The sequence below is a fragment of the uncultured Nostoc sp. genome (assembly GCF_964247315.1).
Taxonomy (GTDB): Bacteria; Cyanobacteriota; Cyanobacteriia; order Cyanobacteriales; family Nostocaceae; genus Nostoc.
In genome coordinates this window covers 1-57671 of record NZ_CAXTTT010000031.1, presented here as the reverse complement: position 1 = coordinate 57671, position 57671 = coordinate 1, and the positions used below count along the sequence as shown (strand labels likewise).

The 57671-nt window shown below is 40.1% G+C and carries 34 protein-coding genes and 2 pseudogenes (1 of these 36 running past the window's edge); 23 read left to right on the top strand and 13 right to left on the bottom strand.

All coding sequences use genetic code 11. The annotated features are described in order from the left end of the window. The 4 genes from ACFE93_RS11795 to ACFE93_RS11780 all read right to left on the bottom strand — a co-directional run. On the bottom strand, positions 1-290 hold the beginning of the coding sequence (locus tag ACFE93_RS11795) for an endonuclease/exonuclease/phosphatase family protein (RefSeq protein ID WP_375473466.1). 556 nt of this gene lie to the left of the window's left edge; 290 of the gene's 846 nt are visible here — the first part of the coding sequence; its start codon is at positions 288-290; its stop codon lies off the left edge, out of view. Between the two features lie 580 nt (positions 291-870). Next, positions 871-1374, bottom strand: a complete 504-nt coding sequence (locus ACFE93_RS11790) for a GNAT family N-acetyltransferase (protein ID WP_375473465.1) — start codon at positions 1372-1374, stop codon at positions 871-873. Further along, entirely contained in the window at positions 1364-2020 is a 657-nt protein-coding gene (locus tag ACFE93_RS11785; RefSeq protein ID WP_375473464.1) for a glutathione S-transferase family protein, read from the bottom strand. Before ACFE93_RS11785 ends, ACFE93_RS11790 begins: the two co-directional genes overlap by 11 nt. A 4-nt stretch (positions 2021-2024) precedes the next feature. Next, positions 2025-2207 carry a hypothetical protein gene (locus tag ACFE93_RS11780; protein WP_375473463.1) on the bottom strand — a complete coding sequence of 61 codons (183 nt, stop codon included), beginning with the start codon at positions 2205-2207 and terminating at the stop codon, positions 2025-2027. A 279-nt stretch (positions 2208-2486) separates the two neighbouring features. On the opposite strand from ACFE93_RS11780, the gene ACFE93_RS11775 reads away from it, so the two are divergent. Next, positions 2487-3380, top strand: a complete 894-nt coding sequence (locus ACFE93_RS11775) for a LysR family transcriptional regulator (RefSeq protein WP_375473462.1) — start codon at positions 2487-2489, stop codon at positions 3378-3380. A gap of 32 nt (positions 3381-3412) precedes the next feature. On the opposite strand, the gene ACFE93_RS11770 is transcribed toward ACFE93_RS11775, so the two are convergent. The 4 genes from ACFE93_RS11770 to ACFE93_RS11755 form a co-directional block, all read right to left on the bottom strand. Next, entirely contained in the window at positions 3413-4054 is a 642-nt protein-coding gene (locus tag ACFE93_RS11770; protein WP_375473471.1) for a transaldolase family protein, read from the bottom strand. 137 nt (positions 4055-4191) lie between these two features. Then, entirely contained in the window at positions 4192-5133 is a 942-nt protein-coding gene (gene rbsK / locus ACFE93_RS11765; RefSeq protein ID WP_375473461.1) for a ribokinase, read from the bottom strand. 79 nt (positions 5134-5212) lie between these two features. Then, positions 5213-5614, bottom strand: coding sequence for a type II toxin-antitoxin system VapC family toxin (locus ACFE93_RS11760; RefSeq protein WP_375473460.1), 402 nt, complete (start codon positions 5612-5614; stop codon positions 5213-5215). Then, positions 5615-5842 carry an antitoxin gene (locus ACFE93_RS11755; RefSeq protein WP_375473459.1) on the bottom strand — a complete coding sequence of 76 codons (228 nt, stop codon included), beginning with the start codon at positions 5840-5842 and terminating at the stop codon, positions 5615-5617. A gap of 90 nt (positions 5843-5932) precedes the next feature. Here ACFE93_RS11755 and ACFE93_RS11750 point away from each other — a divergent pair, with 90 nt between their 5' ends. Together ACFE93_RS11750 and ACFE93_RS11745 are read left to right on the top strand one after the other, a co-directional pair. Further along, positions 5933-6139 (top strand): hypothetical protein, encoded by a 207-nt coding sequence (locus ACFE93_RS11750; RefSeq protein WP_375473458.1) that lies wholly within the window; start codon positions 5933-5935, stop codon positions 6137-6139. Between the two features lie 335 nt (positions 6140-6474). After that, positions 6475-10710, top strand: coding sequence for a Hachiman antiphage defense system protein HamA (locus ACFE93_RS11745; RefSeq protein ID WP_375473457.1), 4236 nt, complete (start codon positions 6475-6477; stop codon positions 10708-10710). 77 nt (positions 10711-10787) lie between these two features. Here ACFE93_RS11745 and ACFE93_RS11740 read toward each other — a convergent pair whose 3' ends face one another. Further along, positions 10788-11015, bottom strand: coding sequence for a hypothetical protein (locus tag ACFE93_RS11740; protein WP_375473456.1), 228 nt, complete (start codon positions 11013-11015; stop codon positions 10788-10790). Between the two features lie 46 nt (positions 11016-11061). Further along, positions 11062-12252 carry a cysteine desulfurase family protein gene (locus ACFE93_RS11735; RefSeq protein WP_375473455.1) on the bottom strand — a complete coding sequence of 397 codons (1191 nt, stop codon included), beginning with the start codon at positions 12250-12252 and terminating at the stop codon, positions 11062-11064. A gap of 217 nt (positions 12253-12469) precedes the next feature. Here ACFE93_RS11735 and ACFE93_RS11730 point away from each other — a divergent pair. Further along, positions 12470-14081, top strand: a pseudogene (locus tag ACFE93_RS11730) (phospholipase D-like domain-containing protein). 102 nt (positions 14082-14183) lie between these two features. Here the strand turns inward: ACFE93_RS11730 and ACFE93_RS11725 are convergent. Continuing rightward, the gene (locus ACFE93_RS11725; RefSeq protein WP_375473470.1) at positions 14184-15269 is read right to left on the bottom strand and encodes a glycosyltransferase family 4 protein; all 1086 of its coding nucleotides are present in this window, start codon (positions 15267-15269) and stop codon (positions 14184-14186) included. A 916-nt stretch (positions 15270-16185) separates the two neighbouring features. Between ACFE93_RS11725 and ACFE93_RS11720 the strand changes: the two genes are divergently transcribed. The 4 genes from ACFE93_RS11720 (at position 16186) to ACFE93_RS11705 (ending at position 20847) form a co-directional block, all read left to right on the top strand. Further along, positions 16186-16995, top strand: coding sequence for an ABC transporter permease (locus tag ACFE93_RS11720; RefSeq protein ID WP_375473454.1), 810 nt, complete (start codon positions 16186-16188; stop codon positions 16993-16995). Between the two features lie 429 nt (positions 16996-17424). After that, positions 17425-19263, top strand: a complete 1839-nt coding sequence (locus ACFE93_RS11715; protein ID WP_375473453.1) for an SUMF1/EgtB/PvdO family nonheme iron enzyme — start codon at positions 17425-17427, stop codon at positions 19261-19263. A gap of 27 nt (positions 19264-19290) precedes the next feature. After that, positions 19291-19752 (top strand): hypothetical protein, encoded by a 462-nt coding sequence (locus ACFE93_RS11710; RefSeq protein WP_375473452.1) that lies wholly within the window; start codon positions 19291-19293, stop codon positions 19750-19752. Between the two features lie 423 nt (positions 19753-20175). Then, positions 20176-20847 carry a hypothetical protein gene (locus ACFE93_RS11705; RefSeq protein ID WP_375473451.1) on the top strand — a complete coding sequence of 224 codons (672 nt, stop codon included), beginning with the start codon at positions 20176-20178 and terminating at the stop codon, positions 20845-20847. Positions 20848-21089: 242 nt separating this feature from the next. Here the strand turns inward: ACFE93_RS11705 and ACFE93_RS11700 are convergent. Then, positions 21090-21305: pseudogene (locus ACFE93_RS11700) on the bottom strand (IS4 family transposase); the annotation flags it as partial. Positions 21306-22381: 1076 nt separating this feature from the next. Here ACFE93_RS11700 and ACFE93_RS11695 point away from each other — a divergent pair. From ACFE93_RS11695 to ACFE93_RS11675, 5 genes are all read left to right on the top strand, one after another. Then, complete coding sequence (locus ACFE93_RS11695; protein ID WP_375473450.1) at positions 22382-24310, top strand: ShlB/FhaC/HecB family hemolysin secretion/activation protein; 1929 nt, start codon at positions 22382-22384, stop codon at positions 24308-24310. Positions 24311-24361: 51 nt separating this feature from the next. Beyond that, positions 24362-28306 (top strand): filamentous hemagglutinin N-terminal domain-containing protein, encoded by a 3945-nt coding sequence (locus ACFE93_RS11690; protein WP_375473449.1) that lies wholly within the window; start codon positions 24362-24364, stop codon positions 28304-28306. 61 nt (positions 28307-28367) lie between these two features. After that, complete coding sequence (locus tag ACFE93_RS11685) at positions 28368-31331, top strand: CHAT domain-containing protein (protein ID WP_375473448.1); 2964 nt, start codon at positions 28368-28370, stop codon at positions 31329-31331. Between the two features lie 87 nt (positions 31332-31418). Beyond that, positions 31419-31772 (top strand): hypothetical protein, encoded by a 354-nt coding sequence (locus ACFE93_RS11680; protein ID WP_375473447.1) that lies wholly within the window; start codon positions 31419-31421, stop codon positions 31770-31772. A gap of 148 nt (positions 31773-31920) precedes the next feature. Further along, positions 31921-32682: a DUF928 domain-containing protein gene (locus ACFE93_RS11675; RefSeq protein ID WP_375473446.1), complete on the top strand. Its 762-nt coding sequence runs from the start codon at positions 31921-31923 to the stop codon at positions 32680-32682. Here the strand turns inward: ACFE93_RS11675 and ACFE93_RS11670 are convergent. Further along, positions 32660-35392 (bottom strand): CHASE2 domain-containing protein, encoded by a 2733-nt coding sequence (locus ACFE93_RS11670; protein ID WP_375473445.1) that lies wholly within the window; start codon positions 35390-35392, stop codon positions 32660-32662. The two genes, ACFE93_RS11675 and ACFE93_RS11670, sit on opposite strands and share 23 nt — an antisense overlap. 281 nt (positions 35393-35673) lie before the next feature. Between ACFE93_RS11670 and ACFE93_RS11665 the strand changes: the two genes are divergently transcribed. From ACFE93_RS11665 to ACFE93_RS11620, 10 genes are all read left to right on the top strand, one after another. Further along, positions 35674-35994, top strand: coding sequence for a DUF4407 domain-containing protein (locus ACFE93_RS11665; RefSeq protein ID WP_375473444.1), 321 nt, complete (start codon positions 35674-35676; stop codon positions 35992-35994). Beyond that, positions 35982-37601, top strand: a complete 1620-nt coding sequence (locus ACFE93_RS11660) for a glycosyl hydrolase family 18 protein (RefSeq protein WP_375473443.1) — start codon at positions 35982-35984, stop codon at positions 37599-37601. Before ACFE93_RS11665 ends, ACFE93_RS11660 begins: the two co-directional genes overlap by 13 nt. A gap of 352 nt (positions 37602-37953) precedes the next feature. After that, a complete protein-coding gene (locus tag ACFE93_RS11655) occupies positions 37954-39309 on the top strand; it encodes an AAA-like domain-containing protein (protein ID WP_375473442.1) in 1356 nt (451 codons plus the stop codon). Positions 39310-40222: 913 nt separating this feature from the next. Further along, the gene (locus tag ACFE93_RS11650; protein ID WP_375473441.1) at positions 40223-45460 is read left to right on the top strand and encodes a beta-ketoacyl synthase N-terminal-like domain-containing protein; all 5238 of its coding nucleotides are present in this window, start codon (positions 40223-40225) and stop codon (positions 45458-45460) included. 391 nt (positions 45461-45851) lie between these two features. Then, complete coding sequence (locus tag ACFE93_RS11645) at positions 45852-50366, top strand: amino acid adenylation domain-containing protein (protein WP_375473440.1); 4515 nt, start codon at positions 45852-45854, stop codon at positions 50364-50366. A 384-nt stretch (positions 50367-50750) separates the two neighbouring features. Continuing rightward, positions 50751-51854: a flavin-containing monooxygenase gene (locus ACFE93_RS11640; RefSeq protein WP_375473439.1), complete on the top strand. Its 1104-nt coding sequence runs from the start codon at positions 50751-50753 to the stop codon at positions 51852-51854. Between the two features lie 57 nt (positions 51855-51911). Then, on the top strand, positions 51912-53180 hold the full coding sequence (locus ACFE93_RS11635; RefSeq protein ID WP_375473438.1) for an HlyD family secretion protein: 1269 nt from the start codon (positions 51912-51914) through the stop codon (positions 53178-53180). Beyond that, entirely contained in the window at positions 53177-55192 is a 2016-nt protein-coding gene (locus ACFE93_RS11630) for an ATP-binding cassette domain-containing protein (RefSeq protein WP_375473437.1), read from the top strand. Before ACFE93_RS11635 ends, ACFE93_RS11630 begins: the two co-directional genes overlap by 4 nt. A 16-nt stretch (positions 55193-55208) precedes the next feature. Next, positions 55209-56390, top strand: a complete 1182-nt coding sequence (locus ACFE93_RS11625) for an ABC transporter permease (RefSeq protein WP_375473436.1) — start codon at positions 55209-55211, stop codon at positions 56388-56390. Between the two features lie 25 nt (positions 56391-56415). Then, a complete protein-coding gene (locus ACFE93_RS11620) occupies positions 56416-57555 on the top strand; it encodes an ABC transporter permease (protein WP_375473435.1) in 1140 nt (379 codons plus the stop codon). Positions 57556-57671 lie beyond the last annotated feature (116 nt).

The window sequence follows — 57671 nt, the reverse complement described above, 5'->3', positions numbered from 1 at the left end:
TTCATTTTCAACCATTTTGCCCATTCTTTTGCCTCTAATTTTAAAGAAAATTCTTGTAAAAATATGAGGTTTGGTTGATAAGCTGCAATTATTTTTGAAAAATCTTCTAACCAGGCGTTATTATAGTTTTGTTTAGCAATATTCCAACTGAGAACTTTAATTGAGTTACTACTAATTTCTGTTTGCAGTGAATTATTTTTATCAATTGTGAGTTCTTGTAAACGAAAAAATCTATAACCCGGAACAAATTTCGTAATTAGAGTGTTTACGTGTTCTTGAATATTAGGCATTACTAATATTAAAATTGATTTATTCTTTAACGCCATTAAACAGTCGTTAAAGAATAATAGCACGTTTGTAAAGCTATAAGCTATGCTCCATAAGCACTACAGCTTTTAAAGCTATTGAACAGTGTCGGGATGGACCGGGCGATTGTCCTTGATAGACCTTACAGTTTACCAGGGTGGCTTAAGAGAGCGATCGCAATCCTAAATGATTTGTCAGAAAATTCACCCCCAGCTAACGCCGTCCTCCCAAAGTATCCGGGGGACTACAGAAGGGTCATAACTATTTCAAATTATCAATCTCTAAAAAAGAATGTAGAGACGTAGCATTGCTATGTCTCTATACAAGAGTTTTAGATAATGCATATTTAATTTTTGAAAACATCTAGTAGGAATATTCTTTTGATTGGTATCTAGAATTGAAGTTCTTTTTATTTGCTATTTCACTAAAACTTGTATTGGGAGATAATTTCTGTCTCACTCTTTGCTGCATTTATCCACTCTTGCATTGCTAGAAGTGCCAAAACTGACTCAATTTTCTCCATCAATATCATTTGTAGGCGTGAGTATTATAATACCCGTTCTACTATAATATCTGACCATCTAAGCGACATAATTTTAGTTTATTCATAATCTTTGCACCTATTCTTTCATAAAAATTGATTCCACGCTCGTTAGACACAGCTACAGTCCAATCAATTCTGCCACAACCTTTTTCTTTGCCAATCTGGCGCAAGCGTAGCATGAGTGCTTGACCAACTTGGTGGCTTCGATATTCAGCTTTGACATATAAATCATCCAGCCAAATTCCAGGTTTTGCTAAAAAAGTTGAATAGATGAAGTGATAAGTTGCTAACCCAATAGTATCCCCATCAACCTCAGCCAAAATAACAAAAGCAAGGGGCTTTTCTCCAAAGAAATCAATTTCTAGCTTTTGAGGATTTGCTTCTAAAGATTCAAGACAACCATCAAATTCGGCTTTCAAATAAATCAATTCCATAATTGCAGGAATATCTTTTTTATTTGCATCTCGAATTAAAATATTTTTACCCTGACTCTTCTCGCTATTTGCTATTTTGCTAAAACTCATATTGGGGAATAATTTCTGTCTCATTATTTGCTGCATTTATCCACTCTTGCATTGCTGGAAGTGCCAGAACTGACTCCACATAACTTCTAGAAACAGTATCTAACTGCACATCATAGGTAATAAACCGCAGGACAACTGGAGCAAAAAACGCATCGGCAATCGTGAAATTACCAAATAAAAAGTTGCCACCAGCCCCAAACTTTTGACGCGATTCTTGCCAGATACTGGTAATGCGGTCAATGTCTTGTTGTACAACTGATGTTAAACCTTTACCAGGATATTTAGTACGGCAGTTCATCGGCATATTCTGACGCAACTTTTGAAATCTTGAGTGCATTTCTGCACTGATAGAACGGGCTAATGCTCTTGCAGCTTTATCCTCTGGCCACCATTGCAGATTTGGAAATGTTTCCGCTAGATATTCACAAATAGCGAGAGAATCCCATACTGTTTGTGTATCGTGCAATAACACAGGTACTTTTCCTGATGACGAGTATTGCCGAATCTTTGATGAAAAATCTGGGTTGTTGTAGAGAGGAATCAGAATTTCATTGAATTCCAAACCGAGTTGCTTCATCGCTAACCAAGGACGAAGCGACCAAGATGAATAATTTTTGTTGCCGATTACCAAAGTAAGTTGCGTCATATTTTTAATACCGATAAAGTTGTTCAATCCACATACATACATCAGTTTCGGAACCTGATGAGAAAGATTTTCTGGTCACAGGATCATAAGCTTGCCAATAGATATTACCGTAGCGGTCAACCTTTTGCCAAACTTGTAATTCATGAGGATCTGCTAGGAGTTTTTTGACAAAACTTTTCCAAATCATATACAGAGATTTCCAAAAGTTTGAGTGAATTTTTTTCTGTAATGACGGACTACAATTTATTTTTATATCTTCTGTTGATAGACACCTAATGTCATTATTCATAAAATTATTTCTGAAAGCTGCTAAGTAAATAAAACAGTAACAACATCTCAGTTAGAAATCAAATCATAGCTTGCATGGATTCTATAAATGGAATTTATAGATATGAAAAATCATTAATACAACCTTTTTGCCACAATAAAGTCAGGATATGTATGCCCTTGTTCTCATCAATTGCCTATGAAACTCTCCCAACTTCGAGCCATAGTTGCAGTAGCAGATTGTGGTAACTTTAGTGAGGCAGCTTTAGAATTGCAGCTTTCCCAACCTGCAATTAGTCATGCCATTGCCACCCTAGAAGAAGAATTGGGTGTGCCATTATTTGCCAGAGGTCGTCACGGTGCTGTGCTGACACCTGCTGGAGAGCGCATTTTGTATCATGCGCGTCAAGCAATGCAGCATCTCAAGATGATGCAACACGAAGCAAACCTGCATAAAGGTTTACACGGCGGTCATGTGCGAATTGCGGCTTTTCGGAGCGTCGCTACTCATCTATTACCAAAAGCGATCGCCCAATTTCACAATCAATTCCCAGAAATTGCTGTCACAATCATAGAGTGTGCTGCTTTCACGGATGTAGAGCAGTGTTTGCATGACGGACGTGCCGATATTGGTATTACCTGTCTGCCAACTGGTGAAGAATTTGAAACCTGGGAAATTTTTCGGGATGAGTATGTAGCTTTACTACCACCAGATACCAAAATTAGCAGTCCGAAAATTACTTGGGAAGACATAGCAGCCTATCCGCCGGTTTTGCTTCCTTGTACACCTTGCGGACGCATTCTTCACAACCACCTTAAGACTTTAGCAATTCCAATCAATACTGCTACCGACATTCAAGAAGATTCCACAGTCGTTAGTATGGTGAATCAAGGACTGAGAGCAGCTATTATGCCTCATTTAGCAGCTGTACCCATTCCCCCAAAAGTGCAGGTATACAGTTTACCTGCACCACTCGAAAGAGTAATTGCAACGGCAATTTTATCTAATGCTCTACAAGTGCCTGCGGTATTTACCTTTTTGGAGATGTTGAGTAAATTTGATTTTTATAGTTTAGCTAAATTCACTTATTGATTGCATACGAATTACGAATTACGAATTACGAATTAGTAATTAGTTAAACCGATGCCTCCTTTAGCGAATTCTTCAACGGTTTTTTGTGAGAATTCATGAGTTGCGATCGCCTGCAACATTGCCAGTGGTAAAGTTAAATGATCCGCCCCCGCTTGCAACGATGCGGCTGCTTCTTCAGGAGATTTGATACTAGCTGCCAAGATTTCCATATCACTACCTTTGAGTACGCTAGCCATATCCCGCACTAAGGCAATACCATCACCTAACAATCGGGTAGCTCGATTTACATAAGCTATGGCAATTTTAGCTCCTGCTTCTCGTGCTACTGCTGCCTGTGCTGCACTATAAATCGCTGTCACCGAACAGGTAATCTCTGGCGATAGACTTGCCACCACTTCAAACCCTAACGGTGTTGCGGGAATCTTCAAAATTGTTTGCGAACCAATAATCTCGAAAGCTTTTTTACCTTCAGCTAGCATTCCAGCTTTATCGGATGCCATAATTTGATAGTATAACGGGCCATTTGTCAAGGCAACCAACTTTTTGAGCGTGGTTTCTGGTGGAGTATCGCTTTGAGATAACAGTGTGGGATTTGTTGTAATACCTTTTACCCATCCCCAAAGCTTAACAACTTCAGCTTCCGATGCGATCGCTGAGTCTAGATATAGTGCCATACTTAATTCCTCACTTTTTCTTACCTGCATTTCTCCTGCTACACACCCTACATCGTCCAGAAGTTCCGCACTCATCTTTCTGCCGATCCCTCTATCAGATAAGCATTTTACCTGTTTATCTATGCTTTTTTAAATACCTACCCTTGAAAACCACCATTCATTCCCCTTTGCTTAAGAAATGCATCAAATGTAAACCTATCCGGTAGCGAAGTTTGTGCGCCTGGTTTTGTCGCTGTCAAAGCACCTGCTGCTGCACCCCAAATAACTGCTTGATGTAAGGAAAGTCCTTCAAAAAGTGCCGCCGCTAAACCACCATTGAAAGCATCGCCTGCGGCTACTGTATCAACTGCATGAACTGAAAACGCGGGTACAAAAAACTTTTCTTCAGCAGTCGCACAAAAAACACCCTTAGCACCCAGTTTGACGATCGCACATTTCACACCCCGTTGCAATAAAATCGCAGCGGCTTTAGCTGCTTGTTCCTCTCCATTTACAGGAAAACCAACCAACTGCGCTGCTTCAACTTCATTCGGTGTAATAATGTCTACCAATGGATACAATTCATCTGGTAAATTAGATTGTGCGGGTGCGGGGTCAAAAATTACTTTTATGTTTCTACGTCGTGCCACTTGAGCAGCAGCAATCACGGCAGTAATAGGAATTTCTAGTTGTAAAAGTAGTGCTGTAGCTGTTGGTAAAAAGTAGGATAATCGCTCTACATCTTCTTGATTGACGCGCCCATTTGCACCAGGAATGACGACTATTTGATTTTCACCAGTCTGACTCACGGTGATAATAGCGACTCCAGAACTAACAGTTTCATCCACAAAAATGTTATCAGTCTGTACACCAGATGCTTGCAAATTGTTAACAAGTTCCTTACCAAAATCGTCTGCACCTACACGCCCCACTATCTGGGTAGGAATGCCCAATTTTGCTAATGCTACGGCTTGATTGGCTCCTTTCCCTCCCGAAACTTTAAAAAAGTCTTCTCCTAGCAACGTTTCTCCTGCAACTGGCAACCGGGGTATTGTTGCTACCAAATCTATATTTATGCTGCCGAAGACGATAATACTCATAATGCTGATTTTAAAGTTATTTTGATTGATATTACAGGATGCCAGTAACGCAATATCATCACATCTCGCATATTGACAACTACTCAACCCAGTTTTCTAATAGGAGCGTAGGAATACGAGAAAACTCTCGCACATTATTGGTGACTAGGGTAACTCCTAAACTCAGCGCATGAGAAGCAATCAGCATATCCATTGCACCAATAATAAGTCCTCTACTTTCGAGATCACTTCTGATGCTGCCGTAAATCGTTGCAGATGATTGATTGAATTCGACAATTTCTAGAGGTAGCAGAAATTGCATTAGGGCGATGCGGTTTTTCTCTTGCTGTTGGCTTTTAGCAACTCCATATTCGAGTTCGGCAATGGTGATGGAGGAGATACCGACATCAGAAATGCTAAGGGTTTGGAATTTATCCAGTACTTTTTGGGGTTTTTGCTTGATGAGGTAAATACAGATGTTGGTATCAAGCAGGTATCGCATTTAAAAGCTCTCCCTGGTGTCGAGGAGTGGCTGAACTCTGGTAGTCATGAAGTCATCAGAAAAATTGTCTAGACTCTCTATTAGGGATTCCCAAGGGTTGTCTTTGGCAATCAGGACAATGGCGTTACCAATTTTTTTGATGTAAACTTCAGTCCCAGTAAGTTGAAAGTCTTCGGGCAAAATAACGATTTGGTGAGTGCCATCAGTGGTGAGTTTAGCAGTGTTCATGGTGTTATTGTCCTGAAATTAGCTAATATTTCTGGTCTGGTTAGCACGAAATTTGATAAATGCAATTCTGAAACTTGCTTGAGTAGCTCATTGTTAAACCGAATCTATGGAAATCCTAGCAGTCCTGCCAAGGAATATGATGGTGACGAAAGGATCAATATGGTAAAGGCGATCGCCTATGGCCAGTTATTTCTTGCCGAAAGTGATCGCAAACTGCATAAATATCGCCCTTTCTCAGGAACTTGCACGAAATTGCGATCGCATTGGAGACACGCTCAAAATTTTACCTATTTGTAAAAACTGGAGTGATATTTGCGGTGACAGTGACATATCGCCTTAGCAGTTCTGCCAAAGAATGTGACGGTGGTGAAGGGTTCTACGTGCTAAAGGCGATCGCATCTTTAAGACTGTTAGGTTAGGTGGTTTATTATATCGCTTTAGCATTACTTCCATTGTTCCAGTATTGACTTTTATTGAGTAGGTATACAATAACGAGCAACCCCACAAAAGGCTCACCTACCTTTAAAGACCTAGTCCTACTGATAAGTTGATATGCATTAACAAGACATTTCAGCGTGTCTTATGTTAGTAATAAGTAACTATACCCAGCTAGTGCTTTTCATTACTCCAAAATGCCTTTTCTACAAGACTTCACTGCTAATCTAGTTTTGGTTTCTTGTGCCAAGTCTGTTGGCAAAGATTTTGAAAGACAAAAAGTTAATCCAAAAAACATTGAAACGTTTTTGCGTCACTTACGACTGATAATTCCCTATTTCTGTCGCCATCCCCAAGGCATCATTGAAGAGCTAGAGAATTTGAAAGAAGACGGGTTAGAGTCAGTTCTTAAAGACCTTCACCAAATGACACAAGGTAGTGTGCAGGTATGGAATGGCACTATAGGCGAAGCAATAGCCTCTTCTTATATATTAGGTTGTACGGATTACAAGATTCCCGTTTTTAAGCTTCGTTTTGCCACTAATAGAAAAATGGCAATGCATGGTGATGATGTACTGGGGCTAAAGTTCAATGCTGATGGAATACCACAAGCATTACTGGTCACAGAAGTTAAAAATTACGGTAGCAATCCGAAAGAAGCTGTTAAAAAGGCTAGTGAGGGTTTGCTTAAAGTTCAGGAAGGTTCAGTTACACTTCTGGATTTTATCATCAATGTTCTTAGAGGGGCTGGACGATACAACGAGGCAAAACTGGTTAAGAGATTTAATGATACCTATACTTATTCATACCGTACAGAATATCTTGCGGTTGTTGTGACTGAGCAAGAAAAATGGAAAGAACAATATTTTGATGCTGTTGTCGAAGGTATTACAACTCCTTTGACTGTTAACGCATTTCTGATTCCAAACTGGATAGCTTATCAGAAAAATTTAGTTGCTATTCAGCAAAATGGAGAACCTTCAAGATTATCATTTCCTTCTATTGAGATTGATGAGCTAAAAGATGTTGTAAAGTTACTGAGTAACTCTAATTTTAAAAATGAATATAACCAACTAGCCTCAGAAGCATTAACAGTCGATCTTAGGAATGAGCAAAGAAAGTTTATTTCTTATAAATATGACCCTATTAAACTAGAAAAAGCAGCTAATTTTCTAGCATTAACAGGCTATAATCTTTTGATGGATGGTTCTGAAGAAGCAGAAAAGGTACTCAAGGAATCCGCTGTTATTCATGAGAGATTGGCGATTCTTAGAATTGAAGATGACCAAGCTTATAGTGCTGTAGAAAATATTGTTACAAGTGCATTATTATACAGTATTGCAGGATATAATGCCAACGCCAAAGTCTTAGTATCAAAAATTCTACATCGACAAGATATTAAAGATGTCTTACTGTCGAATACTCCAAGAATTTTGCTGACTTATCTACTAACTGGTGAAATAAGCCAATTACAAGATGCTCTGGCACAGTTCTTTTTTAAATTCGCTCAGAAGGAATTAGAATCACCTGATTATCCATTGGAAGAAGAAGAATGGATGGATTTAGTGTCCGCTAAAATTGCTGATATCGGTGACTGGCTAACAGCAAAAGCCTTCGCAAATTTTACTCAATACCTGCGTACAGGAAATGAATCACATCAGACAGAAATTCTTAAGCTGACAATAGCGGCAGGTAAACAATATGCAACGGTCAGTGATTATCACTCCTACGTTTTGCTTAACTCTATAGGCAAGTATTTGCAAAGTTTAATCGACCATTCAACACAAAGGCTTGTCAGTCCTCATGTTCCTGATATGAATGCCGAATGGAAGCTTTACCTGCGCTTCCTTTGTACTCTTGGTAAATTTCCCATGATGTCAATGTGGAAATCGCAGCAGAAAGCTTTGCATGAAGGTTTGTTGACGGATAAATCCCTTGTTATTGCCATGCCAACAAGTGCAGGTAAAACCAAAACTGTTGAGCTGGCAATTTACCGTTCGCTCAAAGATAAACCGGATAAAGTCTGTGCTTACGTTGTTCCAACCAAAGCTTTGGCGTATGAGGTGGAAAGCAACCTGTCCATAAGCTTATCCCGTGTCAATATAGCTGTTTCTATCCTTTATGGTGGATATGATTTCAGTCAATTGGAAGAGGATATTTTACAAGATAATCAGGTGTTTGTTCTAACTCCTGAAAAATTGGATTTGCTTACCCGCAATAGCGAGGAATTCAAAAGTAAGCTTGCACTGATTATCATTGATGAGGCGCATGATTCTGCTGCCGCAAATCCTAGAAGTCTTCGGCAGGAGTTAATTTACTCAAGATTGCTGACTATTGCAGAAAAGAATCACGCCAGAGTGATTGGCATTTCAGCGGTTATTAACAATGCTAGTGATTTCGCCAAGTGGCTTTCTGGAAACGAAAACAATGTTGTCAAAATAGATTGGCGACCTACAAAGCAACGGTTGGGCTTTTTTGAATGGAGCCGAAGCAAAAGAGCAACAGTTTGTTATTTGCCCCAAACGGGTGATTATCCATCCGATAACTTCTTCGTGCCATTGCCTTTCTTGAAACCTACAATTCCTATGAAGAATAGAAATGGCAAATTTTACCGAGTATACGTTGAGGTCGCAGCACGACTGGCTATATATTATACGCAAACTGGCTCTACCTTGGTTTTTACAACAACCAAACCAATCGTTGAAGCCATTGCTGAGTGTTTAATCTCGCTTTTGCAAAAACAGCTTTTAGCGGTTTCACCAGAAATGCAACAAATTGCAGATGAATGTGGTGAACTACTTGGCTCTGAACATTTACTTGTGAAAGCTATTGCACTCGGATTTTGTTATCACCATGCTGAACTCCCTAATGTTGTTAGGCGGCGTATAGAGAATGCAGTGCGCGACAATATCATTCCACTTATTGTCTCTACAACCACTTTGTCACAAGGCGTTAATCTGCCAATCAAGAATGTAATCGTCCATTCCTTATCAATGGACAACACGATTAGCATGGCTCAGTACGCTAATGCGGTTGGACGAGCAGGGCGAGCAGGTTGTGAAACAGAAGGTCACATTATCTTTTGTGACAGCAAGGATTTGGAACGAGTTCGCCAGGAAGCGCCGACAGAAGTATCAGAAAGTTTTATTGTTTCAGGTATAAGGCATTTGGCACAATCAAGGTTATTGTCGCTTGAGACAACTCAGGATTTCCTCTCTCTATGGTCATTAGCTTCAACAAGCCAGTTCAGAAAGGCTGGCAATGACTATGAACACTGGACAAAGCAAAAGCAAACTCTAGCAAGCAAGAACCAGACTGAAATTTTATCCTATCTGGATTCACAGCTTTTGGCATGGATTCTAGAATCCTGTCTTGATGAAGTTGATGAGGAAAAGGTCGAATTTATTTTTAAGAAACTGCTGTGTCATGTACAGTCTCTAGATATTGAGGACGTATTACTTGAATTCAAGAATGCACTAAAGGCAAGAATAATTTTGCTAAAAAATGAAGTAACGGATATCCAACAGCGTAAGTTGTTTAATCTTACTGGGTTAAGCGTAGGTAGTAATCAAGTGATAACAGCCTATGCACAAAAACTTGTTGGAGAAATTGACAATTACACTGCCGTAAGTGATTTGCCCATAACGTTTTGGCAGGAGTCTTATAATGTGTTCAAAAAAATTCCGGAACTGACAGAAAGTTTAAAGCTTGACAGTATTGAACCACTGATAGAGTGGCTTCAGGGTAAAGATTATAAAGAATTAGCAGATTTATATTTCGAGGGTAAAACAGAAACTGTCGTCAAAAAACTGGAAAAAGTGACTCATGCTTTTGCTTGGGGATTTAACTCACTAATCAGGCATCTTGGATTTTATTTGAACAATCAAAAAATCCCTAGCGTTTTTAATAGTCTCACCTCGTTTGTGACTCATGGCGTGTCAACTACAGCAGCAGTTTATGCAATCAGCTTAGGTGTTCATGATCGTCAGATTGCTATTACTTTAAGCAACGCTTATCAGACGCTTTATCCTCAAACAGAATATCCAATTTTTAAAGAATGGCTGTTCAATCTAGACTTTGGACAATGGGTTGCACTGCTTAAACCATCTAGCGAAAGCAGTCGAAAAATCGAAGAATGTTTTGATAATGTCCAACAGAAACAGCGAACATTGCAAACGAATCAAAAAGTTTTTGATTGCACATTCATTGATGTTGGCAAGTCTTTCAAGCTAGATGATTCAATTAAGCTAGACGAACTGCTTGTTGTTGGGTTTAACGATCATTTGTGGCTCGTAACCTACGATTATCAAAAATATTGGCAGCTTTGTGGAGAAAATGTTGATAAACTAAAGCGATTTAATCGACAAATGCAAGATTTGATTTTGCAAAAGATTGATGTACAACAGGCGACAGTCACAATTTCAGTACATTAGGAGCCATTTTAAAACATACATAAGCTTATGTCATGTAACATAATCTCAAATGATGTTGGTATCAATCAAAACTCTCATTAAAGATATTTCTCCACCCGACGCTCTTCTAGCATGAACTCCACTTGTTCATCAGTCGGCGCTGGCTGGTCGGTCTTCAATAAACCTTTCATCTGCTTGATGATGCGCGATCGCTCAGGTGATTGGGTTGGAACATCTTGCAAGGATTCAATAATCGCACGGACGAGTTCAAGGCAATCGCTTACTGGCAGTTGACGGGCTTGCTCTTTAAGCTCTTGCAGGGACATAGAAAACACTCCGACAAATGCTGTATCTCAATTTTAGTATGAGCGATCAACGCTTAACTAAAGATAAATCCGGTGTTAACCTCTGCAAAACTTGCTTCAACACCATTACCGTCCAATCTATATCAGCTTCGGTAGTATCACGCCCCAATGTGATACGAATTCCGCCCAAGGCAGCTTTTTCAGAATAGCCCATCGCTAACAATATCGGGCTAGGGCTAAGTTTACCACTGTGACAAGCAGCACCAGCACTGATACCAATACCAGCAAGGTTTAGCTGTCGTACCAAGGTTTTACCGCTGAGTTTTTTGCCATCGGCGTTTTCTAAACACATACTCACGTGGTGAGGTAAACGATCGCAAATATCCCCTGTAGGAATTAAACCAGGAATCTCAGCTAATTGGGCAAAAGCGCGATCGCGTAATTCAATCAACCGTGGTGTTTCTGTAGCTAATTCTTGCGCTGCTAATTCTGCTGCTACACCAAATCCGGCAATTACGGGTACGGCTTGCGTACCAGAACGCAGTCCCATTTCTTGTCCACCACCACCTAGTAAAGGCATCAATTCCACACCAGGACGCACGTACAATGCCCCTGCACCTTGCGGCCCATATATTTTATGACTGGAAAGGCTAAGTAAGTCTACAGGTAGTTGTTGCACATCTATGGGTAAGCGTCCTGCAACTTGTACTGCATCTGTGTGGAACAAAGCCCCATGCGATGGCTCCGCCCGCCGCAGGCATCGCACAATTTTACCCAGTTCTGCGATCGGTTGCACAGTCCCAACTTCACTTTGACCGTAAATAACGGAAACTAAGGCTGTGTTATGTCGCAACGCCGCTTTTAAATCTGAGGGGTTAACTCTGCCTTTAATATCTACAGACAAACGTGTAACTTCCCAACCCCACATTTCTAGCAACCGTACTGTTTCAGAAATTGCGGAATGTTCAACGCTGGAGATAATAATATGTTGAGGAACAGCATACAACCGAACCACACCCATAATTGCTAGATTATCTGCCTCAGTACCGCCAGAAGTAAAAACGATCGATTCAGGATCGACAGCGTTAATTAAACCAGCAACTTGGACTCTGGCTTGTTCCACAACCGTTGCCGCCCGTTGTCCCCACTCATGTAAGCTGGAAGGATTGCCCCACTGTTGAGTGAGAATTGTTTGCATAACTGCGATCGCTTCTTTTCGAGTCGGAGTAGTGGCGCTGTAATCTAGATAAATTTGCATATAACCGATAATAGTGAAAACACACGTTGGTGATAGACTGCGGATTTGTCAGTATATACAGTTTTAGTGGACAAATCCTAAAAAAAATATCTGTAATTTTACATCTAGTAGTGGATTTTTCCTTTTACTTGGAAACTTATATCTCTACTTAATTCAGAACACAAAATTTTGGGAATGATAAATCTATCCACTCCCAATCCACTTTTAACAGATTACAGTGCAACTTATCTCTAGACAAAGATATTTGTTATCTATCTTTTTACTGATATTCTCCCTCGCTGGTTGTCAACGAGTCCAGTCTTATAATCAGCGTCCAGCACCCTTACCACAAGACCCGTTAATTCAAGTTTACTTTAACCATTCTGAGTCTTCAGAATACCAAGAAGCTTACCGTCAGCAAACTCGCCTTGGGGATGATTTAGAAAAACAGATTGTCGATGCTATTATGCAAGCTAAATCTACAGTAGATGTGGCGGTGCAAGAACTACGTTTACCCAGAGTTGCCCAAGCATTGGTTGATAGACAAAAAGCTGGGGTAAAAGTCAGAATCATTTTAGAAAATACCTATAGCCGACCTTGGAGTAGCTTAACATCTACTGAAATAGGTAAGTTAGATAAAAGAGAACAAGAACGTTACAACGAATTTCGCAAATTTATCGATATTAACCAAGATAATCAACTTAGTCCAGCCGAAATTAATCAAAGAGATGCTTTGATGATTTTGCAGAATGCCAAAATTCCCTGGTTAGACGATCGAGCAGATGGTTCAGCGGGTAGCAGCTTGATGCATCATAAATTTGTGATTGTGGACAATCGTCTTGTAATTATCACTTCAGCTAATTTTACATTAAGTGATACTTCTGGTGATTTTACAAATTCCGGCAGTTTCGGCAATGCCAATAATTTATTGCAGATTGACAGCCCAGAATTAGCATCTTTTTTTACAGAAGAGTTTAACATTATGTGGGGAGACGGGCCGGGAGGTCAACCAGATAGTCGATTTGGTTTAAAAAAACCGCTGCGTTTACCTAAACAAATAACTTTAGGTAATACCAAAATTACTATACAATTTTCGCCTTCTTCTCCAACTCAACCTTGGAGTGATAGTAGTAATGGTTTAATTGGTAAAACTTTGGATTCAGCAAGTAAGTCTATTGACATGGCATTATTTGTCCTTTCTGAACAGCGTATTGCCAATATTTTAGAAAAACGCCATCAACAAAGTGTGCAAATTCGCGCTTTAATTGAACCACAATTCGCTTACCGTCCTTATAGCGAAGCATTAGATATGATGGGGGTTGCTCTGAGTAACAAATGTAAATATGAAATTGACAATCATCTTTGGTCAAATCCAATTACTACTGTAGGTGTACCTGTGTTACCCAAAGGCGATTTATTGCATCACAAATTTGGTGTTATTGATAGCCAAACTGTAATCACAGGTTCTCATAATTGGTCAGATGCTGCCAATAATGGTAACGACGAGACACTTTTGGTGATTGAAAATCCGATAGTTGCTGCCCATTATGTGCGAGAATTTGCTCGTCTTTATGCCAAAGTGAAACCAGGCTTACCACCAGCAATTCAAGAAAAAATTAAATTAGAACAAACACGGTGTACTAAAATAAAAACTTCTTCATCAACTGAGTTACAAGCAATTCAAAAAATAACTAATAAACATCGCAAGTTTAGAAGAATTAGCAACTCTTCCTGGCGTGGCTAAAAAATTAACACAGCGAATAATTATTAGTCGTCAACAGCAAAAATTTATATCTTTACAAGACTTAGAACAAGTTTCAAGAGTGAGTGTTAGAACTGTACAAAAATAGGATAATATCCTAACTTGTTAGGGTAGCACAGCTGTGCTACCCTACTACGATAATCTGTGTTCTACCTAATTAAAAAGATGTAATATTACACAAATGCAATATTTAAAAGCGATCGCTAGCTAAATCAACTAAACCGCGAAAATGCCCATTCTGAGAAAATCGTTCTGCTATTATTTGTTGATAAACTGCCTCATAGCCATCAGTCATGTGTTCAACGCTGAAAAGGTTTTCGACATACTGACGACAAGCATAGCGGTCTAACTCTATGACGCGATCAATGGCACTAATACACTCTTGAATATTATTGCAGAGAAAACCCGTCTTGCCGTGGGAAATTACCTCTTCAGTAGACCCCAATTTCATTGCAATGACTGGCGTACCTGAAGCCATGGACTCTACCATCACCAATCCAAAGGGTTCCCGCCAAGTAATCGGAAATAAAGTTGCTACTGCACCACCCATTAGAGCATTTTTTTGAGTATGGTTGGCTTCACCCAGATACTCAATTTGCTCTCCGTCAATGTGCGGTTTAATTTCCTTCTCAAAGTATTCTACATCAACAACATCTATCTTACCTGCCATTTTTAAATGCCAACCAGTTTCTTTGGCAATTTCTATAGCTAAGTGCGCTCCCTTCTCTGGAGAAATCCGACCTAAAAATGCTAAGTAAGGAGGATCTTCTGGTTGGGAGTGAAACTCATAACTGCTGACATCAATCCCGTTGTAAACCGTCGCTACATAGTTCAATCCTAACCTTGGTTCTCGTTGTGCATCAGAGATATTGACGTAGGGTTGTTTTTTACCAAAATTAAACATCTTTTCGTTATCAGGGGTAAAAATACCGTGCAACGTGTGAATCGTAGGAGTTTTTACCAAATTTGCGTAAGCCAGCGCCCCATATCCGATATGGGAGTGAATAATATCAAACTCTTCTGCACGTTCGTACAGCGAAGCGAGATTCAGCATCTCGTAAATACCGTAATCTTTAATAGTAGGATCGAGTCTGAGAGCGCGGGGATGAACTGAAGTTAGTTTTGCCAGACTAATAGAATCTCCCGATGCAAATAAAGTTACTTCGTGTCCGCGCCGGACTAATTCATCGGTCAGTAACCCTACTACTAACTCTATGCCACCATAAGCTGGAGGCGGAACTCTCTCCCACAGCGGCGCTAATTGAGCAATTTTCATCATAAACCTCCTAAAAAATAAAAATTGAATTAGAAGTTTTTTATTTCTGTTGTTTGAGTGCTTGTAATTGATTCACTTGGCATGAGTTAAGTAGCTTCAGATCCTAAACTACTTAACAATTTCTTTTAAATCTTATGCTATTACTTCTAGAGTTTTTGTCTATCCTAGTACGGAAATTACCCACTCCTAAAGAGGTAAATACACTCTGGTTATTAATTTTTTGGTGATTTGGTGCAATATTAAATATAGATTTTGCTGACAAACATAAATTTCATAGAATCGTCATATTCTCAGCTAAATACTGATATTTTGCGAAAAATCTCTGCTATCGCCTGTCGAATATCTAATTTACAAATGTTAATTAAAGAATAAATCGTGTAGAGAGTTTTTAGGCGGCTTTCCGTACTCTCAAGAATAATCTGGAGCCGTCCAGAGGATAAACTTTCGTAAAGTAGATAGTTGGAAATCAAAAGCAGCAATTTTTCTTATAAGTTCTATCCAAGTTTTTAAAGGTAACAATTAACTATTAGACATTTTCAAAAATTAAATATACGTTATCTAAAACCCTTGTAGAAACATAGCAGTGCTACATCTGTTTTTCACTAGATGTCTAGAACACCGATTCATTAATAAAACACAAGACTGATAAGGTCTGTTTTAGCATCTTTTACAACCAAATATTCCTTGTTGCAACCCAACAAAACCTCGTTTTTTCGTCATGATTCTGATTAGTGAATCGGTGTTCTAGGGTGGAAATTGACCTACCTTATAACAAGGGGCTTAAGTCTCTTATATGATTAATTGAGATACTATTCGATTCTTTGCTAGTCAAAAAGGAGAGAAGATAGTTAAATCATTGACTTTTTAGATTAAATATGATATTTTATATTGCTATCAAGAAAAATCATATATAAACGTGAATATCTCTCCATCTCTCAAAAAACCGCGTGTCTCATGGCAGGCGGTTTTCTCACTATTGATATTTGTGTTCATGTACCTGCCCATACTGGTACTTGGCTTTTATAGCTTCAATCAGTCGCCCTACAGTGCAACTTGGCAAGGATTTACTTTCGATTGGTATCGCAAGTTATTCAGTGACGATCGCATCTTATCGGCTTTGCAAAACAGTATGATAGTTGCTAGTTGTGCCGTGGCAATTTCCGCAGTGCTGGGAACCTTGATGGCGGTTGGGTTGGCGCGTTACGAATTTCCTGGAAAAAAATTGTATCGTGGTATTGCTTACCTACCATTGATTATTCCCGATATTGCGATCGCAGTGGCTACCCTAGTATGTCTAGCAGCCTTTGCGATACCTTTGAGTTTGTGGACGATAGTTGCAGCCCATATCGTGTTTTGTCTAGCTTATGTCGGACTTGTGGTTGCTTCCCGACTAACTAATTTAGATCCCCACTTAGAAGAAGCAGCACTAGATTTAGGCGCGACACCAACCCAAGCTTTTATCAAAGTATTGTTACCTCAATTAATGCCTGGGATTATCGCTGGTTGTCTGTTGGCTTTTGTCCTGAGCTTAGATGACTTTCTCATTGCCAGTTTTACTGCTGGTAGCGGTTCTAACACCCTGCCAATGGAAATTTTTAGCCGCATAAGAACCGGAGTTAAACCTGATATTAATGCTCTGAGTGTGATGTTAATTTCAGTATCTGCGATCGTTGCACTTGTAGCTGAATTAATTCGTGCTTCTGGAGAGAATAAAACTTTTAAATAAGAGTCGCAATTTGCAATAAAAGTTATGGGTAGGTGATTTCGTTCTTCGTGAACTTTTTTAGATAGCGAACAACAGTTATATTAAAATTTAGGGTGCATTACAGCAAGCCTAACGCTCCAATATTATGGCAATGTGCCACACTTTCTGCTAACACAACGTCATAGTATAAATAAGTAATACCAAATGTAAAAAAGAATGCGACAAATACACCATTTGTAGAGACGCGATTCATCGCGTCTTAACCCAAGTATGTGTTGCAATCATTAATTGAATTGGTATAAATAAATATAATTTATTCATCCTTATGCCCTCGTGTAAAAGATAGTTTTAAACACATGAATAAACTTCCGTGTTCGCTTCTCTACACAACTGTTTTCAATTAGATAATATTGGGGCTAACTTTGGAGAAGATGCTATTTCCCCCTCATTATGCAAATCTGCCAAAATCCCAATTGCTCAAATCCATTCAACTCTGATAGCAATAAATTTTGCGTGAGTTGCGGACAAAGCAACTTTGGCAAACTTCTCAGAAACCGTTACCGCGTATTAAGACTCTTAGGTGAAGGTGGATTTAGTAGAACTTATGCTACAGAAGATGTAGATAGACTAAACGCCCCTTGCGTCATCAAGCAATTTTTCCCGCAGTTTCAGGGAACAGGACAACGCACTAAAGCCGCAGAATTTTTCAAAGAAGAGGCTTTTCGCTTGTATGAACTGGGAGAGAATCATACTCAAATTCCCAGATTACTAGCTTATTTTGAACAAGGTACTAGCTTGTATCTCGTACAAGAATTTATTCAAGGAAAAACTCTCTTACAAGAAGTTCAGCAACAGATTTATGGCGAACAACAAATTTGGGAACTTTTAGCTGATTTATTGCCAGTTCTGGAATTCATTCATACCCATAACGTCATTCATCGGGATATCAAACCAGAAAATATCATTCGCCGTGCAAGTGATAAAAAACCCGTCTTAATTGACTTTGGCGGTGCTAAACAGGTGACACAAACCAGTATAGGAAGACAAGCTACGGTAATTTATACCCTTGGCTATGCCCCAACAGAACAAATGGCTGGATTTGCTTGTCACGGCAGTGATTTGTATGCTTTGGGCGTAACTTGTGTGCGTCTTTTAACTCAATGTTTGCCTTTGCAGGATGCTTCTGGACAGATTAATGACCCTATTTATGATGCCATGAGCGCTAAATGGTTGTGGCGCGAATGTTTACAAAAAAAAGGTATTACTATCAGCGACGAATTAGGAAAAATTTTAGATAAATTACTCAAACATCTACCGAGTGAAAGGTATCAAACAGCAGTAGAAGTCATTAACGATTTGAAGTTTGCCACATTGAACATTGAACCTGTTGCTTTAAAAATTGTTTCGATACCTCAACCTATATTACCGTCGCTATCACAAAAAGTAATCGTACCATTACCCCCATTAGAAACCTTTGAATTTGACGTAGTGACAGTAGACACAGGTGGTAGAGAAGTAAACCGCATCAACTGTAATGCAAACTTCTTTGCTGAAGAATTAGGTAAGTCTGTCACATTAGAAATGGTATCAATTCCTGGTGGTACTTACATGATGGGTTCGCCGGAATTTGAAGGAGATGCTGACGAACGTCCTCGACATCAAGTTACCGTTGAACCATTTTTTATAGGGAAATTTCCCGTAACTCAAGCACAGTGGAGAGTAGTAGCAGCTTTACCCAAAGTCAAACAAGCTTTAAATCCCCATCCATCGAAATTCAAAGGTCTAGATAGACCAGTGGAAAATGTATCTTGGTATGAAGCTGTAGAATTCTGTCTCAGGCTATCAGAAAAAACTGGACGCGACTATCGTTTACCGAGCGAAGCTGAATGGGAATATGCTTGTCGGGCTGGAACTACAACCTCATTCCATTTTGGCGAAACCATTACTCCTGAGTTAGTCAGCTGCACTATCGAACCAAAAAGCAAATTCCGTAAAGAAACAACAAACGTCGGTAGTTTTGAAGTCGCCAACGCCTTTGGATTGTACGATATGCACGGGTTAGTTTGGGAATGGTGTGCTGATTCGTGGCATAACAATTACAACGACGCACCCTTAGATGGAACAGCTTGGGAAGTTGGCGGCGATATAAATCGTCGGGTGCTACGCGGTGGTTCTTGGAGTTTCAGTCCAGAACTGTGTCGCAGTGCTAGCCGTAGCTGGAATGAGTCAGACGGTGGACTGAGAATTTGTGGCTTTAGAGTAGTATTTTCTGTAGAGGAGATTATTTAGTAATTTAATTACAAGTCTATATAAATTATGAACAACAGAATTGAGAAAGGTGACATAGTACTTATAAATCAAAATGGAAAATATCATCAGCAAGTGGGTGAAGTTAGTGAGGTAGATTACAATATTTTCTTCGTGAAAATAGTCTTAGTAAAGTTAGGTAATCAAGAAGAAGCCTTTGAAGAAAAAGATTTAAAATTAGAAGCTAAAAAGCCTAGTCTGCAAGAAGTTATTACATCAATCGACAAAATTTTAGAGCAAGTCGATCGGATTCACCATTTGCCGACAAAAGAGAAAGTAGAGTTACCCAATCGTCTGAAATATCTGAAATTAGATATTCCTAAACTAGATAAGCAATTGATTCAAAAAAACTTCGATACTATATATAAAATATTTGCAGCAACAAAAGAAACAGACTCATCAGCAAGCTTTTGGCAGGAAATAAATCCTAATTTGGAGAAAATAAGCTGGTGGATTAGAACAAGTCTGTGAACTAAGAAGTAAATCAGCTGTCTATGGTTCTCAGCTAGAGTCTGCAAATACTTAATTAGACTTCTTGCATCAATCAAAAACCCTCACCCTAAATCCCTGCCCAAAATTTGGGAGAGGGACTTTGAAATTTGCTCCTAAATAATTGGCATTGGACATAATTAAACGTAGCTATATTGTTTTAATTTTATATCCTTAATGCTTTATACCTTATACTTTCCGCTTCATTCTGACTAGTAATTTTTATTTGTAACCACATACTAAACTTTGTATTTGTAGCTGTATGGTTTAAATTTTGTTATTAACTGTGTGTTTACGTAATCTTAAGTTTTGAGGATACTTTTTGAGCGAAAACTTTTGAATTTATATATTAAAAAATCACGTTTTTTTAGATAAAATAAACTACGAAGATCATCAGAGATATATATGCGTTTTTTTCAGTTTGCAGGAATTCTTGGTTGTACGACAGCAGCTTTTATCTCAATAGCACCCATACAGGTAGAAGCTGCAACTTTTAAAGTGATATCTGGAGTCACCAGCATCGATCGCGAGCACGAGGAGATTCTTAATAGTATTGGGCTAACTTTGACAGGCACTAATCAGACAGTTGCACCAATTCCTAGCAATTATTTAGTTGGTTTCAACATCGACTCACTTACTAATTTCACGTTCAGTGACGAAGGCGGTTTTACTCCGCTCTCAGGTACAATCGAGCATACTGGTACTATTACATTCGATCAAATTACTATTGGTGATTTTTCAATCGGTTTTGCTCCAGGACGTACTGTCACAGGTGCCAGCGGACTTGTTTTAAAAGACACGTTTTCTTTAAATACAATTTTGTTTGATTTGAGCACTCCGGGACTTGTAGCATTTGATGGCCAAAATTTAACCATCCCTGATGTTCATTTGTTAATTTCTCCAGAGTTTGCTGATGTATTAGATCACCCTGAATTGTCAGGTTTGTTTGCTGGAACTGCACAAATTGATGCTCAAGTTGCTGCCGTCCCTGAACCTGATAGTGTACTGGCAACTTTAGTAGCAGGTGCGGCTCTTTTAGCAGCTAGGTTTTATACTCAAAAAATTAAATGCACCTGATATTTTGAAGCAATAGCCAACCAAAAGTTCGCTCTACAACCAACGCTTAATCCTTTTCAAATCTCGTTCTTAGCTCCGACTAGGAACGAGACAACCCAATTATCAGGCAATAAAGTTCAGAATGAGCAACAAAACCCAGATGTAGAGACGCGATTTATCGCGTCTTGAAAGACCAATTATTTATACCAATAACCCTTAACCCAAGGGTATTGAATTATCAGGTGTGCTGAGTGAGGAACGTCAGGAGCAATCCAGGACAAATACGAGCCATCTGACAAGACTTGCTGGACTGGAAATTTCACGTTTTTTGGTATTCGTCCTAAGTAATCAGATTTTTGTATTAGTGTCGCTTGTACCATTGCATAAGAATGTAAACCTCTATCCCACATCAGCAACATCCCAACACTTACAGAGCGTAACAACTTTTTAGCTCTGACTCGTTCTCTAATTCGATAGGGACATTATCATTGCCATCTACAATTAAATGTGTTCCGGTGGGGTGGCCGCCGAGATACTTGCAAATTGGGACACGTTATAAATAAATATTACAGAGAATGCTTTAGTGATTTACTAACTTGCCCAAAAATGATAGTAAGTGAATAAAAATTTTGCACGCTAAAACCGGGGCATGAGTAGCATTCGCGCAGAAAACGGATTAAGAGATGTTGCATGAGTAATACAAGCGTAATTTAAAGCTGAAACCCTTATTTTCTCGTTGAGTAGTGACTCGATGATAAGCAGAGCGTCAACGATCTTAGTTCTGATAAAATTCTTATCTAATAAAACTTTTAAGCTTATCCCGGTTTTCGGTTCGCCTGCTACTCAAGCCCCAAATCTAGATGCATTGTTGTCCGCACTAGACCAGCAAAGATATCTTAGAAATTAATTTTTTAAGACAATTTATTCTTTGAAAGTCCCTAATTATTCGTAAGCGTAGGGGATTTTTTGAATTAGCCAGGAATTTTCGACGAAATAGAAGCTTGTTTTTATTTGTACAGAGTATAAAAAACCTATCAAATATCTAGCTGAAATGGTAAGATTTTCTGAAATCCATTTCTGTGCCTTTGTAGGTTTATGAATTTATCCCACTAATAAGATTCTTTTAATCCAGATATAAATAGTAGCAAGGTCAATGAATGCATCAAAATATACTTTTTGTCGTTCCCAACGAATGGCTAGACGACGATATTTGCGTTGATACCAAGCAAAACAACGTTCCTATGGAAATCTTGGAACGGTGATTTTAATAGGTCTACCTCTATTTTTCTTGGTTTTCCATACCCGTTTTGGTATTTGAAGTCGAAGACTCCGCTTACGCTACGTAGGACAGCACGTTTTTATGAGTGAATCGTAACCTTTCTCAGCAGCAAATAGCTGAAGTTTTTTACGTGGTCTGCCACGTTTTAAAGTTTATTGATAAAACTATTTTCTGTAGTAGTTAAAGAGGTGAGTAATTGCTGGGAATTAGAGTTCTTTGCTTGTCTCACTATGATGGTCGCACAATAATTTAAAAATAGTCATCTTTTTCATAAAAATGATTAAAATATGCTCTACATATTTCTTGAATTTAATACTAGCTTTAAAATTTATCAGAATTTTAGGAGTGTTACTTGCTTTTTACCAGGGTAGTGCCTTGGCTGATGTCTTAGCTCATCCTGCGGAAAATGTTAGTAGTTCAAGTTTAAATTTCAACATTAAGAGCCAGAGACAGTCCGTTGAAGAAATTGAAAACTTAGCTTTGTCAGGAACTCGTCTGTTGACAAGCCAGCACCAATTTCGTCAGATGCCAGTATTCACAACAGGCTTATCAAACTTGAAGCAACTAACATTAGACCCAATTTTGTCTCAGGTTCTCGACTCAGAACCAAAACAGCCAATCCCAATCCCACAGGCACAACCAAAACCGTCCCTTGAACTTCCTTCTCAAACATTTCCCTCCTCTAAAGAAGGCTTAAACCTTCCTGAAAGTATCATCGTTAGCAAATTCGAGTTTGATGGGAACACGGCATTTAGTGACGAAAAATTAACTAAAGTTACTGCCCAATTCACTAAGCGATCGCTAACCTTTGTAGAATTACTACAAGTTGAAGCTACTGTCACCAAACTCTATACCGATGCGGGGTATATCAATTGTGGTGCTGTGATTCCGGCTGGTCAAACCTTATCTCAACGGGGATCTGTCGTCAAAGTCCAGATTATTGAAGGAGGACTAGAAGAAATTGCGGTGACCGGTACACGACGCTTGAACTCGAACTACATCCGCAGCCGATTAGCCATTGCCACAGCTAGACCCCTAAATCAAAAGCGCTTGCTGTCAGCTTTGCAACTATTGCAACTTGACCCTCTAATTCAGAATATATCAGCCGAATTGTCTGCTGGGTCGCGTCCGGAATTAAGTTTACTAACAGTCAAGGTAGTAGAAGCCGACTCCTTTAATACAGAATTTTTTATAGATAATGGTCGTGCGCCTAGTGTTGGCAGCTTACGACGCGGTGTCCGCATTAACGAAGGAAATTTATTCGGTTTTGGGGATGCCTTGAATCTGGAATATATCAATACTGATGGTAGCAACGCCTTTGACTTGCGCTACAATATACCCGTTAATCCTCGTAATGGCACAATTACCCTTAGAGGTGGATTGACGAGTGTTGAAATTGTCGAACCACCCTTTGACCGCATAGATATCATTGGTAATGCCAATTATTTCGAGTTAGGCTTCCGTCAACCTTTAATCTTATCTCCCAACAGAGAATTTGCTGTGGGTCTATCCGTGTTACGACAAGAAAGCAAATCTGAACTGCAAGGTTTTCCCCTAGTGTCAGCAGGTGCTAACGAACAAGGAGAAACCCGTATCTCTGCCTTGCAATTCTTCCAAGAATATCAGCAGCGTAATTCTCAACAAGCCTTAGCCCTGCGCTCTCAATTTAACCTTGGTTTAGATATCTTCAATGCTACCGTCAACAATGACCCTCCTGATAGTCGGTTTTTTTCTTGGCGGGGACAAGGACAATACGTGCGACTTTTAGCACCACAAACTTTACTGGTGATCCGTTCTGACCTGCAATTGTCAACCCGTGCCCTTGTGCCTTTAGAGCAATTTGGGCTGGGCGGTCTGCGTAGTGTTCGGGGTTATCGACAGGATGTTCTCTTGACAGATAACGGCTTTTTAGCATCAGCAGAAGTGCAATTACCAGTACTGCGGGTAGAAAAGGTCGGAGGAGTTTTGCAAGTAGTGCCGTTTATTGATTTTGGTGTGGGTTGGAATAGTTCCGGGAATTCAGACCAAAATACTAATACCTTGACTAATACCTTAGTAGGGTTGGGATTGGGTTTACAGTGGCAAATGGGCGATCGCCTTAATGCTCGTCTTGATTATGGGATTCCATTGACAGATATTCAAGACACAGGCAGGACTTTGCAGGAAGACGGTATTTATTTCTCAATAGTTGCGAATCCTTTCTAAAAATTTTTGTCACGAAATCTCTGATTAACAAAGGTCTAGGAGTCAAAAGTTATGCAATACATCAAGCGATCGCTCCTCTTCAACACTTTACTTCTATCTATAGGGGTGAATTTTGTGTTGGCTTTGTTCTCTTATATTGCTCCTTGTCCGGCAAAAGCACAAATTACACCTGATGGAACTCTAGGCGATAAAAGTTCAGTTGTAGTACCAGATACTCTTGAGGGCAGTCCTATTGACCGGATTAATGGGGGAGCAATTCGAGGAAGTAATTTATTCCACAGTTTCCAGGAATTTAACGTTGGTGAAGGAGCAAAAGCCTATTTTACAAATCCAGGAGGAATTACGAATATTTTGACTAGAGTGACAGGAGGTAATGCCTCGAATATTCTAGGAACTCTAGGGGTTTTGGGCCCAGCCAACCTGTTTTTGATTAATCCTAATGGAATTGTCTTTGGGCCCAATGCGCTTTTAAATATGGGGGGTTCATTTGTAACTTCTACCGCAGATAGCCTAGTGTTTGATAATGGATTGGAGTTTAGCGCCACAAACCCGCTTTCCCCGCCACTGCTGACAGTAAATATTCCTGTAGGATTGCGCTTAAGAGAAAATTCAGCGAGCATTGTCAATCAATCATCTGCTGTTCTTTACTTACCGCGAACAAACACTTTGGCGCTGGTAGGTGGAAATGTCATCCTTGATGGTGGGAGCTTGGGGGTACCTGAGGGTCGGATTGAGTTAGGAGGATTGACTGGTGCGGGAACAGTTGGTCTAAATATTCAGGAGTCCCAAGGAATCCCAAGAGTAGCTTCTCTAAGTTTTCCCAATAGTGTTGAACGAGCTGATGTATCCCTCTCTAAGCAAGCAGTGGTGAATGTTCAGGGTAGCGGTGGCGGTAGTATCGCAATTAACGGTCGTAACGTAAATATTGTAGAAGGAGGTCGGTTATTAGCTGGAATAGACCCACGTTTCGGTTCACCTGGAACTCAGGCGGGAAATATTGAAATTAATGCCACCGATCGGGTAGTTTTTAATGGAGCCAGCAGTGGAGCATTGAATCAAGTAGAGATTGGAGGGCAAGGCAACTCTGGTGACATCAATATTAAAGCTGGTTCTTTTGAGGTGAGTGATGGCGCTCAACTGAATGCTAGCACCAAAGGCAAAGGAAATGCAGGCACGATTAGAGTGACAGCTACTGATAAGGCGGTTATTGATGGGCAATCTGTTAATGAGCAACTTAGCTCTTTATTGAGCCAAGTTAGAGAAAATGCCGAAGGCAATTCCGGTGGTATCGAGATTAGTGCAGGTAGCGTTGAGGTAACCAACGGTGGTTTGCTAGATAGCAGTACCTTAGGAACAGGAGATTCGGGCAAGATTCGCATTAGTGCCAGAGGTCAGGTGGTATTTAATGGTGAATCTCGTTACAACAAACTCAGTACTGCACTTAGCCAAGTGGAAAAGAACGCCGTCGGCAATTCCGGCGGTATCGAAATTAATGCCGGAAGTGTTGAGGTAATGGATGGCTCTCAACTCAATGCCACTAATTTAGGAAGGGGGAACGCTGGCAAGATTCAAATTACTGCTACTGATCAAGTAAAGTTTGATGGACAATCAAAATTCGGTTTCTTAAGTTCTGCATTCAGCCTAGTGGGAGAAAACGCCGTCGGTAATTCGGGCGGTATTGAGATTAATGCAGACAGCTTTGCAGTTACCAATGGCGCTCAATTGAGCGCTAATACTCTGGGACGAGGGAATGCAGGCAAAATCCAAATTACTGCTGACAAACAAGTCGTCTTTGATGGACAAGCTCCTTTGTACGGAAACCTGAGTTCTGCATTTAGCCAAGTCAAATCAGGAGCCGTAGGCGACTCCGGGGGAATAGAGATTAAGGCGGGTAGTGTTGAGATACTCAATGGCGCTCAACTGAGTGCTACAACTTTGGGAACAGGAAATGCAGGCAAGATCCAAATTACTGCTACTGATCAGGTCAAGTTTGACGGGGAGTCTCCTTCTAAATCTCTGAGTACTTTAATCAGCCAAGTATTCAATGACGCTGTGGGCGACTCCGGCGGAATTGAGATTAACGCGGGTAATGTTGCAGTGACCAATGGCGCTCAACTCACAGCCAATACTTTGGGGACTGGAAATGCAGGCCCCATCAAAATTACAGCTCGTGAAAACGTTGTCTTTGATGGGGAATCTAGCGAAGGCTTTTTGAGTTCTGCATTCAGCCAAGTCAGACCAGGAGTTATAGGCAACTCCGGGGGAATTGAAATTAACGCAGGTAACGTCGAAATTACCAATGGTGGGCTTTTGGATGCCAGTACGCTAGGAAGAGGAAACGCTGGAGCGATTCGGATTACTGGTCGGGAGCGGGTGGTTTTTGATGGCGAGTCGTCGAACCAGGGGAAGCGCAGTGCTGCAATTAGCCAAGTGACAGATACTGCTACGGGCAATTCAGGGGGAATTGATATTAGTGGGGATATCGTCAGGGTAACCAATGGCGGTCAACTAAGTGCTACGACTTTTGGAAAAGGGGATTCGGGTTTGATCCGAGTAACTGGTACTGACAAGGTAATCTTTGATGGCGAATCTAGTCAGGGTAATGGCAGTGCTGCAACTAGCCAAGTGACAAATACTGCTGAGGGCAAGTCAGCAGGGATTGAAATCAATGCTCCGATCCTAAGAGTTACCAATGGCGCAGAACTAAATACTAGTACTTTAGGGAAGGGCAATTCCGGCTCGATTCGAGTCACAGCTACTGATAATATAGTTGTTGACGGTACGAGCGATCGCTCCTTTCCTTCTGCCATAGCTAGTGAAGTTGGGACTGACGCAACCGGAACCTCCGAAGGGATTACTATCAAAGCTCCTCGCTTGCAGGTAAGTAATGAAGCTTTCATCAGTGCTAATACTAACGGCAATGGCAATGCCGGTAATATTGATGTCACGGCTGACACTATTGACCTCTCCAGCGCCGGAAAAATCCGCACTAATACTTCAGCGGGTTCCAAAGCAGGCAATATCACACTGAATGTACCAAACAGCCTTACTCTGTCTGACTTTGAAACCGCAGTCTTAGCTGAGACTGAAAACACTTCTACCAGTGATGGCGGTAATATCTTCGTGATTGGCTCCCCTAAAAATGTCCTGATTCAAAATGGTGCCAAACTTTCTGTGAATAGCAAAGGAAGCGGCACAGGAGGCGATATATCTTTGCAAGCCAATTCTCTAACTTTGGATCGAGGAACGATCTCAGCCGAAACCGCCAAAGAAACAGGTGGCAATATTGAGCTAAAGGTAGCAGATTTATTGCTGATGTCAGGCGACAGCAAAATTACTACCAATGCAGGCATTGAAAGTCAACCTGGGGCAATTGGTACTGGCGGGAACATTAAGATTGACACTCAATTTCTAGTTGCACCACCCTCAAAACCAAAGGGTAGTGATATAACCGCCAATGCAACTTATGGTAACGGTGGTCGTGTTGATATCACAGCTACTGGTATCTTTGGGATTGAATTTCGGGACAAGCCCAGAGATTTGTTAAATGACATCACCGCTAGTTCAGAGTTTGGTGGCAATCCGGGAGTCGTGAATATCAATCAAGTGATTGATCCCAGCCGGAATTTAGTGGAATTACCTGCAAATGTTGTCGATCCCAATGACCAAATTGCCCAAAATCCTTGTAGTAAAGGTGTTGGTAGTGAATTCACGATCGCAGGACGTGGTGGACTGCCTCCTAGTCCCAATGAAGACTTAAGCCAAGAAGCTACTCAAGTTGGTTTAGTTGAACCAGTCTCAACCGTCAGTAATATCAAACCACCGCAGAAAACCTCTTCCAGCCAGAATTCAAAATCCCAAATCCCTAGCCCGATTGTGCCAGTTCAAGGATGGGTATTCAACAATAAAGGTGAAGTAGTTCTCACCGCCTACAATCCCAATGTCATTGGAATTCATCGCCTACCTAAGAATTTAAATAGTTGTCCTGCACCATGAGACGGCGGAAAAAAGATGAAAATAGGTATTTTTGTGAATTCCTTGACAGGATAAATAAAATATGAATGAAAAAAAGCAGAGAGGGCGATGTCTACGACGGGCTACACCTACGCTCAAAGCCAGATTTTTCTCGCAAATTAGCCATTACAAATCTAAACTCTATAGTAGTCAAGTGCGATCGCTAATTTTAGCAATTCTGTTATTTTTATTGTCTGTGGGAGGAGTGCTGGTTACTAACCAGGTTTGGGCATCAACTGCGATCGTCCAAACTCAACAAGAGCCTTTACAGTTGGTAGAACAAGGCAAATCGCTTTACAAAAATGGACAATTTGAGTCAGCCCTAACCGTTTGGGAACAAGTTGCTGCGGCTTTTGCGGCGCGAGAGGATAAACTTAACCAAGCAATGGCGTTAAGCAATCTTGCCCTGACAGCTCAACAACTTGGTAGGTGGGAGCAAGCTAAAAAAGCGATCGCTACCAGCTTAAATATCCTGCAAACACAGCCAAAAACATCAGAGCGAACCTCCGAAGGAGGAGCTGCGCTAACGCAAATCCTCAGTTCCACATTGGATATCCAAGGACAGTTGCAACTAGCAGTAGGAGAATCAGAAGCAGCCTTAGCAACTTGGAAACAAGCGGCTAAAATTTATCAAAATCTCGGCAATCAAAATGGTGCAATTAGAAGCCAGATTAACCAAACTCAAGCCATGCAAGACTTGGGTCTTTACCCAATGGCTTGCAAAACCTTACTAAAAACTTTAGAGTTCGATCATCAAAACTGCCAGATCGCAAAAGAAGAACTGCAAACCTTAAAAGAGCGATTTGTCAACAAGGGAAATTCTTCTTTAGATATTCTGGCTTTGCGTAGTCTCGGCAATGTTTTACGAGTTGTTAGTCAACTCGAACAATCGCAAATGGTGTTGTTCGCAGCTGGGCAATTAGCTCAACAATCAGGAGATTCGCAAAATCTGGCTGCTATTTACCTGAGTTTAGGTAATACAGCCCGGTCTTTAGGTAATAGAAAAATACAGTTGGGAAAACCAAGCCAACAACAGCTAGTTACACAACCTATAAACTGTATTCAAGTAGCTAGTATAGCCGATGCTGCTGAATTTTACCAACAGGCTGCTACTTGCTATCGGCAAGCTGAATTATCTACCTCATCAGATATCAAAAGACAAGCTCAATTGAATCGATTCAGCCTTTTGGTACAAACTCAGCAATGGGCTGAAGTACCAATTTTGCTATCTGAAATCACGTCTAACTTCTATGACTTACCTATTAGTCATCCCACTGTCTATGCTCAAATCAAATTTGTTCAAAGTTTGATGTGTCTGCAATCAGGACTGAGTGAAAACTCATCAAATGCTTTATCCCCGATTCTGCAACTATGTAACTTTGTCAAGAATACACCTACGGGCACTGGTGTTAAAACTCTTGAATCCTCAAAAATTCCCTCCTGGGTAGAAATTGGGCAAATTTTACAAACCGCCCTCAAGCAAGCTCAACAATTGGGAGACAAGCAAGCCGAAGCCGATGTGCGTGGTTATCTAGGAGGAGTTTACCTGCAAATGGGGAAATTGGTAGAGGCACGACAATTCACTGAACAAGCTTTACAGCAGAAATCTGCTTTTAATAATTCCAGTATTACCTATCTTTGGCAATGGCAACTAGGACGGATTTACCACACTCAACAAGACCAAAAAAGCGCACTCGAAGCCTACACCTTAGCTTATGAAACTCTTCAGTCTTTGCGTCAGGACTTAGTTGGTATTAACCCAGAAATTCAATTTACTTTTCGCGATAGTGTAGAACCAGTTTATCGAGAACTGGTCAATTTGCTCTTGCCACCCCAAGCTTCTCAACAGATAAAGCAAACGGAGATTAATCAGGAAAATCTCAAGCTTGCTCGTGATGTTATAGAAGCACTCCAACTAGCAGAACTGACAAACTTTTTTCGGGAAGCTTGTATAACCAGCCAACCCCAACCAATCGACCAGTTAGATCCAAATGCTGCGGTCATCTATTCAATTATTTTGCCCGATCGCCTTGCTGTCATCTTGTCGCGACCTCAAAAGGACTTAAAATACTACGCAACACCTCTAAAGCCTAATTCTCAGCCAGGAGAAATCGGGGAGGTCGAGCGTGTATACAATGATCTGCTTGCTGGCTTCAACCGTTACAGCTACTCAGATTCACTTCGTCCAGAACAAATTTTTTATGACTGGTTAATCCGTCCAATTGAAGCAGAACTGCAAAAAGATGACATTAAAACTTTGGTGTTTGTACTAGATGGAGTTTTGCGTGGAGTACCCATGTCGGCACTTTATGATAGTCAGCAGCAGAAGTATCTGATTGAAAAATATAACCTTGCTTTGAGTCCAGGGTTACAGCTGTTATATTCACCTTCGCTTTCCCCAAACAAATTGCAAACTTTAGTGGGAGGTTTGACTGAGGCTAGGCAAGGGTTTTCTAAACTGCCGGGAGTGGAAGAGGAAGTTCAAGAGATTACAAAGATAGTTCCTACAGAAGTTCTCTTAAACCAAGAATTTACCGACAGTCGCCTGAAAGTTCAAATCAATAATGTACCTTTCCCGATTGTTCACTTAGCAACCCACGGTCAGTTTTCTTCTCAGGCTGACAATACCTTTTTGTTGACTTGGGATGGTCGGATTAATGTTAAAGAATTAGACCAATTATTGCAAGGACGCGATCGCCCTGGTCGAAGTCCTTTGGAATTGTTAATTTTGAGTGCTTGCCAAACTGCCGCAGGTGATAATCGAGCGGTTCTGGGACTAGCAGGGGTGGCGGTGCGTTCAGGGGCACGTAGTACATTAGCAACGCTTTGGTCAGTAGAAGATGAATCTACAGTTGAGCTGATGAACAAGTTCTATTCAGAATTGAACCAACCTGGAGTCACTAAAGCTGAGGCACTTCGTCAAGCTCAGTTGTTCCTGTTGCGATCGCCAAATTATCATCGTCCTTACTACTGGGCACCCTTTGTCTTAGTAGGTAATTGGTTATAGCCAGCAAGTAGTATACTATTTTTGCGGAATTGAGCATTAGTAATGAGTATCACTTAACTAAGGATAGACTTTACCAAAAGATAACTCATGTTAAATAGTCAACAGTTGATTGCTCTAATGACGATCGCGTTGTTTGTGATGGGGATGCAACCAACAATTGCCCAATCAAATGCAAATATTCCAACGCCGAGTAATCGCTCAAAATCTCAACATATAATATTCAAACCACCACCAAATCAGGGTAAGCCAAAATCTACATCATCAGCAGGGTCTCGTAATCAGGAATGTCCTCAAGATACAACATTAACGGCCACTTCATTTAACCAGACCCCTGTAATCTCCCTTGTTCCTTCTAAGGAACAAGAATTAAATAACATACAATTTATATCCCTAGCTTACCTCACCCTCAATTCCTCTCTTTATAAAGGAGAGGGAAGCTAGATACAGGATGAAGTTTTGCATTTTATTTAATGCACGTTCCTAAATAGGTAATTGGTTATAGCCAGCAAGTAGTATGCTATTTTTGCGGAATTGAGCATTAATAATGAGTATCACTTAATTAAAGATAGATTTTACCAAAAGATAACCCATGTTAAATAGTCAACAGTTGATTGGTTTAATGACGATCGGGTTGTTTCTGATAGGTACGCAACCAACAATTGCCCAATCAAATGCAAATATTCCAACGCCGACTAATCGCTTAAAATCCCAACAGATAATATTCAAACCACCATCAAATCAGGGTAAACCAAAATTTACATCATCGGCTGGGTCGCGTAGTAATTCGCAATGTCCTCAAGATGCAACATCAACAACCACTTCATCTAACCAGACCCCTGTAATGTCCGTTGTTCCCACTGACAGCAACTATGGGTTGACTATAGCAGAGCATCCGACATTTTTAGTGTATCTGCCCCAAACATCTGCCAACCAAGTGGTCTTAAGCTTGATAACAGAAGACAATCAGCTTTATTCCCAAAGCTTCATTCCGGTTAAAGGTGAACCTGGTATTATTAGCATCAAGTCAGCAGATAGCTCACCCCCTCTGCAAGTAGGCAAAAATTATCAGTGGGCTTTAGCGTTGATATGTGGCGAAAAACCTAGCCCTAACGATCCAGTAATTACCTCGTGGGTACGTCGTGTGGCTTTACCTCAACCCCAGAGTCAGCAGAGGACAACTTTTGAGCAGATAGATGCTTACAGTGAACAAGGAATTTGGTACGATGCCGTCATTGCCCTAGCTCAAATCAAAAACACTCAGCCTGATAATCAAGCCATAGCAGATACCTGGACTGACTTTCTGAAGTCTGTAGGGCTAGAAGCGATCGCTACTCAACCGCTTCGGTTGTAGAAGTGGCTAACTGTTTTTCTCGTAACTGCTGCTCGGTAAAAGCTTGATTATCTTGGCTTTCTGACTGCTTGAGGTATTCAATGGCAATTGCTCCAGCAAGGGGATGGTCTTGGCACATTTCAAAAAGCAGTGCCAAAGTATGATGGAATTGGAGTCTTTCGAGTTGTTTGTGAGTAACCAACTCTAAGGCGACTGCTGACCCCAAAAATACTAACAGCGAGGGAATGATGGGTAACCACCAGCCCAAGCAAAAGGCTAAAAAGCCAATCCCCAAAAGCCCAGCACCAGCAAGGATTATACTGGCAGCGATCGCGATTGAACACCTCAACTGTCGGCTAACTAATGCTCCTAATCCCGCCCAAACTAAAATCCACAGCCATTCTATGGGTTCTTGCCAAACATGAAGCAAAGGTCTACCATCAAGAACAGCACTAATTATTTGACTGATAATGTTTGCATGAATAATCACCCCATTCATCGGCTGCGAAGAACTAAATAGACCACTATTATAGGGCGTATAAAGTTCATCTTTAATACTTGCAGCAGTAGTGCCAATCAAAACTACGCGATCGCGTAAACTATCAGGGAGAATGCGCTTTTCCAAAATATCCCTTAAAGGGAAAGTAGCAAAATTTTCCTGATTCCCTCTAAAGTTCAGCAAAATCTGATAACCTCCAGAATCTGCATGGACGTAGCCTCCATCATTACCCACAAACCTTTCAAACACTGCTTTACCCCAACGCAACCTTTGACGTTGGGGATCGTTGTCAACGAATTCTATGGTTATCTTTTCGTCCTCTAAATACTGCTGCGCCAGTTTCATTGCCAAACTGTAACGTGTTTCATCTTGTGAGACGTCTACTGATAATAATGCACGACGCACTTTGCCATCTGCATCCACCACCTGATCGGCAAAGCCCACTCTTTCTTGGTTGAGAGTGGGAGGAGGGGCAATGGTATCAATCTTACTTCCTACAACTTTTTCAATTCCATATAAGTTAGAAGTTGATTTGAAGATGTTAACCAAGTCCTGATGTCCAGGTTCTACAGGCAAATCTCGAAAAATATCTAAACCAATTGCTCTAGGTTTTTGGGCTTTAATATTGGCAATTGCCTTAGCTAAAACTCGATCGGGAATAGGCCAGTTTCCTACCTTTTTTATATCTTCTTCATCAATAGTGACAATCGCTATCCGTTTCTCTGGTGATTCTAGCAACAGCCGCCAGCAAAAAAATTGGTCAAGCATATTCCACTCGCCACCCTGCAACAGGCCACCAAAGCGCAGCAGCAGAATAGGTGCAGTCACAAATATAGCAATCCGTGGTATCCAAAATAAGCCAATTCGTCGTTGCAAAACTTCTAGCTTGGCTTTTTGTCTAGCTTGTGCCAAAAGTTTATTAGCTTGTGCTAGTGCTTGCAGTGACATTTGGGCTTGGCGTTTAGCTAAGTCCTGACTAGCTGCTAAAAATTGATAATCTAAATCGCCAAGGCTTTTACCTAATGCCCAAACTAAGGTATTCTGTAAAACTTGTCCTTGCAATAAATAGGATTCATCTTGGCAAGCTGATGCTGACCAGGCTGCGATCGCTTCTGCATAGGGTCGCAACTCTGTTAATTTACGCTCAACCCAACTGTGGTTGAATACAGCTTTGTAAATGCGATTATATACCTTGAGCTTGCCTTGGTGCTCGACTACTAACCCTGACAATCGTAATTCGATTTGTTCAGGAGTACCATCAGCAAGAATTTCTCCTTGACATAAAATTTGCTGGTATAATTCTAATAATCTAGCTGTACGTTTTTGATTTCTGTACAAGATGCGATCGCGAATAGTCCTCAAATGCTCAGGTTCATCTTGAGATTCCCAATTCTCAACAATGTGCGACCTTACTACTTGCTCAACCGATGAAAATCTTTGAGCAGTTGACTCCGAAACTATAAATTGACACAGCTTTTGCGTCAGAAACGGTTGCCCACCTGTCCATTCTAGTATCTCCATGAGAACGACTTCGGGGTTACTCACTCTCTGTTTCAAACCATTTATTAACGGTTGTACTTCATCAGACTGAAATCCTTGCAGTTCAATCGCCTTGCCAATATTGAATGGTGTCTGGGTCTTATCTTGAATCAGTTCGTTAGGATTTGCAACCCCCAATAGTGCAAAAGTCAAACGCCTATATTCATAATTAACTTCTCGTTGCTGAAAAAAGAATCTAATTAAAGCAAAAAAATCATCTAATGAGAAATTGTGACTCAAAACGCGATCAATTTCATCGATAAAAATAACTATGTTTTGCTTGACCTCTACTAAGAGTACTTCTTCAATAAATTTGCTCAAACACTGCACTGGTGAAAGCAAATCTTTCCGCTCACGCCACCAACTCCGCCATTGAATTTTTAAGTGCAGTTGGCAACTACTCACCAAAGATTGGACAATCCCTGCATACCACTTTTCTGGAGTTACATCATGTGTTCCTATTCCTGTCAAGTCAATAAACGCACAGATAATTCCTTCTGCTTGTAGCCTTTGCATCATCTGCACTCGCAAGCTAGACTTGCCCATTTGCCGCGAATTCAACACATAACAAAATTTACCCCACTTTAAGTGCTCATAAAATTCTGTATCAGCATATCGTTTCACATAGCTAGGAGCGCTACTCTCCAGACTCCCTCCAATTTGATATTCAAAGTTTGATTTCGCTGCTGTCATCAAGGCTTTCCTTTATATTTTTCAATATTATATATAGTTTTAATTTTATATACAGTCATATAAATAATTTATTATCTAACAGTCCTAGAGAAAAATTCTACTATTTTCATTAATCAACTCACTTTACCTGACTTTTACCTATTTTTGATTTTTAAGTCTTCCTATTTAATTAATAAACACCTGACTTTTTCCTCTTGTATGATTCACAACATAGCATAAAGATACTGGTATGGGTTGAAGAAACTTACGAGTGCCATTAACTACTACTAAAGGAGTCTCAAATGTCTTTTCCAAACTTGAAAAAATTTCTTTTATTTGTCTTTGGTATAAATACTAACGTCGTATACCAGGAGTCTATGTCTCCTGAAAAGCGTTTCTCAGAAGAGAATAAGTATGCATCTATTTTGCTTACTGCTGTTGTAGCTTTTTTATCTGGAAGCTATGCATTATATACTGTATTTAACTTTGTTATAGTATCTAGCTTAGTAGGTTTGATTTGGGGAATAAAGATTTTTAATTTAGATAGGTTTGTTATTTTAAGTAGCAGTAAGAAGAAAATGCAATTTTTAAATGGAGCATTATTATCACTATGTACGGAATAAAAAAGTTAGCTATCAAAAAGTTTAGCCTTTTGCAAAAATGGACTAATTTTGGAAAATTTCCACGCCAATTTGCAGATGTCAACGGTGATGGACGAACTGATATTGTTGGTTTTAGCTGTGATGCTGTTTATGTATCTTTGGGTCAAAGTAATGGAATCTTTGGTCAAACTTTTATAGCTAGGAACGATAATTTTACTGTCAATAAAGGGGAATGGACTAGCTTTGACAAATATCCGCGTCAACTCGCTGATATCAACGGTGATGGTCGCGCAGATATTGTTGGCTTTGGATTTGATAACGTCTTTGTCTCGCTTGGTCAAAGCAATGGAACTTTTAGCCCGGCGTCAGCAGCGAAAAATAATGATTTTACTGTTAATAAAAGTGGTTGGAATAGCTTTGACCAAAAGCCACGGCAGCTTGATGATGTGAATGGTGATGGCAAAGCTGATATTATTGGTTTTGCTCAAGATGGAACTTATGTAGCTTTAGCTAATAATCAGACAACACTACCTCCAATGAATAATCAATATATTGTAGCTGGTTACTTGCCCTCTTGGGGTATTAGTAGTACTACTAGTCCTGCAACTATTCCGGTTAATAAGCTGACACATTTGTTCTATGCCTTTGCAGATGTCGATACACAAGGTAACGTTAAACTGAGTCCAGATGGTCAGGATGGTGACATCAATGTATTAAAATCTCTCAAAGCTCAAAATCCCAAGCTAAAAATCCTTGTTTCTATTGGTGGTGCAGGAGAAAATGATTTTTCCTCAGCAGCTTCTACAGCGCAATCTAGGATATTTTTTGCTCAGTCTGCCATCAATTTTATGAAAAACAATGGTTTCGATGGCATCGATATTGATTGGGAATTTCCTAAGAAGGAAGAGAATAGTAATTACACTCAATTGCTAGGTGAACTACGTCAACAACTTAATAACGCATCTACTACAGATGGAAATAAATATCTGCTGACTACTGCCCTTTCGGGTTCTCCCTATCAATTGTCTCCATCAGATTACGCTGATGATCCCTACGATTTAAACTCAACTGTTTTGAAAACTACTTCTGAATATGTTGACTTTATCAACTTAATGACCTATGACTACCACGGCAGTTGGGAAAACACAACCAATCATCAAGCTGCTTTGTATAAAAGTAGCAGCGATCAATCATATAATAGTGACAAACTCAATGCTGACTGGTCAGTTCAAAAGTATTTGAGTGCTGGTGTTGAAGCTAAGGATATTGTCTTAGGAGTTCCTCTCTACAGTGACACTTGGGCAGGAGTGAAACCTGGTTCTAACAATGATGGATTGTTTCAAAGTGCTACCTCAGTAAACGATCAACTTTTGTATAGAGATATCCACGATCAAGTGGGTACAAATGGATATCAATATTACTGGGATGATAGTGCCAAAGTTCCTTATATCTATAATTCTCAAAAACAAGAGTTTAGTACCTACGAAGATAAACGATCAGTTCTTGGAAAAGTTAATTATGTTGAACAACAAGGTCTAGGCGGAATATTTTTCTGGCAACTCGTTGGTGACTTGCCAATCACTCATTCTGATTCATTAGTTAATGTTGCTGCTGCTAATTTGTTGTAGAACCTTCTTTGCAGTAGCGAGCGGGAAGCCCTCCGGGTTCGGGGGTGACGCTCCTTCGTCGCTGCTGCTTCGCTAACGATGGAAACCGCCAAAACTGCGACCCCCTTACCGCTTTGTGTCTACGTTAAAAAAATATTTTTAACAGATTAGATAGGACTGTCATACATATATTTTATTTTATACTACTATATATAGGACTCTTATTTGTTGGGTAAAAAAACTCTGTACAACTCGAAAGAACTGATTTCCTCTTTTCTACTCCCTGCCTACGCAAATAAGTTTATAAATCAGATTTGATTCCGATAAATGAAACTATAGATAAACAACAAAAACAGCTATTTCCTCAGCATCCATGAACTCAAAATTAGCCTTTACTTGGGAGAAAGCTAAACAGCTTACCGAGAAAATTGTCTTCAATAATCTTCAAGAACACCTCAAAGATATTGAATTAGACGTGCTTCGAGGCTCGTGGCAGAGTCTGACTTATGAAAAGATGGCAGAGCAGTACCATCTCTCTGTAAGCTACCTCAGAGGAGATGTGGGTTTTCATTTGTGGCGAAAGCTTTCAGAGGCGTTAGGGGAAGAGGTAACAAAGAGTAATTTTAAAGGGGCGTTGGAGAGAGCCTCGGAAAGGCAATTACTTTTACATATTGATAACAATGTCAAGCAGCCAAAATCCCCGTTAGCAGAGCTACCATTTCCAGACGGTTCAGTTCCTCTAGGTTCTGCTTTTTATGTGGAGCGAGATGGCCTAGAGTCTGTTTGTTATGAGACAATTGTCAAACCCGCTTCCCTAATTCGGATTAAAGCACCGAAGCTAATGGGCAAAACTTCATTGCTTACTAGGATTTTGGCTCATGCTGAATCCCAGAACTATCAAACGGTATATTTGGATTTAAGTAGTGTAGAACGAGCAATTTTAACGAATTTGGACAAGTTCGTGCGTTGGTTGTGTTTAATAGTTAGTCGAAAGTTAAAGTTAGAAAATCGGTTAAAAGATTATTGGGATACAGAAATTTTAGGTAGCAATGATAACTGCACAGTGTACTTTGAGGAGTATTTATTGCCAGAAATAGATTGTCCTTTGGTATTAGGGTTAGATGAAGTGGATCGGATTTTTCCTTATAACCAAGTGATTGAAGACTTTTTCGGGATGCTGCGAAGCTGGCATGAGAAAGGGAAAATTTCTGAGCAATGGAAACAACTAAGGCTGGTGATGGCACATTCTACCGAAGTTTATATCCCGTTGGACATGAACCAATCTCCCTTTAATGCAGGGCTACCAGTGGCGTTACGAGAATTTGACCACAAGCAGGTGATAGATTTGGCTCACCTTCATGGACTAAATTGGAATGATACTCAGGTAAAGGAATTAATGAATATAGTGGGAGGACATCCTTATTTACTGCGATTAGCAATGTACGAAGTTTACACTACAAAGACAACGCTAAAGCAGCTATTACAAGATGCCTCTACAGAAGCGGGAATTTACAGCAACCATCTGCGGTGGTATTTAGAGATACTACACTCGGAAGAGGCTCAAGGTTTAAAAGAAGCGTTAAAAAAAGTGGTCACTTCACTTGAGCCAGTGGAATTAGATTCAATGCAGATTTATAAGTTGCACAGTATGGGATTAGTGCAGCAACAGGACAATCAGGTAATGCCTAGATGCAATTTGTACCGTGAGTATTTTTGCAGAGTGTTGTAAGTAGCTATCCGTCACGTAGAAATAAAAAGGCGATTGATACTTTTATGTCTCTTGTTGCTACTACTCGGAAGTTGAGAATCAGTTTTTTTGAGTATGTGGGCGCGATCGCATTTCTAAGACTGGAATTATCCTTTCTCTTGGGACTATTATTCGTGAGCAATCTTCTCTTAATCACTTCGGTTGGTGGTGGCAACTAGAATAATTGCCTACCCCTAATTATTGAGGGGATACCTTTTTAAGATAACTCATCAAGATTATTTGTCGTGTTTTTTAGGATGTATGACGTTAAAAACATAACTTTGTACTGAAGTTGAGCCTAAAGTCAGTAATATTCATAATTAGATTTGCTGGCTTTAGGTGCGTTTTATCGTCGTTTAGGTTCTCAACCTGATTTATTCCTATTTTTTTAAATTTCTTACCTATCAATCCTGATTTTTTATTCTTTTAAGACTAACAAACAAGAGATCCTCTAACCTCTGATAACTTGGGGGCTTTTAGCGTTTCCCTCTTAAAAAGGTGGTTAGGGGAATCTAGATTTCAGGTTTTCAGTGCGTAAGTCCTGTTTTTGATTAATTTAATACCTAATTTTATATAGAATATTTTCCTGACTTTTTCCGATTGTGTTCTAGTTTTATTTCGATAATTATAGTAAGTGTAAATAGTTATTCAGAGGAAAGCGCTCATAAGTTATCAAACATAGTTATTTTGATAATTCTGCATTGAGCGAGTCTAAATACGCTTTAATTTGTCCTGAACGGTGGTAATTAGCACCGTTCAGAACAAATTAAAAGTTTTGCTTGATAGCGTAATGACATAAAACTTTTATCCTGTCTTGCCAAATTTATCCAAAGTCTAATTGAAAAGCTTCGTTTATTAGCGGTAATAAACCAAACAAACTCATTTTATAAAGCTTATGCTAAGTAAAGTTCCAGAAGATATCTCTGAAAATATTCAAGATTCTTTAGTCATGCCCAATGATTCAATTGCCATTATTGGTATAGGTTGTCGATTTCCAGGTGCAAACAATTATCATCAATTTTGGCGTAATCTTCAACAAGGCATTAACAGTATCACGGAAATTCCCTCAGACAGATGGGATATGGATAAGTTTTATTCTACCAAACCTGAAGAACCTAATAAAAGTATTAGTAAATGGGGTGGGTTTATTGAGGGGATAGACCAATTTGATGCACAATTTTTCGGCCTCTCTCCTCGAGAGGCACAACGAATGGATCCTCAGCAGAGGTTAATGCTGGAGTTAAGTTGGTCTTGTATCGAAGATGCTGGATATGCACCATCTCAATTGTCCGAAAGTTCCGTTGGTGTTTTTATCGGAGTATGCCATAACGACTACGATATTTTGCAAAATGGATATAAACAGGACAATGACGGACATGCGAGGACTGGAACTTGGACTTTCATGATTCCCAATCGTATTTCTTACTTCTTCAATTTTCGCGGTCCCAGTGTTCCCGTAGATACAGCTTGCTCAAGCTCACTGGTAGCAGTTCATCAAGCTATAAATGCTCTCAAGGATCAGGAATGTAAGACAGCACTCGTAGGTGGAGTTAATCTTTTTTGTGCACCAACGAGATACATTCAAATGAGTCAGCTGGGGATGTTGTCTCCACAAGGACAGTGCAAAACTTTTGATAGTGAGGCTGATGGCTATGTTCGTGGAGAAGGAGCAGGAGTAATTCTATTAAAACCTTTAGCTAAAGCCATTGAAGATAAAGACCATATTTATGGAGTGATTAGAGGTAGCGCTGTAAATCATGGTGGAAGAGCAAGAACTCTGACATCTCCCAATGTTTATGCTCAAGCACAAGTACTTTGCTCCGCCTATACAAAAGCGAATGTCGCCCCCAATACGATTTCCTACATCGAGGCTCATGGTACAGGTACACCTTTGGGCGATCCAATAGAAATTAATGGTCTCAAACGAGCATTTAAACAATTACATCAACAGTATGATTTATCCCCAGTTGATAAACCCTATTGTGGACTAGGAACAGTTAAGACCAATATTGGACATTTAGAAGCAGCAGCAGGAATTGCTGGGGTGATTAAAGTACTCTTGGCAATGAAGAATCAAGAATTGCCCAAGATTGTTAATTTTCAGCAGTTAAATCCCCGCATTGATTTCAACAAAAGCCCATTTTACCTTGTCAGCGAAACCCAACAATGGAAGCAGTTAAAGACAGAGGAAGGAGAAATTTTACCGCGACGGGCTGGTATAAGTTCCTTTGGGGTTGGCGGGGTTAATGCTCATGTTGTTCTTGAAGAAGCACCCGTGTTGGCAAATACTGTCAATGAAGTTGAGCGTCCGCTACACATACTAACTTTATCCGCAAAAAGTAAAAATGTCCTGAAGCGGGTGGCAGATAATTATCAAGTAATCACTTCTCAAGGTGCATCCCTGACTGATATTTGCTTTAGTGCAAATACTGGGCGATCGCATTTTGCCCACCGTGCAAGTTTTGTTGCTGCATCTACTGATGAACTTAGGAAGCAACTACAAGCTTTTGTAAATGGACAAGTGGATATTTCGGGTGTATTTACTGGACAATTACAAAGCCAAAAACCCCACAAAATTGTCTTTTTATTCACCGGACAAGGTTCTCAGTATATTGGCATGGCTCGTCAGTTGTATCAAACACAGCCGAATTTCCGTAAAATATTAGAGCAATGCGACCAATTACTACGTCCCTATTTAGATATATCTTTACTATCCGTACTTTACCCAGCAGATAATACAGCAGAACTGTTGAATCAAACAATTTACACTCAACCTGTACTATTTGCTCTAGAGTATGCTTTAGCACAATTATGGCTGTCTTGGGGAATCATCCCAGATGCAGTTATTGGTCATAGCCTCGGTGAATACGTTGCGGCTTGCATTGCAGGAGTATTTAGTTTAGAGGATGGGCTAAAACTGATTGCCGAGCGATCGCGCCTCATGCAATCTTTGCCCGAAAATGGAATGATGGCAGCTATTTTTGCTGATGTCTCCACAGTGGAAACAGCGATCGCACCCTATGGAGAAAATGTATGTATTGCAGCAGTCAACGGAGCTACAAGTATTGTCATTTCTGGAGTTAAAGAGTCAATTGAAACAGCGATCGCACAGTTGCAAGCACAGCAAATCACTGTTCAAGTTTTAAATGTCTCCCACGCTTTCCACTCGTCCTTGATGAATCCCATCCTTGACAAATTCGAGCAAAAGCTTTCTCAAGTTCAGTTTGCACCCTTAAGACTTCCACTAGCATCTAACTTAACGGGTGAGATTCTTCAACCAGGGGAAATGCTGGACTTGAGTTACTGGACTCGTCACCTGCGATCGTCTGTGCAATTTGCATCAGGAATTCAAGCTTTAGCGGCACAGGGTTACGACTTGTTTATAGAAATCGGTTCTCATCCTACTCTGATCAACATGGGCAAGCGTTGCCTAACGTCAGAAAATGTAACTTGGTTGCCTTCTTTAAAAAAAGAGCAAGATGACTGGCAGATACTGCTAAACAGTTTGGGCGAATTATATATTAAAGGTGTGGATATTAATTGGGCAGGATTTGACCGAGATTATTTACGTTGTCGCATCCCCCTACCAACATATCCTTTTGAACAACAACGATATTGGTGTGAGTTTAACCAAAAAGAAAATCGCCTCAAGCACACATACACAGGTGCTGTTCATCCTTTACTGGGTACACAGTATCTGGCGGCATTGCAAATATTTGAATCCCAGCTTAATACTGATAAACTGCCTTACCTTGCTGACCTGCAAGTAGAAGGAGAAGTTTTATTAACAATCGCAGCTTATTTAGAAATGGCTAATGCGGCTGTCAATGAAGCTTTGAAACTTGATTCTTATAGCTTGTTAGAAGTCGCTTTTCTAAAAAAGCTGTCTTTGTCAGCAGATATTAGCAAAACAGTGCAAACGGTTCTTTCTTCGGAAGCATCAGGAGAAATTACTTTTCAGGTATTTAGCTTGGAAACTGCAACTGATGACCAACCCAGAAAGTGGATATTGCATGTTAATGGCAAAATTCAAACATCTTCAGGTGTCCCCGTCACACCTATCTCAATAAATGATGTCCGCACTCGTTGCATAAATCAAATTTCTGTTGCTGAGTTTTATCAAAACTTGGGATCTTTGGGTGTGAAATATGATTCCCTGCTTCAGGGCATTGAGGAATTATGGCAGCACGAAGGAGAAGCTCTTGCTAAAGTTAGACTCGCACCTACACTGTTAGCAGAAGCGAAGGCTTACCGCATCCACCCAGCACTTTTGGATACTTGTTTACAGGTGTTTTCTGCTACTTTACTATCAGAAAATTTAGATACTCAGGGAATGGCTAGATATGCTCCGGTGAGAGTAGGTAGTATGCGTATCTGGTGTCAACCACCAACTCAGCTTTTCAGCTATGCCCATCTCCATCCCAATGGCAATGGTGACTTAAATGCCTTTGAGGGTGATGTTGTATTGCTAGATGAAACAGGGTTAATCTTTGCCGAAATTAAAGGGATACGTTTTCAACGTGTGCAGGTTGATGCCCAAATCGTCAAGCAGAAAAATATTACTAACCTTGCAGCCGATTACATACTACAGCCAGAAGAAATCAGCGATCGCATACAACCGCAAATCATTCAATTAATCGATCGGTTTGGTTTACAGAATTATGAAGAGTTGTTAACTCATCTGGATACTTTAAGTATTGTTTACATTTTGCGGGCTTTCGAGCAACTAGGCTGTCAGTTTTCCCGACATCAAAAACTTTCTGTAATAAATTTAGCTCATCAGTACGGTGTAATTCCGCAGCATCACCGATTATTAGGCAGGATGCTAGAGATATTACAGGAAGAGGGGATGTTAAACAAAGTCAGCGAAGGTTGGGAAGTTTGTCAACTGCCCGAACAGTTGAATTTACAGGTGCAGTCGCCAGAGGCTTTGTTAAAACAATACCCGAAAGCTGATGCTGAGTTAATATTGCTACAACGATGCGGCGAGCGTTTGGCACAAGTGCTACGCGGTGAATGCAATGCTGTGGAATTGTTGTTTGCTGATGGGACATTTTCTACAACCGAAAGATTGTATCAAGAATCACCCGCCGCCCGATTGAATAACACCCTGGTACAGGAAGCGATCGCCATCGCACTTTCTAACTTGCCTGCAAATCGCAAAGTTCGTATTTTGGAAATAGGGGCTGGAACAGGAGGGACAACTGCTTATATATTGTCCAAGTTACCATCTGACCGGGTAGAATATGTTTTCACTGATGTATCCTATCTCTTCACAGCTAAGGCAGAACAAAAATTCCGCGATTATCCCTTTGTTCAATATAAGTTGTTAAATATTGAACGCGAACCTTTAGCACAAGGATTTGCACCCCAAGAGTTTGATCTGATTTTGGCAGCGAATGTAATCCATGCCACCAGTGATTTACGACGGACATTAGCGCATATTCAGCAAATTTTGGCACCAGAGGGGATGTTGGTGTTGTTGGAAGCAACCGCAAAATCTCGGATGTTAGATTTAATTTTTGGCTTAACTGAAGGTTGGTGGAAGTTTGCCGATATAGATTTACGTCCTACTTATCCCTTACTTTCCAGCTATCAGTGGCGATCGCTGCTATTAGAGATGGGTTTTAGCTCTGCTGTAAGTCTGCCTCAAACAGGAGAAGCTAAACAATCTGTAATTTTAGCTCGTAGTGCGATCGATTCCTGGCAGCAAATGCAAGAATTTAATCTGACAAATAGTGGTTTACCTCTGTTTGCAGAATTATTCCAAGAGGTTAAGGACATCTCACCAAAAGTAGAGAGTGTCCAACTAGAAGCAGTGGCACAAGATATCGTGCTTGCAGGATCACCAAACGCAACCCAGCAAATGCTAGAGTCTTATCTCAGCAAACAAATTGCCAAGTCTTTAGGGCTAACTACCTCCAAGTTAGATATTGATGAGCCGCTGAATAATTTAGGATTTGATTCATTGATAGCTGCCGAACTAAAAAGTCGAATTCAATCTGACTTTAGAATATCTGTACCCTTAGCTGACTTTCTGCTAGGCATGTCTTTAGTACAGTTAGCATCTAAAGTATCCGATCTGCTATCGAAGTCCGAGCAATCTGATGATTGGGAAGAAGGACAACTGTAACCCACGTTTCGCTTGTCTTACTACTTACCAGGAGTAACAACAATTTACGAGGGAATAATGAAAACAGAACTGTCCAATCTGGTGAAATTTAGAACAGAGATTGGTTGTTTCAAACTTCAAAACAACCAAAATGTAAACAGAAGATTCAAGAGTTTAGCACTGAAACGACGTATTTCCCTTAATCACGTAGAAAGGTCTATTATCTAAAACTAGTCCTTTCTAGATGAGTAAAAACTTTGGTCAAAAAATTCCTTTTAATCTCTTGAATCTGTGTTTTCTGCGTCTAAAGTGGTTAGATAAATTACTTTTAACCAGCTCCAAACATACAGATGTCATGAGTCACCTTGAAAAGGCTATTTCTAAGTTCTATTAAAAATTAAAAGGTAACATTATGATGACTATATCGGAAATTTTGGTTGAACTTTCTCAACAAGGTATCGAAGTATGGGTTGATAATAATAATTTGCTATATCGAGCACCTAAAGGTGCTTTCACACCAACATTACGCGCCCAAATTTCTGAAAACAAGACAGAGCTAATTACATTATTAGAACAGCAAAATCAACAATCAACAGTTTCTGCTCTCCCAGAAATAGTACCAAATCTCAAAGACCGTTATCAGCCATTTCCGCTCACCGATATGCAGCAGGCATATTGGCTTGGTCAAAACGATTCTTTCGAGTTAGGTAATTTATCACCCCATGTATATGTAGAGTTTGAATTTGCGGAACTAGATGTTACTAAGCTTAATCTCGCTGTCAAGAAATTCATTGCTCGCCATGAAATGATGAGGGCAATCATATTGCCAGATGGTCAGCAACAGATTCTAGAACAAATTCCCAACTATGATATTGAAGTTATCGACTTACGTGGAAAAGACCCGCAAATAGTAACCTCAACTTTGGCACAAACAAGAGCGAGAATGTCTCAACATGCTTCAAAAACTGATAGTTGTCCATTATTTGAAGTTGTAGCTTACCAAGTTAATGAGCGTTGTATCCGATTTCATATCAGCCTTAGTCTTTTAGTTTTTGATGGTGGTAGTTTAAAACTTCTTTGTCGAGAAATACCTCTTTTATACCAAGATGTCAATACATATCTACCTGATTTGGAAATTTCTTATTGGGATTATATTCACACATTAAAAACTTTACAAAATTCCGAGCTTTATAACCGTTCTCAACAATATTGGTGGAACCGCCTGGAGACTTTACCACCAGCACCAGAATTACCTTTAGTAAAAAGTCCTGGTACTGTATCCCATCCACAATTTGTCCGACGCACTGCTAAAATCGATGCTGATATCTGGCAACAACTCAAAGACAAGGCTCGTCGATTAGGTTTGACCCCATCAGGTATATTATGCGCCAGCTATGCCGAAGTATTAAGTAATTGGAGTCGAAATTCGCATTTCATCTTGAATCATTTGTATACCAATCGTCTGTCCTTGCATCCGCAGGTTAACAACCTAATAGGATGTTTTAGTTCAACTCTATTACTAGAGGTAAATAATTCGCTTCCAGATACTTTTACAGCCAGAGCAAAGCGATTACAAAATCAAATTTGGAATGACTTTGAACACAGTCATATCAGTGGGGTACAAGTATTACGAGAACTAAACCGACAGCGAGGGGGAAGTTCAAGAGCGGCAGCCCCAGTGGTGTTTGCTAGTAGTCTTGACGCACGAGATAAGGAAACTTTTACCCAAGGTCGAGTAGCCGATCCGATTTTTGCTTCCATTCAAACTCCCCAAGTTTGGCTGGATCATTCAGTAATGGAGAATGATGGGGCTTGCGTTCTTTTTTGGGATGCAGTAGAAGAACTGTTTCCTGAAGGTCTTTTGGACGATATGTTTAATGCTTACCAATCTCTGCTATCTCGTCTAGCTTTAGAAGAATCAGCTTGGCAACAAACATCTTTCCAGATGTTACCACCCAGCCAGTTAGCAGAAAGAATAGAGGTAAACGCTACTCAGGCATCTGTACCTCAAGGGATGCTACACACATTGTTCGCCGATCAGGTATCAAAGCGTTTAGAATCTCTAGCAGTAATTTCTAGCGATCGCATCCTTTCCTACAATGAATTGTATACCCGCTCGAATCAAGTAGGTCGATGGCTGCGACAATTGGGGGCACGTCCCAATGTTTTGGTGGCAGTAGTCATGGAAAAAGGTTGGGAACAAGTAGTAGGGGTATTAGGATCTCTGCAATCCGGTGCCGCCTATCTACCGATTAATCCTTCGTTGCCCAAGGAACGTCTTTGGTATCTTTTAGAACAAAGTGAAGTTGGATTAGTACTAACTCAATCCTGGCTCGATGAATCTCTAGAGTGGCCTATAAACGTCAAACGGCTTTGTATAGATAGGGATGCCGATTTTGAGACAATTTCGCCAGCACCTTTGGAAATAATTCAGAAACCAGAGGATTTGGCCTATGTCATCTTCACTTCTGGTTCTACCGGACTACCGAAGGGGGTGATGATTGATCATCGGGGTGCAGTCAATACAATTTGTGATATCAACCAACGCTTTCATGTTGTTCCTGATGACCGAGTACTGGCACTGTCAGCTTTAAATTTTGATCTATCAGTCTATGATATATTTGGGACTTTGGCTGCTGGTGCTTCCATTGTCATTCCAGATGCTACAAGTATTCGTGACCCCGGCCACTGGGCTGAATGGTTGGCGCGAGAAAAAGTAACGATTTGGAATTCAGTTCCAGCACTGATGCAAATGTACATTGAGTATGCGTCAGCACAGACGCAAATACCTGCTTGTTATTTGCGTGTGGTGATGTTGAGTGGGGATTGGATACCTGTAAGTTTGCCCGACCAGATCAAAAGCTTGATTCAAGGGGTTGAAGTATTTAGCCTGGGTGGTGCTACTGAAGCTTCTATTTGGTCAATCATTTACCCCGTTAAATCTGTAGACTCTTCATGGACTAGTATTCCTTACGGTCGGCCAATGACCAACCAAAACTTTTATGTTTTGAACCAGGTGATGGAACCTTGTCCAATGTGGGTGACAGGAGACCTCTATATTGGTGGTATTGGTTTGGCTTGGGGCTATTGGCAAGATGAAGAAAAAACCCAAGCTAGGTTTATCAAACACCCTCATACTGGTGAGCGTTTATATCGTACAGGAGATTTAGGACGCTATTTGCCTGATGGTAATATTGAGTTTTTGGGGCGAGAAGACTTCCAGGTTAAAGTTCAAGGCTACCGTATTGAGTTAGGAGAAATCGAAACAGCCTTGGAACAGCATCCAGGAGTATGCCAAGCAATAGTATCAGTAGTGGGCGATCGCGGTGATAAACGTTTAGTAGCATATATTGTTCCCACCATGATTCCAGATCGAGTGCCCTTAAAAACTACGTGTCGGGCAGAATTTGGCGATAACCACATAGTAGAACTAACTACAGAGGATATTTCTCAATGCGGTATTTGCGCGATCGGAGTGCCAGAATCTTTGCAACGTGGTCAATTGGTGAGCTTGTACTTCCAGCTACCAGGAAGCAATAACGAAATATGTCTGGAGGCGCGAGTCGTTTGGCGTCAGTGGGAGAAAGCTGGGTTGCAATTTGCACTCACACCCAGCGAACAAATTCTGCTCCAACAAAGCATCGAATACTTGTTGGAAATGCAAGGTATTTTGAAAGTTATACATGGCACATTGACTGGTAAATTGCGTAGTTTTTTGAGTAAAAAGCTACCCGATTACATGGTACCTTCTAGCTTCACGATCCTAAATTCTTTGCCTCTCACACTCAATGGTAAAGTAGATCGCAAAGCGCTTCCCACGCCCGACCAAAAACGTATTGACCGAGGGGAAAAAGCTTCCGTTTCACCCCGCACTACCCTAGAATTACAACTGGTGCAGATTTGGGAAAAGCTGTTAAATATTCACCCCATCGGCGTAACCGACAACTTTTTTGAACTCGGAGGTAATTCTCTGCTGGCAGTTCGTTTGATGTCTCAAATCCAAAAACTTTACGGACGGGAACTTCCCCTGTCGGCGCTTCTGCAAAGTCCCACCATCGAAAATTTAGCAAGTGTTTTAGGTAGTATTAATATTCAGTTACCCCAGAGTCCCTTAGTCAATCTACAAGCGGGGATTGCTGATAAATTACCTTTCTTTTGCGTGCATCCTGTAGGTGGGAATATCCTTTGCTATATGGATTTATCTCGGTGTCTAGGTACTGAGCAACCCTTTTATGGACTGCAAGCAGTTGGTTTGACTGGGGAAAAAGAACCTTTTTCCACAATTCCAGAAATGGCTGCTCACTATATTGCAGCTATACAAGAAATTCAACCGAATGGGCCCTATTTGCTTGGTGGTTGGTCAATGGGAGGAGTAGTGGCATTTGAAATGGCATACCAGATGCAACAACAAGGACAAGAAGTGGCGTTGCTAGCTTTAATTGACTCTCTAGCACCCGTCCATACACCAAAATTTGATGACGCAAGGCTGTTAACTTGGTTTCTAAGAGACCTCGGTGGTGGAGCAAATAGCCTGACGGAGTTTGAAGACGATCTGCGACAATTCAAACCAGAGAAGCAATTACATTTGGTTTTAGAAGAGGCTAAACAAGCAAATTTGATATCTCCAGATATGGAGTTTGAGCAGATGCTACGCTTGGTGAAAGTATTTTCTGCCAATATGCGAGCAATGGCAGATTACGTACCACCGATCTACCCAGATCGAGTTACTTTAATTCGTGCTAGTGTTGAATCGATTTTCGATCCCCAATATTCTAGCGATGAGACATTAGGTTGGAACAAGTTTACTCAAAAACCTGTAATTGTCTGTCGCGTTCCTGGTAATCATTTCACTATGTTTGCTAAACCCCAAGTAGATGTTTTGACAGAAAAGTTGAAGTTTTTTGTCCAAGATGTTATTGGTCATTAGTCCTGCTATCCCTAAGTTCCAAGACTTACAGCCAGAATAATTTCCCTTTTTTCCGATTGGTTAATTGTAGAGATTGTAGATACGTTGTTACCCGAACGTGTTCACCGTTTTAATCCCAGAGTTGTGAAAAAACCTATATCAAAGTTTCGTTCTAAAAAGCCAATGCACAGAGGTACTAAACAACAAGTAGAAGCTCTGAAATTTCACATCAGTAATCAGCTTTTTCGCCTTAACCCAAGCATATTGGCTTCTTATCCTCCATTATTTATCTCTCCAGTCTAGCTTCCGTTGATCATAGTCAACTCAAAATCAAAATAGTCAAGTAATTGTGTCAATCCCATATTTGTTTCCTTTACCCAATTTATATTTTTGGAGAAGTTTTCCATGTTTGAACAGGTTGAAGTACTAATTATTGGTGCTGGACAAGCAGGACTAGCAATGGGTTATCAGATGATTCAACAGAATCGCAAATTTGTCATTCTTGAACAGAGTCCGCAAATTGCTCATTCATGGCGTACTCGTTGGGACTCGCTGAAACTTATCACACCCAATCCGTATAACAACCTCCCCGGATTAGCTTTTCCACAAACAAAAAATGCCTTTCCCACTAAAGAAGAAACAATTGCTTATTTGGAACTTTACGCCAAAACTTTTGAATTACCAATACGTTTCAACGAGCAAGTAACCTCAGTAAAACAGATTCCCGTAGGTTTTTTAGTAGAATCTAGCAATATAACTTTTCAAGCACAACAAATTGTAATTGCTAGCGGCCCTTATCAAAAGCCAAAAATTCCAAGTTTTGCAACCCAATTGCCTCAAGATGTATTCCAAATTCACAGCAGCCACTATCGAAATCCACAGCAATTACAATCTGGTGATGTGCTAGTAGTCGGAAGCGGTAATTCTGGTGTCCAAATTGCTAGAGAATTATCTACAACCCATAAAGTTTATTTGTCGGTGAGTAAAACCCCCCATTTACCCCGTAAGTTTTTGGGACGCGATTTATGTTGGTGGATATATAGCTTGAAAGTGACTAGTATTACTAAAAATTCTCGCCTCGGTCAGAAGTTGAGTCAAAGACCTGACGCTGTTATTGGGGTTGACATTGACGCACTTGCTAAACAAAACGGAATCATATTATTGGAGCGAGTTGATAGTGTGGAAGGTAACAAGATTATTTGTACTAACAAGCAGTCTATTAAGGTTAGCAATATTATTTGGGCAACAGGCTTCCAACCTGACTATCACTGGATTAAGATTCCAATGTTTGATGAGAAAGGTTTCCCTGTGCATGAACAAGGTGTTACTGCTGTGAAAGGACTGTACTTTGTAGGCTTGAGGTGGCAGCAACGATTGAATTCTTCTTTATTAGGTGGACTTGCTCCCGATGTCAGCTTTATTGCTTCTCAAATTGCAGCGAAAGCACTAGAAGACTTTTTAACTGTTGACAATAGCGAACGAAAAAACCAGAGCTTGACAAAACGTTAAAATTGCCTTTTCCACATTCTGTGAAAAGTCAGTTATGTCTACAAAGTAAACTTACGTATGAAACAGTTAAATTCTTCAGAACCATACAAATATACAGAAGCAGATGAGGAGCCTAAGACTAAAGGTAAGAAGAAATCACGTCTGCTGATTCCAGTATTGCTGCTGATTGCTACTGCTAGTTTAGTATATTGGTACTTTTCATTATCGAAAGTTCAGAAAGTAATTGGCGTCAGTGGTCGCATTGAGGGCTATGAAACTAATGTTGGTGCGAAAGTAACAGGTCGGGTCAATTTTGTTGCTGTGCGTGAAGGTGATAGCGTCCGTAAGGGTCAGTTAATCGTCCAACTGGATGATGCAGAAATTCAGGCGCAATTACTGGGTGCAGCAGCTCGTTTGAGTGTTGCCCAACAACAGGAAATGCAAGCTCATTTGCAAATGGATGTTGTTAAAAGCCAAATCGAAGAAGCAACATTAGTAAAGGAACAATCTGGTGGAGATGCTAAGAGTCGGGTACTCCAATCCCAAGCGACACTTGCCGGATATGAAGCGCAACTAAGTCAATCTCAAGCCCAAGCGCAGCAAGCGATCGCAGAATTAAATTTAGCCCGTACTAACCGCGATCGCTTTGCCCAATTGGTAAAGGAAGGAGCTATTGCCAAGCAGCAGTTTGACCAGACCCAGACAAGTTGGGAATCTAATTTGGCGACTGTACAAGCGCGTCAGGCGGCAGTAGAAGCGGCACGAAAGCAAGTGAAATTCGGGTTGGGTGGATTAGCTCAAGCTGAGACTACAAGTTTTAATCCAAAAATCCGCATTACTCAAGTAGTGGCGTTAAAAAAACAGATGTTGCAAGCCATGTCGCAACTAGCTGCTACTCAAGCTGAGATCAAAAATGCCCAAGCATCACAGCAACAAATCAAAGCTCAAATTGAATATTTGAAAATTACCAGCCCTATAGACGGAGTAGTAAGCGCTCGAACAATCGAACCAGGAACTGTAGTCACTACTGGTAAAACTTTACTAACCCTACTCGACCAAAATACAGTTTATCTACGCGGTTATATTCCTGAAAAAGAAATTGGCAAAGTTAAAGTTGGACAAAAAGCTAACATTTTCCTAGATTCCAATCCCAATAAACCTATCAATGCTCATGTTGCTAGCATAGATCCTCAAGCATCTTTTACTCCCGAAAATATTTATTTCCAAGAAGATCGTATCAAGCAAGTGTTTGGACTTAAAATCGCAATCGATAATCCGGCTGGTTTTGCGAAGCCAGGAATGCCCGCAGATGGAGAAATTATCCTCAAAGAGGACGAGAGCCAATGACAAAAGAAATAGTCTATGGCACAGTACCCGTAAGCACAGTCCGAGATAATGTTATCGAAGTACAAAGTTTACACAAGCGATACGGCAAAATAGAAGCTGTTCGTGGTATTGACTTTACGGTACGTCGAGGTGAAATCTTTGGCTTAATTGGTCCTGATGGTGCAGGCAAAACTACTACCTTCCATATTCTAGGGGGAGTGATGGAAGCAAGTTCAGGTAATATTCAAGTTTTAGGTCGAAAACCTCGAGATGCACGCCTAAAGATTAGCTACCTGACGCAGCAGTTTTCACACTATTTGGATCTAAGTATTAACGAAAATCTGCAATACAGTGCCGGGTTACGCAAAGTCCCAAATGAGTTATTTATCAAGCGGCGAGCCAAATATTTAAAGTTAATGGAGTTTGATAAAATTGCTAATCGTTTGGCTTCCCAACTTTCTGGGGGAATGAAGCAAAAGTTAGCTCTCTGCTGTGCATTGATTTCTGAACCCGAAATTCTCTTGTTAGATGAGCCGACTACTGGGGTAGATCCTGTTTCTCGGCGGGAGTTTTGGGATATTTTGGCTACTCTCACCCAACAAGGAGTAACAATTATAGTTGCAACTCCCTATTTAGATGAAGCGGAACGTTGCCATCGTATTGCTTTAGTATACGAAGGAAAAATTCAACAAATTGGATATTTAGAAGAATTGCGCTCCAGCCTGGGTTTGTACCGTTTTGAAGTTCGTACTCCCAACTTGGAAGCAGCCGAAGCAGCTTTGCTGGAATTGCCACCCCGAATTGAACAAATTCACTTTGGTACTGGAGTTCCTGCAAAACAGATTGTTGATGTCCAAACCTTTGGCGATCGCCTGGATGTATTAGTAAAAGATGTCAAAGCTGGAGAAGTTGAGATTCGGGAAATTCTGACATCTCGCCAAATGGAACTTACATCAATTCAAGAAGTTGAAACTACTCTAGAAAATATCTTTGTAACTCGCTTACGCGCCAATGGTTCAGATCCACCGTTTATTCAATTTCCTCGTTCTCGTCCGAGCAAATACATTAACAGTAATCATATCAATGAAGATGCGGCAATTGATGTCCGCAACCTTAAAAAAGTATATGGTGACTTTAAAGCAGTTGAGAGTGTAAGTTTAAAAATTCGGTATGGTGAAATCTACGGTTTGTTAGGCGCAAACGGTGCGGGGAAAACCACAACTATCAAGATGTTGTGCGGTCTAATCGAACCGAGTAGCGGTTACATTTCTCTTGGCGGTCAGACTAGTAATCTCCGTAGTAGTGCTTTGCGGCAGCGCATCGGCTACATGAGCCAAAAATTTACCCTCTACGATGACTTGACTATTTTGGAGAACTTGGAATTTTACTGTGGTGTTTATTCTGTTCCCCAAAAATTATTACGTCCTAAAATTGACTGGGTTCTTAACACCTGTGGTTTGGTTGGTCAAGAAAATATGCTTACTGGTCGGTTGCCCGGTGGTTGGAAGCAACGGGTAGCTTTTGGTGCTTCGGTAATGCACGAACCAGATATTTTATTTCTTGATGAACCAACTTCTGGAGTAGATCCTTTGGCGCGTCGCCAGTTTTGGCGCTTGATTTGTGATTTGGCCCGCAAAGGTACAGCAGTACTGGTCACTACTCACTATTTAGAAGAGGCAGAACAGTGTAATCGTCTTGGCTTTATGGTAGACGGCGAATTAGTAGCGCAAGGCTCACCCAGTGAAATAAAAATGGCACAACCTGGTCAGTTAATTGAGCTAGTAACAAAAGACACTCAGACAGCCTTTAACTTATTAAAAAATGAATTGGATGATTGGCGGGTATCAATTTTTGGTACAAAGCTGCACATCATCCTCAATGACAAAAACAAGGAGATTCACCAAATTGAATCAATTTTAAACGCAGCACAACTAGAAATTCTTTCTTGGCGGACGATTCCCTTTTCTCTAGAAGATACATTTATTAGTATTTTTCAAAGTAATCGCCAGAAAAATCAATTTATTCAAAAATAACTTTCATCAAATTTTTATGCGGAAATTAATCTTCTACGTTTTGCCTTCTTTATGGAAACGGATTTGGTCTCAATGTGCTAAAGAATTAGCACAACTTCGTCGTGATGTTTTTAGCCTCTTGCTATTGTTTATAATGCCATTGGTAACTATGCTTATCTATGGTTATGCCATCAAACTTTTGATTACAGAAGTTCCTTTACTAGTTCAAGATTTTGACCAAAGTTTTCTCAGTCGTAATTATATAGAACGTTTTGAAGCAAGTCGTCGGTTCAAAATTATTAGTTTACCTCTCTACTACAGCCAAACAAAAGACATTTTAGGAAATACCAAAAAAGATCCACTTCTGGATTCACTAGATCGTAATATTGCAAAAGCTATATTAGTAATACCTCCCAATTTCTCTCGTCACCTTAAAGATGCTCAAACGACTAAAGTTCAGATTCTTTTAGATGGCACAGATGTCAATAACGCCAGGGCAATTAGAAGTACAATTCGCACCATCACAGAATTTTTTCTCATCAACGTGGGCTTACAGCCAAGTAGTTCGTCAATAACTTTGCAATCTCGTCTCTGGTCTAATATGGGTGGTAAAGAATCTCACTTTATTTTACCAGGAGTTTACGGGCTAATACTTTGGGTATATCCGGCTCTATTTTCTGCGCTGTCTATGGCTCGTGAAAAAGAGCAAGGTACAATTATTCAAGCTTACTCTGCTGATATGAGTGCAGTCGAGTTTTTCTTAGGTAAAGGTCTTGCTTATTTTATGGTAGGTGTTGTACAAACAATTTTTGTTATGAGCTTAGGCTTTTTTGTATTTGGTATAAAATTAGTAGGAGATCCAATTCCTTTACTAATAGGAACTCTAATTTTCTTAATGAGTGCATCTCTTTTTGGACTAATGCTTGGTACACGAGCTAATACTCGCATTGTTGCGGTTCAGTCTGTTACATTATTAGGATATTTGACATCTTCTTTTTTAACTGGCTTATACCATCCACTCAGAAATGTTCCTTTCCCTTTGTCATTAATATCAAATATTCTTCCAGTTAGATATTACATAGACGTAAGCCGTGATGCATTTTTGCGGGGTGCCGGTTGGTCAGGAGTTTGGTTTGCAAATTTAGCAATGTTTATGTTAGGTATACTTATTTTTAAACGTCTTCATAAGACGTTACATAAAATGCAGTTTCCTGATTAAAAAATGCCATTTACCTTTTATAATCATGAAAATAATTAATAATTTGTTCAAGAATCGCTTCTTGGCTTTATTAAAGAAAGAAAAAAATCAACTTCTTCGGAATAAACAACTGATTGTTTTATTAATTTTTATACCTAGTATTTATCTCATGCTTGTAGGTTTTTCTTTGAATGATGACATCAAGAATATTCCTTTTAGATATGTTGATTATGCTAATACAAACGATAGCCGGGAATTAATATCTACTTTCAGTCAAAGTGGAGCTTTTATCACTAAACCGCACATATCAGAACAAGCTAGTTCTAAACAGCAAACTCTTAGTGAACAAGTTAGTACAGCAGATATAGTAGTTGCTTTGGTGATTCCTCCAGATTTTAAGCGCAATCAAAATGGAGATGAGACTACTAAGGTTCAAGCAATTATTGATGGTGCTGATGCTGCAACTGCAATAATTGCCAATGCTTATCTTAACGAAATTATGAATAACTATATCCATAAATTAAATGGGAATTTAAACTCATCATTAATTCAACAGGAATTTAACATTATCTATAATCCTCGTTTGATAAGTTATTGGTTTATTGTTCCGGCTGTCTTAGGATTGGTACTTACCCTAACTAGTTCGGTAGCAGCAACTAATTCAGTAATTACTGAAAAAGAAGCCGGGACTTTGGAACAGTTGCTAATAACTCCAGTTAGCGCTGAAGAGATTATCTTGGCAAAAATTTTGCCTCTAGTAATTGTTATGATAGGTGATATTATATTAGCTTTAGGAATGGCTCGTCTGATTTTCGGTTTGCCAATAAGAGGCAATATATTTCTATTTTTAGCTCTTGGAAGTCTGTATACCTTTGTCGGAATTGGCTTAGGTATGCTAATTGGAACTTTTTCACGGACGCACTTACAAGCTTCACTCACTTCTTTCTTCATTAATGTTCCTTTAGGATTGATATCTGGTGCTGTTACTCCACTTGAAAGTATGCCTCCTATATTTCAGTACATATCATTGGTTAACCCTTTGCGTTATTATGTGGAAATTATGCGTGGTATATTACTAAAAGGAGTTGGTTTAGATATTCTTTGGCCAAATGTGATTGCACTTTTTGTTTTTGCAATTTTTCTATTAACAGTTAGTACAAGTCGATTTCGCCGTAACTTAATTTAATCTGGAGAGTGAAAAATTTCGGGGGAGCAGGGGTACATAATGCGGTACGATGACAGGATACTCAACGGGAGCATCCCACTTTTTATTTAGGGAGCAAAGATTAATCCATTAAGGTA

Excerpts from the sequence above, each read along its gene's own strand:
- ACFE93_RS11790 (WP_375473465.1), bottom strand. The coding sequence starts at position 1,374 with ATGAGTTTTAGCAAAATAGCAAATAGCGAGAAGAGTCAGGGTAAAAAT.
- ACFE93_RS11785 (WP_375473464.1), bottom strand. The coding sequence starts at position 2,020 with ATGACGCAACTTACTTTGGTAATCGGCAACAAAAATTATTCATCTTGG.
- ACFE93_RS11780 (WP_375473463.1), bottom strand. The coding sequence starts at position 2,207 with ATGATTTGGAAAAGTTTTGTCAAAAAACTCCTAGCAGATCCTCATGAA.
- ACFE93_RS11775 (WP_375473462.1), top strand. The coding sequence starts at position 2,487 with ATGAAACTCTCCCAACTTCGAGCCATAGTTGCAGTAGCAGATTGTGGT.
- ACFE93_RS11770 (WP_375473471.1), bottom strand. The coding sequence starts at position 4,054 with ATGGCACTATATCTAGACTCAGCGATCGCATCGGAAGCTGAAGTTGTT.
- rbsK (WP_375473461.1), bottom strand. The coding sequence starts at position 5,133 with ATGAGTATTATCGTCTTCGGCAGCATAAATATAGATTTGGTAGCAACA.
- ACFE93_RS11760 (WP_375473460.1), bottom strand. The coding sequence starts at position 5,614 with ATGCGATACCTGCTTGATACCAACATCTGTATTTACCTCATCAAGCAA.
- ACFE93_RS11755 (WP_375473459.1), bottom strand. The coding sequence starts at position 5,842 with ATGAACACTGCTAAACTCACCACTGATGGCACTCACCAAATCGTTATT.
- ACFE93_RS11745 (WP_375473457.1), top strand. The coding sequence starts at position 6,475 with ATGCCTTTTCTACAAGACTTCACTGCTAATCTAGTTTTGGTTTCTTGT.
- ACFE93_RS11740 (WP_375473456.1), bottom strand. The coding sequence starts at position 11,015 with ATGTCCCTGCAAGAGCTTAAAGAGCAAGCCCGTCAACTGCCAGTAAGC.
- ACFE93_RS11735 (WP_375473455.1), bottom strand. The coding sequence starts at position 12,252 with ATGCAAATTTATCTAGATTACAGCGCCACTACTCCGACTCGAAAAGAA.
- ACFE93_RS11725 (WP_375473470.1), bottom strand. The coding sequence starts at position 15,269 with ATGAAAATTGCTCAATTAGCGCCGCTGTGGGAGAGAGTTCCGCCTCCA.
- ACFE93_RS11715 (WP_375473453.1), top strand. The coding sequence starts at position 17,425 with ATGCAAATCTGCCAAAATCCCAATTGCTCAAATCCATTCAACTCTGAT.
- ACFE93_RS11710 (WP_375473452.1), top strand. The coding sequence starts at position 19,291 with ATGAACAACAGAATTGAGAAAGGTGACATAGTACTTATAAATCAAAAT.
- ACFE93_RS11705 (WP_375473451.1), top strand. The coding sequence starts at position 20,176 with ATGCGTTTTTTTCAGTTTGCAGGAATTCTTGGTTGTACGACAGCAGCT.
- ACFE93_RS11695 (WP_375473450.1), top strand. The coding sequence starts at position 22,382 with ATGATTAAAATATGCTCTACATATTTCTTGAATTTAATACTAGCTTTA.
- ACFE93_RS11690 (WP_375473449.1), top strand. The coding sequence starts at position 24,362 with ATGCAATACATCAAGCGATCGCTCCTCTTCAACACTTTACTTCTATCT.
- ACFE93_RS11685 (WP_375473448.1), top strand. The coding sequence starts at position 28,368 with ATGAATGAAAAAAAGCAGAGAGGGCGATGTCTACGACGGGCTACACCT.
- ACFE93_RS11680 (WP_375473447.1), top strand. The coding sequence starts at position 31,419 with ATGTTAAATAGTCAACAGTTGATTGCTCTAATGACGATCGCGTTGTTT.
- ACFE93_RS11675 (WP_375473446.1), top strand. The coding sequence starts at position 31,921 with ATGTTAAATAGTCAACAGTTGATTGGTTTAATGACGATCGGGTTGTTT.
- ACFE93_RS11670 (WP_375473445.1), bottom strand. The coding sequence starts at position 35,392 with ATGACAGCAGCGAAATCAAACTTTGAATATCAAATTGGAGGGAGTCTG.
- ACFE93_RS11665 (WP_375473444.1), top strand. The coding sequence starts at position 35,674 with ATGTCTTTTCCAAACTTGAAAAAATTTCTTTTATTTGTCTTTGGTATA.
- ACFE93_RS11660 (WP_375473443.1), top strand. The coding sequence starts at position 35,982 with ATGTACGGAATAAAAAAGTTAGCTATCAAAAAGTTTAGCCTTTTGCAA.
- ACFE93_RS11655 (WP_375473442.1), top strand. The coding sequence starts at position 37,954 with ATGAACTCAAAATTAGCCTTTACTTGGGAGAAAGCTAAACAGCTTACC.
- ACFE93_RS11650 (WP_375473441.1), top strand. The coding sequence starts at position 40,223 with ATGCTAAGTAAAGTTCCAGAAGATATCTCTGAAAATATTCAAGATTCT.
- ACFE93_RS11645 (WP_375473440.1), top strand. The coding sequence starts at position 45,852 with ATGATGACTATATCGGAAATTTTGGTTGAACTTTCTCAACAAGGTATC.
- ACFE93_RS11640 (WP_375473439.1), top strand. The coding sequence starts at position 50,751 with ATGTTTGAACAGGTTGAAGTACTAATTATTGGTGCTGGACAAGCAGGA.
- ACFE93_RS11635 (WP_375473438.1), top strand. The coding sequence starts at position 51,912 with ATGAAACAGTTAAATTCTTCAGAACCATACAAATATACAGAAGCAGAT.
- ACFE93_RS11630 (WP_375473437.1), top strand. The coding sequence starts at position 53,177 with ATGACAAAAGAAATAGTCTATGGCACAGTACCCGTAAGCACAGTCCGA.
- ACFE93_RS11625 (WP_375473436.1), top strand. The coding sequence starts at position 55,209 with ATGCGGAAATTAATCTTCTACGTTTTGCCTTCTTTATGGAAACGGATT.
- ACFE93_RS11620 (WP_375473435.1), top strand. The coding sequence starts at position 56,416 with ATGAAAATAATTAATAATTTGTTCAAGAATCGCTTCTTGGCTTTATTA.